A 56,796-nucleotide genomic window follows, 5' to 3' on the forward strand; every position below is an offset into this window, starting at 1 on the left:
ACCAGATTTTCCGCAGGCACAAAGCCAACGTCGAAGCGGCTGTCGAGCGAATTATCGCGATTATCGCCCATCATGAAGTAATGGCCTTCCGGAACGATAAACTCGCGGGTGTTGTCGCCACGCGAAACCGGGGACTGATCCAGCGTGTCAAAGCTGACGCCGTTATCCAGCGTCTCGCGATACACCGGCACATCCTGGCCCGGATCCTGCGCGTAGTCGGAATTGAACGTGCCATTCGGCACCCTCGGAACCGCCGTGCCGTTCACGTAGAGGACGCCTTCCTTGACCTGAATGCGATCACCGGGAAGACCAACCAGCCGCTTGATGTAATCAACGTCGGGATTCGGCGGGAACCGGAAGACAACGATGTCACCGCGCTTCGGCTCGCTCTCGAAAATGCGACCGCTGAAGAGGTTCGGCGAGAACGGCAGCGAGAACCTCGAATAGCCGTAGGCAAACTTGTTGACGAAGATGTAGTCACCGACAAGCAGTGTCGGCATCATGGAGCCGGACGGAATGGTGAACGGCTGAAAAAGCACCGTTCGGATAACCATCGCCAAAATCAGCGCCTGGGCGATGACCTTGATGTTTTCCCATAGGGCGTTCGGCTTGGTTTCGACTTTTTCGGACACGCAGTCTTGTTCCTTCAATGCACCGCCAGGGCGCAACTCTTGTTTGCTTCTCTCTAGCGGCTTCGACCGATTGCGGCAATGGCGCCAACATTAAAAGCGACTCTACGTCGCTGCTCAGACATCTTCCGGCAGGGCCTCAATGATGACGAACGCTTGCGCCAAGGGATAATCATCCGTTATCGTCAAATGAATGGCAGCCTTGTGGCCAGCCGGCAGCAGCGACTTCAGCACATCGGCCGCGCCGCCCGTCAGCCGCATCGTCGGCTTGCCGCTCGGCAGGTTCACAACGCCGAGATCCTTCCAGAACACACCTTGCGCCATGCCCGTCCCGAGAGCCTTGGAGCAGGCTTCCTTGGCGGCGAAACGCTTGGCATAGGAGGCGGCGCGATTGGCGCGCCGATCGGACTTTGCCCGCTCAATCTCGGTGAAGCAGCGATTGGTGAAGCGCTCGCCGAAGCGTTCGAGGGATTTCTCGACGCGCCTGATATCAATGAGATCGCTGCCGATACCGATGATCATACGGTTTCCTGCACTGGATTGGACAGCCGCACGCGGGCACGCGTCATAAGGCGTTCGCGGCGGCGCGTCTGAAAGCCCTTCACGGCATAAAAGGTTCCGAAATAAACGATGACGGAGGTCAAGAGCGCCGGCGGGATGGAGCCGACAAGCATCGGTTCGAGCACCGGTTGCCAGAGTTCGCTGAAATGCAGCTCATGAAACAGCGCCCCAAGGTCGATCGAATGCCCTTGCATCGTATCCTGACGCGCAAGCAGCAGGTGACCGATCTCCCAGGTCGCGCCCCAGATGAACGGATAGGTCAGCGGATTGCCGAAGGCCGCACAGCCAAGAGCAGCGGCGACCATATTGCCCGCGAATAGATAGCTGAGTACGAAGGCCATGATAAAATGAACGCCGATAAAGGGCGTCCAGGACACGAAGATCCCTGCGGCTACGCCCATGGCGACGGCGTGCGGCGACGCCGTCAAGCGCAGAACACGCATCGTGAGATAGCGGAGCGGCCGCAAGAATCCCTTGCGAGGCCACAACAACTCGCGCATCTTTTCACGAAATCCGGCAGGTTTTCGACGTCTGAACAGCATGGCGCGTATGTAGTGCAACTCGCACCAGCGTTACAAGAGCGTCAAACTATCTCAGTCATTATTTGATCACTGCAGACTGAGCACTCACCAGGGGCGCGATATGCAATACGCCCCTTTCATTCTTCAAGTATAGAACCGATATTAACGGGTGCGAAACATACCGCGGTCAACCTGACGCTGACGATATTCAAGATCGATACGGTCAAACGAGCCGTTCAGATAGTCCATTTCGCGTTCTTCAGCGGTCGGAGCGCGCAATGCGCGGGCAATCTTCTTGATCGGTTTAAACATTTCTTTGCCTCATCTTCTGTTCGTTTCCTGATGACTGGAAGATAGGCGCTCGCAGCAGCAATTACCAACGCTCTAACAAGGGCACAGCCATGCAATTTACGCATACCTAGCCTTATATCAGTGCGTTTTCCGTCATGAAGCGATCACAAAATGTGCAAATGCCAAGTGCGGTTGCCGACTTACTCGTAAAGCCGGCGAACCGTCGCGACGCATTCGAGGTCCTTCAGCTGGGCAAGCAGCTGGTTCAACTGCCGAAGGTCCCACACTTCGACGTCGAGCGTCATTTCGGTGAAGTCGGTTGCGACGCGCACCGTATTGAACAGCCGAATATTGACGTCGACGCCGGCAACGGTCTGGGCAAGCTTTGCCAACGTACCGGGCTCATTCAACGCATTGACCATGATGCGAGCCATGAAACGCGACTTGTTGGCCTCGTCGAGATCCCAGCGAACATCAATCCAGCGGTCCGGCTGATCGTCGAAACGTTGCAGCGTCGGTGACTGGATCGGATAGATCGTAATGCCGTTGCCTTTTTCCGTCGTATTCATGATCCCGACGATGCGGTCACCGGGTACGGCGCCCGTCGGCGCAAACTGCACATCAACATTGCTCGAAATGCCGCGGATCGGCACCGTGTCCATTTCCAGAGCACTGAGATCTGCACCATCGATGCCGGACTTCGGCTTGCCCGGGATCTTGAAGATCATGCCGGAGGCGCTGCGAACGTTGAACCAACCGTCGTCACCGCTCGGCTTGGCTGTCACGCGTTCTTCGAGATGATCCGGATAGACGGCGCGCAATACGTCGAGCGACGACATTTCACCGCGACCGACCGCAGCGATGGCGTCTTCCACATCCTTCTGGCCAAGGCGATGGAGCGCGGGCTTCATCGCTTCACGGGAGAAGATCTTGCCGGCTCGCTCGAAGGTGCGCTCCAGGATGCGATGGCCGAGACCGGCATATTGTTTGCGGATTGCAAGTCGGGTGGCCCGGCGGATCGCCGCACGCGCCTTGCCCGTTACCACGATCTCTTCCCAGGCAGCAGGCGGCACCTGCACGCCGGAGCGAATGATCTCGACCTCGTCGCCATTCGCTAGTCGTGTTACGAGAGGCATGATGCGCCCGTTGATCTTGGCGCCCACGGTCGTGTCGCCGATATTGGTGTGAACGGCATAGGCAAAGTCGATCGGCGTCGCACCCCGTGGCAGCGCGATCAGCTTGCCCTTCGGCGTGAAGCAGAAGACCTGATCCTGGAACAACTCAAGCTTCGTGTGCTCCAGGAATTCTTCAGGACTGTCCCCTTCCGCCAGCGCCTCGATCGTGTGCCGCAGCCATGAGTAGGCGTTGGACTCGCGCGAGAGGATATCGTTGTCGGACGTCGAAGCCCCGTCCTTGTAGAGCGTATGGGCGGCAATACCGAATTCCGCGATCTCGTGCATGCGCTTGGTGCGGATCTGCAGCTCGATACGCTGCCTGGATGGGCCGACGATCGTCGTGTGCAGCGAACGGTAGTCGTTCTGCTTCGGCGTCGAGATATAGTCCTTGAAGCGCCCGGGAACGACGCGCCAGCGGGTGTGGACGATGCCGAGAGCCCTATAGCAGGCCGAGATATCTTCAACGATGATACGGAAACCGTAGACGTCAGAGAGCTGTTCGAAGGACAGCGACTTCGACTGCATTTTGCGGAACACGGAGTAAGGCTTTTTCTGGCGTCCCTTGACGATGGCGCCCGTCAGCCCGTTCGTAACCAGCAGATCGCCCAATTCGGTCTCGATCTTCTTGACCAGACCCTCGTTGCGCTTGGAAAGCTCCTCGAGCCGCCTGGTTACGGTCTCATAGGCTTCGGGATTGATGTGGCGGAAGGAAAGGTCTTCCAGCTCCTCGCGCATGTCCTGCATACCCATGCGCCCGGCCAGCGGCGCATAGATGTCCATCGTCTCCTCGGAAATGCGCGCGCGCTTTTCCGGCGACATGTGGTCGAGGGTGCGCATGTTGTGCAGGCGATCTGCCAGCTTGACGAGCAGCACGCGTACGTCGTCGGAGATGGCAAGCAGCAGCTTGCGCAGGTTTTCTGCCTGTTTCGCCTTCTTGGTGACGAGGTCGAGCTTCTTGATCTTCGTCAGCCCTTCGACCAGCCGACCAATATCCTCGCCAAAGAGCTCATCGATTTCGGCGCGGGTGGCTGTCGTATCCTCAATGGTGTCGTGAAGCAGCGCGACGGCGATCGTCGACTCATCGAGATGCATGTCCGTCAGAATGGCGGCGACTTCCAGCGGATGCGAGATGTAGGGATCGCCGCTGGCACGCTTTTGTTGCCCATGCTTTTGCATTGCATAGACATAGGCTTTGTTCAGCAGGGCTTCGTTGGCGTCGGGCTTATATTTCTGAACCCGCTCCACGAGCTCGTACTGCCGCATCATCCCGAAACCACTCCATTACAAACGAAAAGCGCGCCAATCACGGATTGGCGCACATGATATGCGATAATATGCCGAAGCTATAATCGTGCAAGGTTGACGATTAGTAATCGTCGCTCTTTTCCGGTGGCACCAGGCCTTCGATGCCAGCCAAAAGCTCCTCTTCCGACATCTGGTCGAAGGTGATCGTTTCCGGCAGGTCTTCCTGCTCTTCGCTGTCGGCCGCAGCGACGCCGCCGGCTGCGATGAGGCTCGCCGGATCGGGCTCGGGCTCGTCGATTTCGACATGCTTCTGCAGCGAGTGGATCAGGTCTTCCTTGAGATCGTCCGGCGACAGCATCTCGTCCGCGATCTCGCGCAACGCCACGACCGGGTTCTTGTCGTTGTCGCGATCGATCGTGATCGAGGCGCCCTGGGAAATCAGCCGGGCACGGTGGCTGGCAAGCAGAACCAGCTCGAAGCGGTTCTCAACTTTATCAATGCAGTCTTCTACGGTGACACGGGCCATTGCCTGTCCTTTACGTCGTGATCTCGGGATTAACACGCCCGATACAATTAAAACCGGGCAAATTCAAGTTTTCATTGCACGACGCCTCTGCGGGCGAATGTGACGAATTTTGGAACGAAAGCGGATTTCGACCAGAAGTTGCTTGGAATATCACGAATCGTGCCCTAAATCTTTCTTATATGAAAAGTTCATAAAGTACGATTTGTTCCAGGCGGCCTCATAACTCATTGTTTTGTTGGGTTTTTGACGGAAGCACGACGATTGCTCACATTGGATTGGTACCGGATGTTTGATCCACGCGAAAAAATTGCTCTTTTTATCGATGGCGCCAATCTCTACGCTGCGTCCAAAAGTTTGGGTTTCGATATCGACTACCGCAAGCTGTTGAAGGCGTTCCAGAAACGTGGCTATCTCCTGCGCGCCTACTACTATACGGCCCTCATCGAGGACCAGGAATATTCCTCCATTCGCCCGCTGATCGACTGGCTGGATTACAACGGCTACAAGGTCGTGACGAAGCCGGCAAAGGAATTCACGGATTCGATGGGTCGCCGGAAGATCAAGGGCAACATGGATATCGAGCTTGCGATCGATGCCATGGAGCAGTCGGAAACCGTCGATCATCTCGTCATCTTCTCCGGCGACGGAGATTTCACGACGCTCGTCGAGGCGCTGCAGCGGCGGGGCCGAAAGGTCTCGGTCATCTCAACGATGGCAACACAACCTCCAATGATTGCCGACGATCTGCGTCGCCAGGCAGATCACTTCATCGACCTTCTATCGCTGAAGAGCGAAATCGGGCGTGATCCTTCAGAGCGACCACCGCGGCCAACCGAAACGGCAACGCCAACCGATCTGGAAGCTTGAAGCCAGCAATTCACCGCCGGCTATGCCTTTGACTAATTTAGCCGTTATCCTTGAGAAGACGGCTCTTCTGCCGGTTCCAATCGCGTTCCTTCTCGGATTCGCGCTTGTCGTGCAGCTTCTTGCCCTTGGCGAGCGCCAGTTCCATTTTGGCGCGGCCGCGATCGTTGAAATAGATCTTCAGCGGTATCAGGGTCATGCCTTCGCGATTGATCCCCGCTCGCAGACGGTTGATCTCGCGGCCGGAAAGCAGGAGCTTGCGGCGGCGGCGCGGCTCATGATTGAAACGGTTCGCCTGCAGATATTCCGGCAGATAGGAATTGATCAGCCAGATCTCACCATCCTCATCCGAGGCATAGGATTCTGCGATATTGGCCTTGCCCTCGCGCAACGACTTGACCTCGGTGCCCTTGAGCACGAGTCCAGCTTCGTAGGTATCGATGATCTCGTAGTTGAAGCGCGCCTTGCGGTTTTCCGCCACGATCTTCTTGACCACGCGCTCGCTGCCTTTGGGGGCCATGACACATTCCAAATGCTTAGGGGCGCGACGACCGCGCCCTTCTCTCTTCTCCCCTATGTAGGGGAACATCGACCGCCTGTGAAGGCGGGCCGAATGGCTTGCCTCAGTTCAGCAGGCCGGCATGGCGCATGGCTGCGTCAATCGCCGCTTCCGTCGCAGGTTCCAGTGTCGAAATCAGCGGCGAACGCACGTTGCGGCTCATCCGCCCAAGCTTCGACAAGCCACACTTCGCTCCGCAGAGGCCGGGCTCCATGAAGATGGCCTTGTGTAGCGGCATCAAGCGGTCCTGATATTCCAGCGCCTTCGCATAGTCACCTGCAAGCGTCGCAGCCTGGAACTCGGCGCAAAGGCGCGGCGCCACATTGGCGGTCACCGAGATGCACCCGACGCCACCGTGGGCATTAAACCCGAGTGCCGTGGCATCTTCACCCGACAACTGCTTGAATTCCTTGCCGCAGGTAAGACGCTGCTCGGACACGCGCTCGATCTTGCCCGTCGCATCCTTGACGCCGACGATATTCGAGTGCGCCTTGGCAAGCGCGCCCATCGTCTCCGGCGTCATGTCGATAACGGAGCGACCCGGGATGTTGTAGATGTAAATCGGCAGCTTCACTGCCTCGGCGATCGCGGAGAAATGCGCGACCAGCCCCTTCTGGGTGGGCTTGTTGTAATAGGGCGTGACCACGAGGACCGCATCTGCCCCGGCCCTCTCGGCGTGCTGAGCAAGTTCGATTGCTTCACGCGTGTTGTTCGAGCCGGCGCCGGCCATGACAGGCACGCGCTTGGCTGCGGCTTCAATGCAGAGTTCCACAACCCGCTTATGCTCGGCATGCGACAGCGTCGGAGATTCGCCGGTCGTCCCAACCGGAACGAGACCGCTGCTGCCTTCCTTGATCTGCCAGTCGACGTGGTTCGCGAACGAAGCTTCATCCACTAGGCCGGCATCGGTGAAGGGAGTGACGAGAGCGGGAATGGATCCCTGGAACATGCAGAACTCCTCATGGCCAAATCCACGCTTCGGCCGCATTCCTTGAATATTGGTGGGGCACCATAATGCGGTGAAATCGCCGCGACAAGCGCGCATGGATCGGTTTAGGGCAAATTCCGATAGCAAATGTGAACGAAGTTTACTGACGTTAGTAAGCTTTCGTTAAGATGGCTCCCGCCAAATGGTCGGGCGTGTTTTCGTTGTGAGTGTCCCATGAAGAGAGCAGTCCTGATCGTGTCCGCCCTCGGCTTTACAGTCGCCGCGTGGAGCAGCGCCGCGTCGTCGCTTCCGAATGAGGGCGCGCCCGTTCCGGACGTGAAGCCGATTGGTTTCGTCCCCCAGACGACAGTACCGGAATCGATCGTTACCGGCTCAATTCCGCGCGGCCAGGCAATTGCACCCGTTAACAGTGATTTGAAATCCGGCCTGGACGCGCTTTCGGACAACAATCCCCTGCAAGCGCTATCCATTCGCGACGGCATGGGACGTGGGACGCTTGACCGGCATATCCTGACCTGGGCGATTGCGGTCTCGGGGCAGAAGGGCATTCCCTCGACAGAGATCGCGGCTGCGGCGCAGGAGTTGCAGGGATGGCCCGGGCTCGCAAAGCTGCGGGCTTATTCGGAGCGGGCACTTTACGATGAAAACCCTAACCCGACCGCTGTCTTGGCGGCCTTCGGCCATTCCGCGCCGGAGACCACGCCGGGCGCGATGATCCTTTCGCGTGCGCTTGTCGCGACGGGTAAACAGAGCCAGGCGGCGAAGACCATTCGCAAGGTCTGGCGCGGCGAGATGCTGGACAAACCGACCGAAGACAAGATTTTGGCTGAGTTCTCCGGCTTGCTGACCTCGGCCGATCACAAGGCGCGAATGGACTACCTGATGTACCGCAATCGCACTGAGCAGGCCAGGCGCTTTGGCGACATGGCTCAGGCCCAATCCCTCTACAAGGCATGGGCCGCTGTGATGAGCAAGGCACCCAACGCCGGTGCGCTTCTTGCCGCGGTCGATGGCCAGTGGAAAGGCGATGCCGGTTACCTCTTTGCGCGCATCGAGCATCTGCGAAAACAGGACAAGTATACGGAAGCCGCCAAGTTGCTGCGGCAGGCCCCACGCAATCGGGATGAACTGGTCAATGCCGGCGAGTGGTGGAACGAGCAGCGGATCGTGAGCCGCGGCCTCGTCGATCAAGGGGAATTCAAGGCGGCCTACGGAATCGTTGCCAATTATGCTGCGACGACGCCGACCGACATCGTCGAGGCCGAATTCCACGCAGGCTGGTACGCGCTGCGCGGGCTGCAGGATCCTGCGGCGGCACAGGCCCATTTCCGGAAGATTCTCGATTTCTCCAATGGGCCGATATCCGTATCGCGCGCCTGGTACTGGATGGGTCGATCCGCCGAGGCGGGTGGGCCTGGCAAGGCCTCGGAATTTTACGCCAAGGCCGCAAGCTATCCGACCACCTTCTATGGGCAGCTCGCCAGCGACAAACTCGGCCGCAAGACACTGAACGTGGCGTACCCGTCTCCGACTGCTGCGGATCGCCAGCGCTATCTGGCGCGTGAGGCCGTGCAGGCCATCGCTCGTCTCGACGCGGCCGGGCATGGCTGGCGGGCCAATAGCCTCTACCTCGCGCTCGCCGAGCAACTGCAAAGCCCTGGAGAACTTGCGGTTCTGAGCGCGCAGGCCGAACGGTCCGGCGACCACCATCTGTCGCTGCAGATCGGGAAGATTGCTTACTCCCACGGCGTGGATGTCGCGGCGCTGGCCTTCCCACTCGGCGTCATTCCGACGAACGCCAACATCTCCGGCTCCGGGAAGGCCCTCGCCTACGCGATTGCCCGGCAAGAGAGCGCCTTCAATCCCGCGGCCGTTTCGGCAGCCGATGCTCGCGGATTGCTGCAGATATTGCCGGGCACGGCAAAGGCCGTCGCCAAGCGTCACAACATCGCCTATTCGAAGGAGCGACTGACCGCCGACGCCGGCTATAACGCGACCCTTGGGGCGCATTATCTCGGCGAACAGATCGACGCCTTTGGCGGCTCCTACATCATGACCTTCATTGCCTATAATGCCGGTCCCAAGCGGGTGCCCGAATGGATCGGCCGCTATGGCGACCCGCGCGGCCAATCGATCGACGCCATCGTCGACTGGATTGAGCGCATCCCCTTCCCCGAGACGCGCAACTATGTTCAGCGGGTGATTGAGAACTTCGAAGTGTACAAGGCCAGGTTGGGTCAGCCGAACGACATCGTTCGTGACCTGACCTACGGCCGCTCCTCATGATCGCCATTGGCGTCTATTGCCGGTCTCGCTAATCTGTTCCCATGCAACGGGGACGACCAAGCGTGGACGAAGCAAGAGACAATGGTTTCCAAGCGACAACCTACCAGAGCGATGACGGACTCACGCTCCATGCGCGAGACTACGGTGGCCCAGATATCGCCGACCGGCTGCCGATCGTCTGTCTGCCGGGATTAACGCGGAACTCGCGTGACTTTCACCAGCTGGCGCTGCTCCTGTCGACCGACCGAGCGACGCCGCGACGCGTCATCACGCTCGATTATCGCGGGCGCGGCCTGTCCGACTGGGATGCCAACAAGGCGAACTACAATCTCGGCGTCGAGACGCGGGATGTCATTTCCGCCTGCCAGCACCTTGCCGTTGAGCGCGCCATCTTCATCGGCACCTCGCGGGGGCGGGCTGATTCTTCACCTGCTGGCCGAGATGGGGCCGGATCTGATCGCCGCCGTCATTCTCAACGACATCGGACCGAAGATCGAACCCGCCGGCCTCAAGCGTATCCGCGACTATCTCAATTCTGCCGCACCGCCGCGCAACTGGCCGGAGGCAGTCGCATTTCTCAAGGCCTGCCATGGCCCCTCCTTCACCGCCCTTGACGAGCGTGACTGGCAGGAGATGGCAGCGGCGATCTATCGGGAACTCGACGGGAAGCCGATCGCGGACTTCGATCCGGCCATTGCCGCTCACTTGCAGATGATCGACTTCGATCAGCCGCTGCCTGAGCTCTGGCACTATTACGACAGGCTCACCACGATGCCTCTCATGGTCGTCAAGGGCGAGAACTCCGATCTCATCGCCGACAAGACGCTTGCGGAGATGCGCGCGCGATGCCCAGCCATCGTGATTCTGGAGGCGCCCGGCCAGGGGCATGCACCGCTGCTGCATGTGCAGCCAGTGCTCTGGCAGATCAGACGGTTCGTTGCGGAGGCGTGAGCGCTCTCCAAGCCACTCGCCCTAGCAGTGGCCCCACAACAAAAAGCCCGGCTCGAAAGCCGGGCTCTCCTGATTGACCGAAGTCAGATCAGATTAGAATGCACGCTGCAGGCGGAAGTAGCCCTGCGTCTGGTCGTCGATGTTGTCGCCATCGAGGTACTGGACCGAAGCCTTGGCGTAGAAGTTGTCGGTGATCTGGTAATCGACCGTCACACCAACCTTCCAAGCGTCTTCGTTGCCGAAGTCGTCTGCCGTATCATTCAGGCCGAAGTTCCAGAAGTACTGAGCGCCGGGGGTGATCTTCAGCTTGTCGGTAGCCTGGATGGCGTACTCAGCTGCGATCGTCCACTCAGAGGTGTCGTAGTAAGCGTTCAGGCCAGATGCCCAGACTGCTGCGAGGCCGAGGGTACCCGGACCAACAGCAACCGTACCCATCGCACGGATCGCACCGTCTTCGGTGTCGGTGTCATAGCCACCGATGACCTGGTAGGTAAACGCGCCAGCCTTACCGCCGAGGCCAAGAGCAACACCAACGTCGTTGGCACGCTCGCCGAGACCACCGACCGTGTCGTCAGCATTGCCAAGGATGCCGTCCGGACCCGGAAGGTCGACGTTACCATGAATCGCGTCTTCCAGTTCGTCAACCGAGATACCGGCATAAAAGTCGCCAGACTCGTACTGATAACGGATGGAGTTGTGCAGCGTTTCGTGGCTTGCGAGAACGTCGGTTTCACCCGAGAGGCCGTCATCCCACCAGCTGTAGAACAGACCGGCGCGGAAGCCAGCGATGTCGATGTAAGCCGAGTCGAGGATCGAGTTCTGGTAAGAAGCGGCGTCGGCATTGTGCTGCAGAACGATCACGCCGGTGAGCGGACCGTATTCGGTGTCGCTCTTGGCCGTGAACTGAACCTGACCGCGGGTGGTCGCATCCCAGTCAGAGGTGCCACCGATGAAGCCGCTGGCGCCGCCGTTGACCTGATGATCGCCAACATCAACCTGGAAACGGATGTAACCTTCGATCTTCAGGCAGGTTTCCGTGCCCGGGATGTAGAAGTAGCCGGTGCCGTAAGCGTCGCAGACGCGGACGTATTCAACCGGTTCCGGCTCAGCAGCAACAATAGCGTCAGCAGCCTGAGCACCGGAAACTACTGCGAGAGCAGCAGCGGAGCCGAGAAGAAGGCTCTTGATGTTCATATTGACCTCCAATTCAAAGTTTCGATCGGGTCTGGGTTTTTCGCCGTTAGAGCAGCGTTCCCTGCCCCATCCCCATGTTTCAAGAAGTCGGACGATCAACCGCCCTTGCTTCCGAGGTTGAAAATACAAGACCGGGACTGTCACGCAATCACCAACTTGCCCGTTTGGGGTGTTTGCGACAGCCTTCCGCATACGCTGTTGCTGAAAGGTCACAAATGCGGCACCCACCCCTCTCGTTTCTTTATACTTTATTAAGAAACCCCTGATTTTGCGGGAGTTTGCCGCCGCTGAGCTGGGGTGTGCGGCTGTGGATTGTGCCACATTGGAACCAGTTTCCTGCCGGATTCGCGTCTTTTATAGGAGATGAGGGAGACAGCGTGTTGGCGCCTGACCTCGGCCTCACGTGCAATCGCAGCGGAATCAGCTTTGTTGACGAAGGATGATTCTCGGTTCGATTCTGCTGACGCGAGATTCGGGACGCCAAACGCGGAGGTCGTGGACAGCGCGCCGAAAGACGACGCACTCGAAGAGCGGTCATTCGTCGAAACAGTTTGTGCGATGATCATGGTGGCGGAGAGGAAGGGATTCGAACCCTCGATACGCTTTTGACGTATACTCCCTTAGCAGGGGAGCGCCTTCGACCACTCGGCCACCTCTCCGGTGGGAGCCTGATAGAGTCATTCGACAGGTGACGCAAGCGCTTTTTCGGCTTTTTCACCTGATGCCGATGCCGCCGGCCTCAGCTCAGCAGTTGCTTGAGATCGGTAGATGCGTCCGCAATGATCGCCCTGTCGGGATTGATCCCGGATTCTAGCATCTTCTTGCCGCTGACGTAGGCCCTGGCGTCATTGATGGCATCCACGGCGATGAACGCCCCATTCTTGAAATACCAGATCGAGTGGGCGCCGTCGCGCGAGCCTGGACGCAGGACTGTATCGTCATAGCCCATGTTGAAGCCGGCGATCTGCAGCTTCACGTCATACTGATCCGACCAGAACCAAGGCTTGGGATCGTATGCTTCGTTGCCGCCGGCGATGATGGCGGCGACGGCTTCTGCCTGGTCGACGGCGTTCTGCACCGATTCGAGACGGATGCGTCCGCCTTGCCACGGCAGGGCCGCACAGTCACCCGCGGCAAAAATCGACGGATCGGACGTGCGGGCGAATTCATCCACGATGATTCCGTTGGCGACCTCGAGACCCGCCTCCTTGGCGAGTTGATCGTTCGGGACGACGCCGATGCCGACAATGACGAAATCGACCTCGATCGTGGATCCGTCGGAGAGTTCGGCAGCGACAACCCTGCCTTCATGGCCGACAAGATGCTTGAGCCCGGTCTTCTCCCGGATGACAACGTCATGTGTCTCATGAATCACCCGCATGATGTCGGCCGTCTCCCTGGCAGCGACGCGCTGCAGGATTCGGTCAGCCATCTCGATCACGGTAACCTCGAGACCGCGGTGACGGGCGACAGCAGCTGCCTCAAGTCCGATATAGCCACCACCAATAATGAGGACTCGGCGACCGGGCCGCATTTCATCAGCAAGCAGATCAGCGTCACGTTTGTCACGCGCCACATAAACGCCCTCGAGATCCCCGCCGATCGACGCAGGCAGTGCGCGCGGCGTGGAGCCGGTCGTCAACGCCAGCGTGCCGTAGTCGAGCGCTGAACCGTCCTGTAGCAGGACCTGCTTCTTGTCACGCACGACCTGCTCCGCCCAGGTGGAAAGCCTGATCTCGACATTGTTGTCGGGGTACCAGTGTTCCGGCCGGAACAGCAGTCGATCGAAGGTCATCTCGCCAAGCAGGTACTTCTTCGTGAGTGGCGGCCGCTGGTAGGGCAGCACGTCTTCCGCACCGATGATGGTGATTGGGCGCATATCCTTGAGCGCACGCAGTTTCGCGGCCAATGCAAAGCCCGCCTGCCCCGCGCCGATGATCACCAGTCTGTCCGTCACGTTTTCACTCCCAGCATGCAGCCGCGCGTTCCAGAAAAGGGGTATCCCCTGCCTCCAGCGCCGTCAACCGGAAGCGGACAGACCTCAATCGATCTCGATCCAGCGGCGCTCGTGGAATGACTGTGCCATGGCGTGAACGGACTTCTCTATCCTAAGACCGTCTTCGAATGTCACGATCGACGACGGCTCACCGGAAATTACGCGGATCAGTTCGCGGCATTCGATGATTTTCAGATCGTTGAAGCCGAGCCCGTGGCCAGGCGCCGGGATGAAGCGATCGTAGGGCAGATGCGCCGGGCCGGCGAGTATCTTGCGGAAGCCCTGCTCCGAGCCGCGCCCTTCGGCCTGATAGAGTTCGAATTCGTTCATGCGCTCTTGATCGTAAGTAATGGCGCCATTCGAGCCGAAGATCTGCAGCGCGATTCGCCCTTTCCGCCCCCAAGCGGCGCGGTTTGCCATCAGCACCGCAGAGATCCCACCGCCAAGTCGCATCAGGACATTGGCCGCATCGTGATTCTCGACATCGCGGCGACCGCCTTCCTTCAACGGCCGGCTGGCATAGGGCTTTACCATGTCGGTGCTGACAGCCTCAACGTGACCGAACAGATACCAGAGCAGCGACAGCGGGTGCACGGCGAAATCATCAAGCGCGCCGTAGCCGGCGGAAAGCTCGCTCTTCCAATAGAAGAAGACATCGGGATCGGCCATGAAGTCCTCGTCCATCTCGACGCGGATGTGATTGACCGCACCGATCGCCCCCTCCTCGATCAGTGCCTTGATATGCCGCATGACGGGGTTCTGGATATAATTGTAGCCGAGAACGGCGATCTTGCCCGAGGCCTTTGCCGTCTTCAGCATGCGTTCGGCATCGGCATAAGCCGGTGCCATCGGCTTTTCGCACCAGACGTGCTTCCCCGCTTCGAGCGCGGCAATCGCCATCTCGGCGTGGAACTGGTTCGGCGTGGTGACGGAAACGACATCAACTTCGGGATCGGCGATCAGCCTGCGCCAATCGGCGGTTGCCTTTTCGAAGCCGAACTCGGAGGCGCGCTTCTCGGCAAGCTCGGCATTGGCTTCGGCCAGATGGACCAGGCGCGGGCGTTCGACGTCGCCGAATACGGTCTTGACCGCATTCCATGCGAGTGCGTGGCACTTGCCCATATAGCCAGTGCCGATCAGGCCGATTCCCAGTGCTTTCATTGTATCTCCTCCAGATGTCGGGCGGATTTTTGGAATATTTAGATCATTTTGACAAGCGGCCTTTCTCGCGCACTTTTGCCGCCCCGGCTCCAAAAACTGTTCAAAACACTTGGATTTCAATAGAATAAAAACAATTGGGCTCCCGAATGAAAATCATCTATGCTCATAAATATGGAATGTTTATTTCGTTCAATGGACAGCGTGGATGGACAGTGACAGCAAAACGCCCGCCAGGGTTCCTCGCGACTTCGAGAGCCTGCGCAGCATCATCATCGAACGGAAAGCAAACATGCCGAAGCGGCTTGCGCAGGTCGCAGCTTTCGCACTCGGCAACCCGGACGAAATCGCCTTCGGCACGACGGCAAGCATCGCTGCGGCATCCGACGTGCAACCGTCGACCCTGGTGCGTCTGGCCCATCATCTTGGCTACGAGGGCTTTTCGGCCCTGCAGAGCATCTTTCGCGAACGCCTGCGTGACCGAACGCTGACATATGAAGAGCGACTGGTGACGCTGGAGCAGGCAAGCGGCGAGGACGAGGACGCCAACCTGCTTTCCGGTTTCATTTCGGCTGCGAGCCAATCGGTCAACAGGCTGGCGGCTACCGTCCAGACGGATACCTTTACCAAGGCAGTCGATATCCTCGCGGCTGCCGAGACGATTTACCTGATCGCCAAGCGACGCTCCTATCCGCTGACGGCGCATATGACCTACGCCTTCTCGAAGCTGAACATTCGGCACCAGATCGTCGCATCGCCAAATGGCGTCGATCCGGAAATGGTGCAGTTCGCGACGGGGAAGGATGCAGCAATCGCAGCGAGCTTCTCTCCCTATGCCGCCGACAGCCTCAGCCAGGCGGAAGCGTTGGCGGATCGTGGCGTGCCTGTCGTTGCCATCACCGATTCGGCCTTTTCGCCCCTCGCCGCCCGCGCCACCTGCTGGTTCGAGGTGGCGGAGGCAGACTTTGCCGGCTTCCGCTCGCTTTCTGCTTCGATGGCCCTGACAATGGCAATTCCGGTGGCGATCGCCGAGCGGCGGCGCAAGCGAGCCCACGCAAAATCGACTAAATGAAAAATGGAACAAACATTCCGAATTGACAACAATACGGAACCGATGTTTCATTGCTCGCAAATCAGCAGGCGTCAAGCCGTAGCCAAAAATCTAGCGGGAGGACATCATGGCACAACCGAACCCGGGCTCGCAGCCAGAACCGTCGCTTGACGTGATCACGATCGGGCGTTCCTCGGTCGACCTCTATGGGCAACAGATCGGCTCGCGCCTTGAGGATATCGGTTCTTTTGCCAAGTCTGTCGGCGGTTGCCCTGCGAACATCGCCATCGGGACAGCCCGTCTCGGGCTCAAGTCGGGCCTGATCACCCGCGTCGGCGACGAGCAGATGGGCCGGTTCATCATTGAGCAATCTGCGCGCGAAGGGGTCGAGACGAAAGGCATCAAGACCGACAAGGAGCGCCTGACGGCGCTGGTGCTCCTCGCCGTCGAAGCCGAAGGCGTATCGCCGATGATCTTCTATCGCGCGGACTGTGCCGACATGGCGCTCGATGAAGGTGATATCGACGAAAGCTTCATCAAGTCGTCGCGCGCCGTGCTGGTGTCGGGCACGCATTTTTCCCGGCCGAACACGGAAGCCGCACAGCGCAAGGCCATCCGCATCGCCAAGGCCAATGGCCGAAAGGTAATCTTCGACATTGATTATCGGCCGAATCTCTGGGGCCTCGCAGGCCATGCCGAGGGCTTTGAGCGCTATGTGAAGTCGGACCGTGTCTCCTCCAAGATGAAGGAAACGCTTCCAGACTGCGACCTGATTGTCGGAACGGAAGAGGAAATCCTGATTGCGTCAGGCGCCGACGACGTCCTTGGCGCACTCAAGGAAATTCGCCGCCTGTCGCCGGCAACGATCGTTCTCAAGCGCGGTGCGATGGGTTGCATCGTCTATGACGGTCCGATCAGCGACAATCTGGAAGACGGCATCGTCGGCGAAGGCTTCCCCATCGAGGTGTTCAACGTGCTCGGCGCCGGCGACGCCTTCATGTCAGGCCTGCTGCGCGGCTGGCTGAAGAACGAGCCGCTGAAGACCTGCGCCACCTGGGCCAACGCCTGCGGCGCCTTCGCCGTCTCCCGCCTGCTCTGCTCGCCGGAATATCCGACCTGGGCGGAGCTCGACTACTTTCTGAAGCACGGCAGCAAGCATCGCGCGCTGCGCAAGGACGAAGCGATCAATCACATTCACTGGGCCTCGACGCGCAAGGGCGACATTCCGCTTCTCATGGCGCTTGCCATCGACCACCGGTCGCAGCTCACCAGCGTGTGCGACGAACTCGGCGTAGATTACAAGAAGATCGTCGCCTTCAAGCGCCTTGCGGTAGAAGCCGCCGCCCGTGTCGCGGATGGCCGCAACGGTTACGGCATGCTGATCGACGAGCGCTTCGGACGCGACGCCTTCTTCGATGCGGCAACCAAGAACTTCGCATGGATCGGTCGCCCGGTGGAATTGCCGGGTTCCAAACCGCTTCGCTTCGAGTTCAGCCAGGACATCGGCTCGCAGCTTGCGGAATGGCCTCTCGATCATTGCATCAAGTGCCTGTGCTTCTACCATCCGGACGATCCGGCAGCCCTGAAAACCGAGCAGCAGGAAAAGCTGCGGACGCTCTTTGAAGCCGCCCGCAAGGTTGGCCGCGAATTGCTCGTCGAAATCATCGCAAGCAAGAACGGACCGCTGACCGATGATACGATCTCGACGGCGCTGGAAGAACTCTATGCGCTCGGCATCAAACCGGATTGGTGGAAGCTCGAGCCTCAAGCTTCGACGGCCGCCTGGAAGAAAATCGATGCCGTGATCGCCAAGAACGACCCCTGGTGCCGCGGCATCGTGTTGCTCGGCCTTGAAGCGCCGGCCAACGAGCTGGTGAAAGGCTTCGAGGCGACGCTGGCAGCTCCTTCGGTGAAGGGATTCGCCGTCGGCCGCACGATTTTTGCCGAGGCAGCCCGCGGCTGGCTTTCCGGCAAGTTGAATGATGAAGAAGCGATCGCAGATATGGCCGGACGCTTCCGCCAATTGACCGAGGCCTGGTTGAAAACCCGCGGCCTACATTAATTAGAGCATTTGGGAGGTGCCCCATGGGCAAGACTGTACGATTGACGATGGCGCAGGCCGTTGCGCATTTTCTCAAGAAGCAGATGACAGTAGTCGACGGGAAGAAGGTGCCGATCTTCGGCGGCGTCTGGGCGATCTTCGGGCACGGCAACGTCGCCGGCATCGGCGAGGCCCTATACCAAGTGCGTGGCGAATTGCCGACCTATCGCGCCCATAACGAACAGGGCATGGCCCATGCGGCGATTGCCTATGCCAAGGCGAATTTCCGCCAACGCTTCATGGCCTGCACGACCTCGATCGGCCCCGGTGCACTCAACATGGTGACGGCCGCCGGTGTCGCCCACGTCAACCGCATTCCGGTTCTCTTCCTGCCGGGCGACGTCTTTGCCAACCGTGCACCGGATCCGGTGCTGCAGCAGATCGAGGATTTTGGCGACGGCACCGTTTCAGCCAACGACGCTTTCCGCCCGGTCTCCCGCTATTTCGATCGCATCACGCGCCCCGAGCAGATCATCTCGGCGCTGAAGCGTGCCATGCAGGTGCTGACTGATCCGCTCGATTGCGGCCCAGTTACGCTGTCGCTGTGCCAGGACGTGCAGGCGGAAGCCTTCGATTATCCCGAAAGCTTCTTCCAGGAGCGCGTCTGGACCATGCGCCGTCCGCGCCCGGATGCCGATGAGTTGGCGAACGCTATCGCTCTCATCAAGAAATCCGAAAAGCCGGTCATCATCGCGGGCGGTGGCGTGCTTTACTCCCAAGCAACCAAGGAACTGACGGCATTTGCGGAGGAACACCGGATCCCCGTCGTGGTCACGCAGGCCGGAAAGTCGGCGATCGACGAGCGGCACCCGCTGGCGCTTGGCTCGGTCGGTGTCACAGGGACATCGGCGGCCAATGCGATTGCAACGGAAACAGATCTGATCATCGCTGTCGGCACTCGCTGCCAGGATTTCACGACCGGCTCCTGGGCACTGTTTCAGAACGAGAAGCTGAAAATTCTCGGCGTGAACATTGCCGCCTACGATGCCGCAAAGCACGACGGCCAGACATTGGTGGCCGATGCGCGCGAAGGTCTGAAGGCGGTCTCGAGCGGGCTTACCGGCTGGAAAGCACCGACCGTGCTGGCGGAAAAGGCCGAACGGGAAAAGAAGGTCTGGGTGGAGGCGGCCGCCAAGGCAATGGCGAGCACCAATGCCGCCCTGCCCTCCGACGCCCAGGTGATCGGCGCCGTTACGCGCACGATCGACCTCGAAAAGGCAATCGGCCTTTGCGCCGCCGGCGGTCTGCCGGGCGAGATGCATAAGCTCTGGCCGGCGACGGCACCCGGCAGCTACCACATGGAATACGGCTTCTCCTGCATGGGCTACGAGATCGCCGGCGGCCTTGGCGCCAAGATGGCGCAGCCCGAGAAGGAAGTCTTCGTCCTCGTCGGCGACGGCTCCTACATGATGCTGAATTCCGAGCTCGCGACGTCGGTCATGCTCGGCCTGAAGCTCAACATCGTCGTGCTCGACAACCGTGGCTACGGCTGCATCAACCGGCTGCAGATGGCGACCGGTGGCGCGAACTTCAACAACCTGCTGAGGGACGCGCACTACGAGGTGATGCCCGAGATCGACTTCCGGGCGCATGCCGAGAGTATGGGCGCCGTCGCGGTGAAAGTCGCATCGATCGCCGAGCTCGAGAAGGCGATCGCGGACGCAAAAAAGAACGACCGTACGTCGGTTTTCGTCATCGACACCGATCCGCAGATCACGACGGAAGCTGGGGGCTATTGGTGGGACGTTGCTGTCCCTGAAGTCAGCCCGCGTGAACAGGTCAACAAGGCGCATGCGGCTTACGTCAAGGCGCGCGCCGACCAGCGTATCGCCTAACCGGCTGTTTTAATTTTCGGAAGAGCGGTCCCGCTCTTCCAGAAATGCCTTTGAGGAGACTATTGATGAAGGCCAAACTTGGCATGTCGCCGATCGCCTGGTGGAACGACGATCTTCCTGAGCTCAGCGACGACGTATCCCTGGAAGAATGCCTGCGCCAGTCGCGCAGCGCCGGCTTCACCGGCATGGAACAGGGCCGCCGCTTTCCGAACAATCCGGCCGAGATGCTGCCGATCCTGCGCGCCGCCGACGTGACGCTCTGCGGCGGCTGGTTCTCCGGCACGCTTGTCGACGAGGACCTTTCCGCCAACATGGAGCGCATTGCGCCGATGATCGAGCTGTTCAAAGCCGTCAACGCGCCTTGCATCGTCTATGGCGAGGTTGGCCGTTCAATTCAGGGGGACCGCTCCAAGCCGCTTGCCACCAAGCCGCGCCTCTCCGACGACGAGATGAAGGCTTATGCCCGCAAGGTCACGCAGTTTGGCGAATGGTGCGCCGAGCAGGGCATGCCGCTTTCCTATCACCACCACATGGCGGCCGTCGTCGAGACCGAGCCGGAGCTCGATGCCTTCATGCGCAATTCGGGCGAAGGCATTCCCCTTCTGCTCGACGCCGGGCACCTGGCTTTCGCCGGCGGCGACGTCTTGCGCGCCATCGATAACCACCACGCCCGCATCAACCACGTCCACGTCAAGGACATCCGCAAAGCCGTTGTCGACGGGCTCGACCGCAGCAAGCAGTCATTCCTCGATGCGGTAGCGCTCGGCGCCTTCACGGTACCCGGCGATGGCTCGCTTGATTTCGGCGCCATTGTCAAGCGGTTCGCCGGTTACGGGTATGAGGGATGGTTCGTCGTCGAGGCAGAACAGGATCCGCGCAAGGCGCCGCCGCAGAAGATGGCGGAGATCGGTCACGCCGAACTGATGCGGGTGATGACGGCCGCTGGCTACACGGTGGAAACCGAAGGATTTCCGAAGGGATAACACGCCCGTTGAAGCGCCTTGATGTGGAATGAAGGACAAACGTTCATGCCGAACCTTCTCGTAAAGCCCAAGGGTGACAGCGGTCGCGTCACCCACGTCACGCCCGACACCGCCGGCTGGACTTATGTCGGCTTCGACATGCATCGGCTGAAGCCGGGTGAGACCGTCTCCGGCGCCGCAAGCGACCGTGAAGTCTGCCTCGTCTGGGTGGCCGGCAAAGGCAAGGCGACCGCCGCTGGAGAGGATTTCGGTTCGGTCGGCGGGCGCATGAGCCCATTCGAGGGTGCGCCGCACTCGCTCTATGTTCCGGCTGGCACAAGCTGGTCGGTGACGGCGGAAACCGATCTCGAACTTGCCGTCTGCTCGGCGCCTGGCGGCGGCGATTACAAGGCGAAGCTCATCCCGCCCGGCGTGCACCCGCAATTCCAGCGCGGCAAGGGCTCGAATGTTCGCCTCGTGACCAACATCATGCCCGAGGACGACAACTCCGCTCATTCGCTGCTGGTTGTCGAGGTCATCACGCCGAACGGCAATACATCCTCCTACCCTTCTCACAAGCATGATCAGGACAATCTGCCGAACGAGAGCCTGCTGGAGGAGACCTATTACCACCGCATGAACCCGCCGCAGGGCTTCGCCTTCCAACGCGTCTATACCGATGATCGGTCGCTCGATGAGGCGATGGCGGTGGAGAATGGCGACGTGACACTGGTGCCGAAGGGTTACCACCCGTGCGCCACCGTCCACGGCTATGATCTCTACTATCTTAACGTCATGGCCGGCCCGAAGCGGGTATGGAAGTTCCACAACCAGCCAGAGCACGAATGGCTGCTGAAGGCGTAGGCGAAATCACGGCGCGGCAGCGTGTTGATGGTCCAATCCTCCAGCAACTGCCGCCAACACTGCGCACACTAAGTGGCCACTTAAATCTCGAGCACGAGATGTGGGACGCCGTTCGAGGTCTTGCGCGGAGATACGCCATTGCTGTCGACCTGCGCGTTGATGCGCTGCCGGAAGGCGGAGAAGCTCTCGAAGGTCACGACATCCACCGGTTCGTCGAAGTGGATGGTGATCTTGTGGAGCCCGCCGCCCGGTTGAGCGGCAAGCGCCAGGACCTTGCCGGTGAACGGCTGGTTCAAATAGCGGCCGCGCACCAGGGAGCCTACGGAGATGGCGGCGATTGGTTCCTCGTTCGGCCGGGTGGCGAGTGCGGAGAGCGTGTTCCAATCACGCACGCCATGCTGCTGGGCAATGAGTTCCAGCGCGGCACTATGAGAGATCGCGGTGCCGCGCGCTTCCATGGCCTGGCGGAGGCGCTTGGCTTGCGATTTCAATTCTTCGATTGTCGGATATGCGGTGGTCACGGATTCAGCCTTTCGGAAGGCATGCCATTTCGACCTGTACAAGGGTGCTCGCATTGCCTGCAGTCAGCATGCACCAATTGGCTGCGACTGATCCTATCGAGTACTTCACCATGGACTTGTCGTCCGCGAGCGGCAGGCGCCTCGAGCCAAGTTCGATATGCTTGAACGGCGGCGAACTGTCAAGCGATGCCACGGAGGCCCATCCCTGTCTAATAACGAGCCATTTTGATCTCCACACAGGCATAAGCTTCGGATTGTAGGGAGATCATTCAGAAGTTGTCAGCAATCTTGCGCTAATCTCGAAGCGTACAACAAGCGGAGGCTACCGTGGCCTTTCAGATGCACCTCGACACAGAGCAGCCCGAGCAGGCTTACCGGGAGTTTTCGCTCGACCGCCCCGGAAAGATCATCTTCGTTGGGCATCACCTCAGCACGGGAACGCAAGTCCGCTGCCTGATCCGCACGATCACGCTTGCCGGCGCGGTGCTGGAGGTCAATCCGAGCCTCGAGGTCCCGAACCACTTCTTCCTCGAAATCCTCGGCATCCACGACGAGATCGGCTCGACGGTGGTCAAGCGCGAGGGCGACCTCGTGACGATCAGCTTCAACATGCTGATCAACCCGGAATTCCTGCATCACGTCTTAAGGCTGAATTTCGAATCTTAGCCTCGATGTATTGCTCTTGCATCTTGTCTGCGAAACCGCCGGTTCCCTGGTGGCGGTGCGCCGCGGCCGTAGGAGGTTGCGTCAAGAAGCTAGGTGCCGCTCTATTTGGTCGACCGGCAGATTAATGTAATCCTTCGGCACCTCAGCCGAAACTGCAGCCTGAACATCGGCCGATAGGTTGGCTCGCAGCGTACCGAGCGCCTTTGGCGGCGCAACCAAAATGATGCGACGCGCGTTTTTTTCACGCACCAGCACCTCCATCTTTGCGGCTACCAGCTTCAGGAACTCTGCCTCGGCCTGCTCGTGCCAGTCCGTCTGCTCAACGGCACTGGCACTCTGCCCATCGGCCGCGTGCGTTCGACCCGGTTTGTCTGCGCCTATTTCGCGGTCCGGTTCGTTGGGCTGACTCAGGGTTTCTTCAACCTTGAGGTTCATCAATTCCGCATCGCCTGCGTTCCGCAGGATCAATGCCTTGGCACCATCGCAAACAACGACCCACGACTTCGACGGAACTCTGACATCAACCATTGTGATTCCCTCGCTTTGCAATTTTGAAGCGCTATGCGCCGCCGACAATTAGGCAAACGTGCAAATCGACAAAGAGTTCGATGACAATTCGCGACAACTACGGTCCGGCGATCCATTCGCTACTCGACGCGAGAAGATGTTCGCCCCAGCTGGCCGAGCGGGCGGAAATGGCCGCATCGCTAAAATTGTATTTTCCTCGTTCACAATTGTGCAAGGCATTCGTGTGAGGCTTCAATTGAAGAGAACCGGGATTACCTTGGTTCAGGGAAACGCGGAATGTCGATGCTTCGTGCCACACACCTTGCAACCGTGAAATCCGCGGTTTACGAGACGCGCTGGGAAAAATTCAACGTAAGGCGCCCTGCCCGGATCGTTGCGGTTCGGCCCTGTCTTACCGGCATCTCCGTCCGGAGTGCGGAGATCGTCGATATCTCGCAGGGTGGCGCTACGTTTGTCGTGTCATCCACCGCGGGCCTGCCAAAGCACTACTACCTTAACATTCTCGGCCTTGCCTATCGGATCGGTTGTGCGGAAACCTATCGCAACAACGAACGTATCGGCGTCCGCTTCATCAATACGATCGAGCCCGACGTGCTGCGCCGCGTTTTGCGCGCCGACTTCATGATTGGCAACATGGAAGCGATCGAAGCCCGCGGAATCGTGCGGATGTAAATCGTGAATACCGGGGAATAATGTTTCTTGCCTTGGCGGCAGCGGGGCCTATTGTCGGTCCGAATTTTCACAGCATCCAGGAAATTGCCCCAGCATGTCCGCCTTCTCGCGCTTCACGCCGCTTGCTAACGCCCTTCCCTCCACCGTTCCGTTCGTCGGCCCAGAAGCAATCGAGCGTCAGCGCGGCCTTCAGGTCAAGGCGCGTATCGGCGCCAACGAGAATGGCTTTGGCCCTGCCCCATCCGTACTCGCAGCCATGCGCGTCCAGGCTGGCGAGATATGGAAGTACAACGATCCTGAAAACTACGAGCTCAGGGAAGCACTTGCCAACCATCTGGGCGTCGGAATCGACTCCATCGCGATAGGGGGCGGCATCGACGAACTGCTCGGCCAGATCGTACGGCTCGTCATTGAGCCGGGCGCACCCGTCGTGACATCGCTCGGCGGCTATCCAACGTTCAATTTCCACGTTGCCGGCTTCGGCGGGCGGCTCGTGACCGTGCCCTATGCCAGCGATCGCGAAGATCTCGACGGCCTCCTCGCAGCCGTCAAACGCGAGAACGCGCCGCTGGTCTATTTCGCCAATCCGGACAATCCGATGGGAAGCTGGTGGGATGCCGACAGTGCCGTCGCCTTTGCCCGTGCGCTACCGGAAACCACGATGCTCATTCTCGACGAGGCCTACAGCGAAACCGGCCCGGTGGGATCGCTGCCCCCCATCAGCGCGCTGATCGACTTGCCGAATGTTGTGCGCACGCGCACCTTCTCGAAAGCCTATGGCCTGGCGGGCGCCAGGGTCGGCTATGTCATCTCGACATCAGGTACGGCGCGCGCATTCGACAAGATCCGCAATCATTTCGGCATGAATCGACTGGCCACGATCGCTGCACTGGCGGCACTCAAGGACCAAGCCTATCTCGCCGAGGTCGTGGCCAGCATCCACGGCGCGCGCGACCGGATCGCCGTCATCGCCAAGGCCAACAACCTCGTTCCGCTCGCCTCCGCCACAAATTTCGTTGCGATCGACGCCGGACGTGACGGCACCTATGCCCGTGCCATTGTCGATGGCCTGATGCAGCACGGCGTCTTCATTCGCATGCCCGGCGTTGCCCCGCTCAACCGCTGCATCCGCGTCAGCGTTGGACCGGAAGCTGACATGGCGCTTCTCGAGGAAGCCCTGCCGCAGGTACTCAAGACATTAGGTTAAACGCAAGGAACCGCGCCAGCCTTGTTCCTGCCGGTCGCGGTTGATGTCCTGGCATTGGCGCGTCCGAGCACCGCGCCAGCCCCCTTTTGAGGTTGTTATCGATCTTGCCCGCGCCTTTGCGGGCAAACGGTTCTCAGTGGATCGTCATCCATTCGCGGGCAGCGCGCAGCGCTTCCACGATCTGCATCTTGTCCATGCCTGCGGCAACGTCAGCCCGAAGCTCGGCGGCGCGGTCGTTGCCTTTGATCGCTGCGATGTTCAGCCACTTGTGAGCGGCGACCAGATCGACAGCGCAGCCGCGGCCGGTCGCATACATCAGACCCATTTCGCAGAAGATGTCGGCGTTGTTCTCGCCACCCATGGTGGCCATTTCAGCATTGTGCATTTCAAAACGTGCCATCGGTTTATCCCTGTTTTGCCTGTTATCGACTTGCCCTGTTTTACCTCCGGAGACCTGCCGTCTATCGCGGTTCTAAGTACCCTTCGGTTCGGCGGGTTTGCCCCGCTCGTTTGATGGATCCACTATGCCGATGCGCTTTCAAAAAACGCCTAAAATGCATGATTAATTTGAGACAAACAAAGTGCAAACGCTTGGTAAAATTGGATTTTTGTTAAACATCGGATCCCTTGCGGATTAAGGATTTTCGACACAATTTTACGGAATATTCAGATCTGAAAATCAACCTTCCGTTCACCACGAAATCAGCATCAAATGCCCAGAACGGAAGATTTCGCCGCTGTCGGTCTGCAAAAACACTCGCCTGAAGCAGTGAAAAACACATTTACGTTTACGTTCGCGTCATATATTTTCGCGCCTGGACATTAGGGAGGAACGAATGATCCGAACACTTATTCTCTCTGGCGCATTGATGTTTGCCGCCGGGGCAGCTTCTGCTGACGAACCGATCGTCGGCAACTGGAAGACAGCTGCGGGCGATACGGCCCAGATTGCATCTTGCGGCGGCAGCTACTGCATCGTGCTGAAATCCGGCAAGTATGCCGGCAAGAAGATCGGCATTCTCGCAGGAAGCGGTGTTACCTATACCGGCCAGATCACCGATCCAGCCAACGACAAAACCTATAGCGGATCCGGCAATATTTTCGGAAATTCACTGAAGATGAAAGGCTGCGTCCTCAACGTGCTCTGCAAATCGCAGACCTGGACACGCCTGTAAGAAACGGCTTTCCAAAAGGAAGCGCCCGGAAAGCCGGGCGCTTTTCTGCGTCAATTGTCAGCGGGCGCGCTGCTTGAAAAGGATCTTCTGCGCTTCCTTGTCATCGGCAAGATTGCTGCGTTCGCGCTCTTCCTTGCCATTGCCGTGCCACGGACCACGGCCGGGCGCGCCATCATCGTCTCGAACCAGCGCTTGAGGTTGGGAAACTCGTTGAGGTCCTGTCCCTGCTTCTCGTATGGAACGACCCAGCCGATGCAAGCCATGTCGGCAATCGAGTAGTCCCCGGCGAGATATTCGCGCTCTGCCAACAGCTTGTTCATCACGCCGTATAAGCGGTTCACTTCATTGGTATAGCGGTTGATGCCGTATTCGATCTTCTCCGGTGCATAACCGCGGAAGTGATGCGCCTGTCCAGCCATGGGGCCCAAGCCACCCACCTGCCAAAAGAGCCATTCCTCGATCTGTACGCGTGTGCGCTCGTCCGTCGAATAGAACTTCCCGAACTTGCGACCGAGATATTGGAGGATGGCGCCGGACTCAAACACCGAGATCGGTTCGCCGCCGGGGCCATCCGGATCGACAATTGCCGGCATACGGTTGTTCGGGGCGATCTTCAGGAATTCCGACGTGAACTGCTCCCCCTTGCCGATATTGATATACTTGACCTCGTAGGGAACGCCGAGTTCCTCGAGCATGATGCTGATCTTCCAGCCGTTGGGGGTGGGCCAGTAATAAAGCTCAATCGGTGCCGTCATGAAAATCTCCTTTGCGGGACCAAAGAGATAAGCAGCAGCCGCGCTTCACGCTGCCCGGCTTCCTGAACGCCTGATGAACCATGATCTCAGCACCGGTTCAGCCACAACGTGGCAAAACTGTCTCAACGCTAAGGCGATACCGGGGCAAAGGCATGGATATGCTCATTTTGGCAAGACGTTTCACCATCATCACGCTGTTTGCAGCAGTCTTCGCCGTCAGCTTTTCGGTTGCGGTCAACCGCAATGCCGGTGGCGGTGCGCAGTCACACTTCGGGGCCAACTATACGTGCTTCGACGCCAGCCGCCCGTTCTGCAGAACAAGCAACTGACTGGCTGCGGCGGCACATCGCTGCCCCCAAAAATCTCTGCAATCCCTTTAGACGCGTCGTTTGCTTGTTAGGAACAACACCCTATAATGCCGCATGAACAAACGAATCTCTTCCCCTCTCGACATTTCGTCTCCGTCATCTTTCGCGCCGCAAACCTTTGACGATCCCATCGAGGCAGTCGACGCGCTGACAGAACTCTACGAACGCAACACCCATTTCCTGGTTGAGAGCTTCGCAGCGCTAGCCAAGGGCGCGCCAATTACATCGCGCTATCGTGCCTTCTACCCACAAGTTAGCATCGAGACGACGAGTTACGGCCACATCGATACTCGTCTGTCCTACGGGCACGTTACCGCTCCCGGCATTTACACGACGACGATTACTCGGCCGCAGCTGTTTCGGCACTATCTGAAGCAGCAGCTTGGCCTGTTGATGAGAAATCATAACGTGCCGGTCGTCGTTTCAGAATCGACGACGCCTATTCCACTGCACTTTGCGTTCGGTGAGGGTGCCCATGTCGAGGCATCCGCCGCGGCGTTCATGGACATTCCGATGCGTGATCTGTTTGACACGCCGGACCTGAACACAACGGACGACGAGATTGCCAACGGCGAATACATTCCACCGCCAGGTGAACCTTCGCCGCTTGCCGCCTTTACGGCTCAGCGCATCGACTACTCGCTTGCCCGTCTTGCCCATTACACCGCGACCGGCGCGCAGCATTTTCAGAACTTCGTGCTGTTTACGAACTACCAATTCTACATCGACGAATTCTGCATCTGGGCACGCAAGCTGATGGCGGAAGGCGGAGATGGCTACACGGCCTTTGTCGAGCCGGGCAATATCATCACGCATGCCGGCTCCAATCAGCCCGAGACCGACGTTACGCTTTCGCGCCTCCCGCAGATGCCGGCCTACCATCTGAAAAAGAAAGGGCATGCCGGGATCACCATGATCAATATCGGCGTCGGCCCATCCAATGCCAAGACGATCACCGACCACGTGGCCGTCCTTCGCCCGCATGCCTGGCTGATGCTCGGCCACTGCGCCGGCCTGCGCAACAGCCAGCGCCTGGGTGATTATGTCCTTGCTCACGCGTACATGCGCGAAGACCACGTCCTTGACGACGATCTGCCTGTCTGGGTGCCGATCCCGGCACTGGCGGAAGTGCAGGTCGCCCTGGAGGGCGCCGTGGCAGAGATCACCGGCTACGAAGGCTTCGAGCTGAAGCGCATCATGCGCACCGGCACAGTCGGCACGATCGACAACAGGAACTGGGAGTTGCGCGACCAACGCGGCCCGGTCAAACGTCTGTCCCAGGCTCGTGCCATCGCGCTCGACATGGAATCGGCGACGATCGCCGCAAACGGCTTCCGCTTCCGCGTGCCCTACGGCACCCTGCTCTGCGTATCGGACAAGCCGTTGCATGGCGAATTGAAGCTGCCCGGCATGGCGACCGCCTTTTACAGGACGCAGGTCAACCAGCATCTGCAAATTGGTATCCGTGCGATCCAGAAACTCGCAGCAATGCCGCCGGAAGCACTGCATTCGCGCAAGCTCAGAAGCTTCTTCGAAACGGCTTTCCAATAGGCCGTTTCCCTTATTGGCGAGTGGCTGCGACCGCGCTAGTCGCAAGTTGGCGCTCATAGTGCTCGCCCGCAGCATCCAGCACCACAATCGTAACCGCAAAAAGGGCTGCGACGGCAACGAGGCGTGCGATTGTGGCCCGCATCATTGGCAGTTCCGTATCAGCCTGATAGGGCTGTTTGTTCTGTTGGCGACTTGCGCGGATGGCGTTCGCCAGCACGATCTCGAAAAAACCCATCGTCGACACTCCATATTGTTGACGACACTTGGTCGAAGCCAGTGTGCTCGTTTCGACCCAAATTTCCGTAAAAAGATTTTTTCGCTTCCTGTCGAAATCACCCTAGGCTGAGCGTCCAATGATCGTGACAGCCAGGGAGAGCGAACGATGAAATATCTCTGCCAGGTCTGGTTCGAGCCGGCGACGCTTGAAGCCATGACCGAGGAGGAAAAAAGGAACCTCGACAGAGCGTCCCTCGCTTACGACGATGATCTGATCGCCAGCGGGCACATGATCGCCGCGCAGGCGCTGCAATCGCCAAAGAATGCCGTGACCGTCCGCGTTCGAAATGATGAAATGTCAGTGACGGACGGCCCTTTTGCAGAAACAAAAGAACAACTCGGCGGCTTCATTCTTATCGACGCAAAAGATCTGAACGATGCCATTCGCGTTGCGGCCGGTATCCCGCTTGCAAGACTAGGGTCAATCGAAGTCCGGCCGATCTACGATATTCCGGTTTATAGTTGAGGGAGACGTCATGAAATATCTCTGCCAGGTCTGGTTCGACACCGAGAAGAGCAAGCTCGTCCCGCAGGAAGAGTGGGATGTGGTCACGCAGGAATGCATCGCAAGCGACGATCACTGGCATGACCGCGGCGTCCTGCAAGTCGCTCTTGCGCTGCACGAGCCCGAATCTGCAGTTACTCTTCGAGTGAGGCAGGGCGTCACGACGGCAACCGACGGTCCCTTCGCCGAAATCAAGGAACATCTTGGTGGTTTCGTATTGATCGACGCCGCCGACATGGAAGAAGCCGAGAGGATCGCCTCGACCTTCCCCATATTGAAATACGCTTCGATCGAGATACGGCCGGCCTATTCCATCAAAGACGGGAGATAATGCGATGCGCTATGTTTGCCTGATCTACAATTCGGCCGATGTCGACGGTCGTCAGGCCCCTGCAGAAACCGAAGCTGTCGTTCGCGCGCATTTCGGCTTCGACGAAGGGTTGCGCGAACGGGGCACGCTGATTCATGCCGATGCGCTCGAAACGCCCGATAAGGCTGTCGTCCTGCGGGTGCGCAACAACGAGCTTAGCATGACTGATGGCCCTTACGTCGAGACGAAGGAGCATCTGGCCGGCCTGTATGTTATCGATGCCTCCGATATGGATGAGGCAAAGGCAATCGCCGCTGGAATTCCATGTGCGCGAATTGGCGCTGTGGAAATCCGCCCGGTGCGGATCCTGACATTGCCGGAGTAGACCTTGGAACGTCTGATCGAGGATATCTACCGATCGCAGTCTCGCCGGGTGCTTGCGACACTCATCCGTCTCCTTGGAGACTTCGACAGGGCCGAAGAAGCCCTGCACGACGCGTTTGCAGCCGCCGCGCGGACGTGGCCCCGCGATGGTGTTCCGGCAAACCCGTTCGGCTGGCTCGTTTCCGCCGGGCGATTTCGCGCGATCGACCACATCAGGCGCCGGTCGCGTTTCGATATGTCGGCGAAGGACATCGAGGAAAGTCTATACGGGTCTTTCGATGAAACGGAGATTGGCGACGTGGACCTGATCCAAGACGACATGCTCCGGTTGATCTTCACCTGCTGTCATCCGATCATACCCGCCGACGCGCAAATGGCGATGGCGCTTAGAGAGATATGCGGACTTACGACTGAAGAGATCGCCCATGCATTTCTAGTCCCCGCCCCAACTGTGGCACAGCGCATCGTACGCGCGAAGAACAAGATCCGCACAGCGAAGATTCCCTACGAGGTCCCTGAGCGCGACGAATTGCCGGAGCGGCTCGACCGGGTGCTGCATGTGATCTATCTGGTCTTCAACGAGGGATACTCCGCTTCGTCCGGCGAGGAGGTCGTCCGAGCGGATCTCACTTCGGAGGCCATCCGCCTGACACGGCTGCTCGCGCGCCTTCTGCCGCACCCCGATGTCTCGGGGCTGCTTGCACTCCTACTCCTTCAGGATTCGCGTCGCGCCGCCAGGCGGAGTTCGCAGGGAGGTCTCATTCTCCTGGCCGATCAGGATCGCGGGCTTTGGGACCGTGAAAAGATTCGCGAAGGTCTCGGGCGCCTCGACGGCGCCCTGCGGAATGGCGAGGTCGGTATCTACACGCTGCAGGCGGCCATCGCTGCGGAGCACGCGCGAGCCGAGACGCCTGAGAGTACGGATTGGCGCCGCATCGTCAGCTTCTATGATCTCCTGCTGTCGGCCCAATGGTCGCCGATTGCCGAACTCAACAGGGCCGTCGCCGTGGCGATGGTGGAGGGAGCAGAAAGAGGTTTGCAGCTCGTTGACGCCATCCTGCAGGCAGGAGAATTGGAGAGCTATCATCTTGCGCATTCGGCCCGTGCCGATTTTCTGAGGCAATTGGGACAGAAGGCCGAGGCGATTGCAGCCTACGAGACAGCCTTGAGGCTGTGTCAACAGGCGCCAGAGCAGACATTCCTGAGAGAACGGATTTCAGAGCTTACGGCTGCGGCCGAGCGGCAGTGATATCGCAGTGCCCGTCAGTGCCGAGACGATGATCAGCAAATGCGCATTGATGCTTGCTTGCGCCAAGGCAGCAAGGGCCGTCTTCTCGCTGGATGCGCCTAGGGCAACGGCGCCGGCAGTGATCCCGGCCGGATAAGTGCCGACGCCACCCGGCGCGTGCACCGGAAGCACAGAGGAGAGCTCGCCGCCAAGCGCCCCGCCGAAACTTGCGGCCATCGGCAATACGCCCATCAGGTTGAGGGCCCAGGCGAGCACCAGAACCTTGACGAGCCAGTTGATGACGGTCATCGCCCAGGCGCGCGTGAAAGCGGCGGCATCGACCGGAAGTCCCCTCTCAACCTCAACCACCAGCTTCTGCGCTTTTACCGGCAGCATCGTGCCGGCAAGCCGCAACAAGGGTCGCCTCAGAGCAAAAGCGACTACCGGAAGTGACAGGAAGGACACCCAGACGATCCATGCAACGATGTTGTGTGGTGACGCGATCGCGAAGCCTATGCCGGCAGCAGCCAGCAAGGCGTGCAGATCAAGCAGGCGCATGACGAACAGCGCCGACGTGCCGCGCGCAAGCGGAATACCGAACTCGGTGCGCATCAACACCGGAAAGCTTGTCTCCCCCGTTCGAAACGGCAGCATGATATTCAGGAGATTGTGAATCTGCGTGACGCGAAAAAGCACCTTGAAGCGGCCCGCAGTTTCTCTCGGAAAATAATCGTAGATGCGCCAGGTCCTGAGAAAGTAGGTGCTGGTCAGAAGTGCGAGAGCGGCGATAATCGGGATAGCACCGACCTCGGCCCATTGTCCGAGAATGACCGGCCAGCCCCAAAACCACTGGATGAAAAGCGCGTAAGTCGCCACGATCACGATCGTCAACAGCGTCATCCGATTGCGGATAAACCAGGATTGTCGGCTGGCAACAACCGGAAACTTCATATAGTAGGCTTTCCTGACTATCGCGGCGAATGCCGCTTTTGGCCGTGCGCCTTGTAGGAGAATTCAAACGTGCAGACAACAGTAGACCCACGTCAAGGCCTCGTGGAAGCGATGCGGCCGGTCGAATTGTCGCTCGTTGTGCCTGTCTTCAACGAGGAAGAGAGCGTCGGCCCGCTTGTCGATCGCATCTGCTTGGCCATGGCCGGCTACTCCCATCGCTGGGAGCTTATCCTGATCGACGATGGCAGCACCGATGCCACGCTGGTAAATGCGCGCAAGCACATCGGCCGCGAGGGCCTTACGCTGAGGATCGTCGAACTGCAGCGCAATTTCGGCCAGACGGCCGCGATGCAGGCAGGCATCGACGCCGCGACCGGCCGGTTGATCGCCACAATGGATGGCGATCTGCAGAACGACCCGAAAGACATTCCGTCCATGGTCGCCGAACTGGAGCGGCGTGAGCTCGATCTTTTGGTTGGCTGGCGCAGGAACCGCCAAGACGGTCTCCTGCTACGCAAGATTCCCTCATGGTGTGCCAATTACTTGATCGGACGCATTACCGGCGTGAAGCTGCACGACTATGGCTGCAGCCTGAAGATCTACCGCGCCTCGATCATCAAGCAGGTGAAGCTGATGGGCGAAATGCACCGCTTCATCCCCGCCTGGGTCGCCGGCGTCGTGCCAAGCTCGCGCATCGGCGAAATGGTCGTGACCCACCATGCCCGCCAGCACGGACAGTCCAAGTATGGCATCTCGCGTACTTTTCGCGTGATCCTCGACCTGCTTTCCGTCATGTTCTTCATGCGCTACAAGGCACGACCAGGCCATTTCTTCGGCTCACTGGGCCTCGGACTGGGTGGGATCTCCGCTCTGGTGATGCTCTATCTGTTCGTCGACAAGTTCGTCTTGGGCAACGACATCGGCACCCGCCCGATGCTGATGGTCGGCATCGTTTTCATGCTGTCCTCCGTGCAGTTGATCACGACCGGCATTCTTGCCGAGATGATTGCCCGTACCTATTATCGCGACGACACCTCGCCGAACTACATCGTCCGCCAGGTCTTCGACGGAAGTGAGAATGCGTAATCTGCTGGCTCGCAAGCCGGACGCGGTTGTCCTGCTGCTGGCGGCATATTTTGTCGTCAGCTTTGTCGTTCGCCTCCTCGTGCCAAACGGCCTGCGGGTCGATGAGTCCCAACAGGCGTTCTTCTCGCAATGGCTTGTGGCCGGCTACGACACCCAGCCGCCGCTCTACAACTGGCTGCAGGCGATGGTGGTGTCCGGCTTCGGATTGTCGATCGCAACGATTGCCGCAACCAAGAACCTGGTGCTGTTTCTTCTTTTCCTGAGCTACTACAAGCTGGCCAAACTGGTGCTCGATGATCGCCTGTTTGCTGCCATCGCGACGCTTTCGCTGTTCACGATTCCACAAGTTTTCTGGCAGGCACAAAGGGACCTGACCCATACAGTCGCCCAGATGCTGATGATAAACCTCTTCATCTACAGCATCATCAAAACGCTGAAGGCCCCATCCCTGTTCTCCTACGCGGCAATCGGCGTCACGCTGGGACTGGGCATGCTGTCGAAGTACAACTTCACTCTCGTCGTGTTTGCAGCGCTCATTGCAGTGTTTCTGCATCCAGAGGGACAGAAGCGCCTGTTCGACCGTCGCTTCTTGCTTTCACTGGCTATCGCGGTCCTCATCTTCGCGCCGCACGGCCTTTGGCTCCTTAACAATATCGGCCTGGCCGCAACCCGCACGCTGAATACCATGGCGCAGGAAGCGCCGACCAGCGTACTCGCGAAACTGATCAAGGGGCCGACCGAGTTCTTCGGTCAGGTGCTCGTGATCATGGCGCCTCTTGTTGCGGTTTATGCAATCGTTTTCGGCAAGAAGTTCGTCCGCAGTCTGCGACCGACGACCATCTGGGCTCACTTTTTCGACACGATATTTCTGGCGATTGGCGTGCAGGTTCTCGTGCTGGTTTTCGCCATCGGCATAACATCCATGCGCGACCGATGGGTGCTGCCCCTCCTGTTCCTGATGCCGATTGCGTTTTGCCTGAAGATACAGGCCCGAGGCATTCAACCGCAGGATTTTGCGCGGCGCTTCTTTATCGCACCTCTCGCGGTCATGATCATCGTCCCGTCGCTGAGTCTGGTTCTCGCGCACGCGCCGTCACTCTTCGGCCGGCCTGAGGCCTACAACGCGCCTTACGAGGAGTTTGCCGGCAAGATCATTGCTGAGGAAGGCAAGCGTCCTGGGCTGGTGCTCACCGACAGCTGGCCGGCGTCGGGAAATATGCATATGCAGTTACCTGATGTTCCAACGATGTCCACGTTCTTCGGCAACCTGGCTATCGATTACGATTGGACCGCGGAGAAGCCGATCCTGGTGGTTTGGCTTCCCTCCAAGGATCGAACGGCGCTACCGCCGGTACTGGTTAACTGGATTGAACAGAACCTCGGCCCGCAATACTCCGCAGTGGCGACCAAGTACACAAGCATCGGTTACATCGGCGGGCGACCGGAGGATCAACGGCTCTTCGGCTACGCCTGGATATATCCGCGCTAGCTCCGGCGTCCCCCTCAGCTCGTCCGACCGATCCAGAGCGATTTCTGGGATGCGCCACCAGCAGGAGCTGCTAGGGAGCGACTTCGCGCCGCTCCGCTTCGTCAACTTGCGCTGCAAGTCCTTGCTGGACCAATACCTTGAGTTCGCCTGGATGCAATTTCAATGCAACGTCTCGCTCCAGGGGACGCAGCTCGCCATCCATCACGCAATTCGCCTTTGACGGCAGCTTTGGAAAGTGCAGATGCACTTCTGCCGGATGCATGATCATCACGTCCGCATTCTCCCTCACCTTGCCTCGCAAGAGATCGATCGCCAGACGCGCGACGCCGAGCGGCTTTAGTGGATTGGCGGTATAGAAGCCTAGTTCGCCACCTGTGAGGCTGTCTGCATAAAGCAAGGCATTCTGGCCGAAAGGGTTGTTTGAAACCGAGACCGCGGAGACCCGGCGCCTCTCATAAACTCCCCCAGCTTCGAACTCGACCTCGAATTCGGGTGGATTCAACACGACACCAAATGCGGCCCGCGCGCTTGCCCCCATCTTTCCAAGTCGGGAGCGGTACGAGTAAGTATTTCGATAGCGCACCATGCGCGCATGCAGCCCGGCCGAGAATTGGTGAATGAACGGCCTGCCGTTGGCGCTAGCGATATCCACACGATCGACTTCGCCAAAGGCGAGTGTTTCAAGCGCTTGCCAGATATCGAGTGGAACGCGCAAGGAACGGGCGAAAAGGTTCATTGTCCCGGCCGGCACAACGCCGAGTGCAATACCGTTTCTCCAGGCTATGGACGCTGCCGCCGATATCGTCCCGTCGCCACCGCCAGCGACGATGCCATCGATGTTTCCCCAGCGGGCCGCCCGCTCCATCGCGGGTACAATCTCCTTGCCGGAAAAGACGATTGCATCGAAATCGTGACCCGCTTCCCTGAAGATCGCCTCAGCGCGCCTTTCATAGTCTTCCATGTCGGTGGTCCTGAACGTTCCACCATCTCGATTGAAAAAGCCAACTAGTTTCATCAGGCTCCCGTTGATCCATCCCGACAGGCAAAGTCTGTTGGCGCTGCAAAGCAGATGGTTCCCGCAGCGGCAATTTCAAGCTGAAGCGCGCCTCACGGCCGCCGCGAGCGGCGACAGAGCCCCCAAATTTGCAAGGGACGTATGCAAATCGGGGGACGCTGCACTGCAGAAAACGCACTCGACCTGCAGCAATCTATCGTTGATAGATGGGATATTAGAGCATCGTCTTCATCTCCCTTCATCTCCGGCCCACCGGTCACCGGCGCATCTTGCGTCCCGTCCCGTATGTCACCTATCGAATGCCAAGGAGTGCCTCTTGAGCCAGGTCGCCGTAAACGATTCCATAGATACGATGGCGGCAGAAGAGGCCCCGTCTCCGGCGGCAATTGCGCTCGTACAACTGGCGCTTGCCTGCGGCGGCTTCGGGATAGGCACCGGCGAATTCGCTATCATGGGTCTTTTGCCTAACGTCGCCGACACCTTCTCGGTGACGACGCCGCAGGCCGGCTACGTGATCAGCGCCTATGCGCTCGGCGTCGTTATCGGTGCTCCAATCATCGCGGTTCTCGCCGCAAGGATGGCGCGCCGCTCGCTGCTTCTCCTCGTCATGGGCATCTTTGCCGTCGGCAACCTGTTGAGCGCGATGGCACCGACCTTCGAGAGCTTCACGTTGATGCGCTTCATCACGGGGTTGCCGCATGGCGCCTACTTCGGCGTTGCCGCGATCGTCGCGGCATCCATGGTGCCGATGCACAAGCGCGCTCGCGCCGTCGGCCGCGTGATGCTCGGGTTGACGGTTGCGACCCTCCTGGGAACCCCGCTCGCCACCGTTTTCGGGCAGTCTCTCAACTGGCGGCTTGCCTTTACGATCGTTGGAATTATCGGCCTGCTGACGGTCGCCCTGATCTGGTACTACGTGCCACGCGACCGAGTTGCCGAGGGCGCAAGCTTCAAGCGCGAACTCGGCGCCTTCAAGCGTCCGCAGGTCCTGTTGACGCTCGCCACGGCATCCGTCGGCTTCGGTGGAATGTTCGCCATGTTCAGCTACATCGCGCCAACCACGACCGAGGTTGCAATGCTGCCGGAAAGTATGGTGGCCGTGATGCTGATCATCTTCGGCATCGGCATGAACGTCGGCAATGTCGTCGGCTCCTGGTTTGCCGACAAATCGCTGATGGGAACGATCGGCGGTTGCCTTGTGTTCAACATCGTCGTGCTGACACTGTTCTCCCTCACGGCTGCCAATCCGTTCATGCTGGCGCTTTGCGTATTCTGCATCGGTTGCGGCTTTGCTGCCGGTCCCGCTGTCCAGACCCGATTGATGGATGTCGGGGCGGACGCGCAGACGCTTGCAGCGGCATCTCACCACTCGGCATTCAATATTGCGAATGCGCTGGGCGCCTGGCTCGGCGGCCTGGTTATCGCACAGGGCTATGGCTTCGCCGCCACCGGCTATGTCGGCGCCATCCTGTCGTTTATCGGCATCTTTGTGTTCGTGGCATCTCTAAGCCTCGATCGCCGTGGCCGGAGCGCCTGACGCGGCCGCCCCCGGCGTCAACGCATAGTCGACAGTGGCCGCAAATTCGAAAGAACGCTGCTCGAACGATATGCCGCGCCGGAAGGTGCGGCATTCTGGCATCAAGCACCTCAAGCGCTTGACTTTTTTGCCAATTGAGACCACCTAGAGCCTTACGCGGATCACCTCCATTTTCCGCGGATATCAACGGAGCCATCATCACGATGCCAAGCGACAGTAGCAGTCGATTGCCTTTGCCGTACGCGGCCCTCGTGCGCTGACCTGACTCCGTCGGGCTCGCCCGTCGGACGCTACGGCGGATCGACGGAAAGGCGAGCCTATGAACATCAATCGCTTCCCACTGCGGGCGGGCCATGCCGCTCGTTTCTTCAGCAGCGACCACCTCGGCCCGATCACCACGGCCGAGCGCGTCGAACAGCTGAACACACTTGAAATATCCGAAGCCGCAGCAATCCTGGTTACGCTGCCGCAGCAAAAGGCCGTGCGCATTCTCGGACGTCCCGAGTTGCATCACGCCGCCGCGATCCTTGCAGACATGCCGGTCGAGCATGCCGCACGGCTGTTGAACGCCGTGGCAAACGACCGTGTCGCCGACCTCTTTCAGGAAATGAACGAGGAGGTTCGTGCACACCTCTTCTCGCGGCTGGACCGCACGACCTGTCTCGCCGTCCAGCACCTGATGGGGTATCCGCCCCGCACGGCCGGCAGCATCATGACGACCGAATTCGTCAGCGTGCCCGACACCTGGACTGTCGAACAGACGCTGGAGCACGTGCGCAAAGTCGAGCGTTCGCGCGAGACGGTCTATGCGATCTACGTCCTCGATGCGGTCAGCCGCGCGCTGACGAGCGTCGTCACACTCCGCCGCCTCATCACCGGCGAGCCCGGCGAATCCGTCCTGACCGTTGCGCAGAAGGAAGGGGTTGTGCGTGCCGATCCGCTGATGACGCAGGAAGATGTCGCCCGGCTGATCCGCAAGCATAATCTGCTCGCCCTGCCCGTCGTCAGCGAGGACGGCCACATGCTCGGCATCGTCACGGTCGACGACGTCATCGACACGATGATCGCCGACCAGACCGAAGACGCCCAGAAATTCGGTGGTATGGAAGCCCTCGGCAAGCCCTACACCAAGATCAGCTTTGCCGGCATGATCCACAAGCGTGCTGGTTGGCTGTGCGCCCTCTTCCTCGGCGAAATGCTGACGGCAAGCGCCATGCAGCATTTCGAAGGCGAGCTTGAGAAGGCGATCGTGCTGACGCTGTTCGTGCCGCTGATCATGAGCTCTGGCGGAAACAGCGGGTCGCAGGCGACATCGCTGATCATCCGGGCGCTGGCGCTCGGCGAGCTCAAGCTCTCCGACTGGTGGCGCGTGCTGATGCGCGAGCTGCCGACGGGTATCGTGCTCGGCACGATCCTGGGATTGGTCGGTTTCGCCCGCATCGTGCTCTGGCAAAAAATCGGGCTCTATGACTACGGCGAGCACTGGGTCCTGGTCGGCGTCACGATCTTTACCGCACTGATCGGCATTGTCACGTTTGGTTCGCTGGCGGGCTCCATGCTGCCGTTCATCCTGCAGAGGCTGCGGCTTGATCCGGCAAGCGCCTCCGCCCCGTTGGTCGCCACGCTCGTCGATGTGAGCGGGCTGGTGATCTACTTCTCGGTCGCGCTGCTGATCCTCAATGGCACGCTGCTCTAAGCAAGAAAACGGGGCCGATTGGCAGGCCGATTGGCCCCGTTTCTATTTCAGTTCCGGCAGCTTCAGCGCTCCGTGGGTTTTCATGCTGCGAATGGCAAAGTTCGAGCGGATATCGCTGACATTCGGCAGGGTCAGCAGCGTGTCCGTCAGCAGCCGCTCATAGGCTGCGAGATCCTCGACCACCACCTCCGCAAGAAAGTCGGCCGTTCCCGATATTAGAAAACACGACACCACCTCGGGAATGGCGAGCAATGCCGCCTCCTGCGCCTGCGCGTTCTCGCGGCTGTGATGGGCGACCTTGAGCTCGACGAAAACCGTCAGGCCGAGACCGACTTCCTTGCGGTCGATATCGGCGCGGTAGCCGCGGATTACGCCGGTCTTTTCCAGATTGCGGATACGCCGCAGACAGGGGGACGGCGACAAATTGACCTTTTCGGCAATCTCCACGTTGGTCGCCCGGGCATCCTCCTGGAGGCATTCCAATATCGCCAGATCGAATTTATCAAGATTTGGCATGTTCGATAAAATCCTTTGGCGTGATTGGCAGATAATTGCTCATACCAGTATTTTGGCGGCATAGATAGCAAGGACATGCCTCGCCGTTTCCGCTTATTCTTCTCTCAACCGGACAGCAATCCGGACGATCACGAGAGGAGAGATCGATGAGCGCCGTTACCTTCACGAACAATGAAAAGTCCACGTCGACATCTGTCGGATATGCCGGCGCCGTCGTCACCGTCCTCATTTGGGCAGCGTGGATCCTGGCGACGCGTCACAGCGCGGCGACGCAGCTTGGCACGATCGATATCGGCCTGATCCGCTACGGTATTCCGATGCTTGTTCTGGCGCCCGTCTGGCTGAAGACTGGATTGCTGCCGAAAGGCGTGCCGCTCCGCCTGCTTGCCACGATGGTCGCGGGCGCTGGCGCCGTTTTCTTCCAGCTGACCACGTCGGCCATTCACTCGACCCCGGCATCCGCCGCCGGTATTCTGCTCGGGGGGTCCATGCCGCTTGCCACTGCGCTGATCGGCGTCATCGTCTTCCGGGAACGACCGGACTTCATGCGCGTGCTCGGTCTTGCCGCGATCGTCGGCGGCGTTGCCATCCTACTGGTCCGCAGTCTCGCCGGTGCGGCACTACCCTGGACCAGCTTTGTTCTGCTACCGATGGGAGCGATCCTATGGGCAAGCTACACGCATGCCTTTCGCCGCTCCGGCCTGACGGCTCTGCAGGCCAGCGCGCTCATCGCCATCTGGTCATTTCTCATCCACATCGGTCTGGCCGTCGCCTTCGGTACGTCGATTGCCAGCGCACCACTTGGTGAGGTCGGCTTGCAGGTACTGAGCCAAGGCGTGCTGTCCGGCCTTGCTGCCACGGTCGCCTACGGCCTTGCGGTTCATGCGCTGGGCGGCACCCAGGCAGCTGCCTTCACGGCAATCACGCCGGTGCTGGCAACGATCGGCGGCGGCCTATTGCTTGGGGAGGAAATCGGCATCGCCGAGATCGCCGCCGCTGTTATCACCGGGCTCGGCGTAGCACTCTCGACCGGCATCGCCTCACGCCGATAGCAACTCCGCAGTTCGGGCCGGCGGCCAATCCGCCGGCTCACTCTATTGTTCCATGCCGCTATCGCTTCAGCGTAAGAACCATCGCAACCCGTCGTTCCGGATCCATCCCAACCGCGATTTCGTGATCCAGCTTTTTCTTCAGGAAATGCGGAACGGCTTCGACACTCGGCAGCACAAAGCCGAGGGAGGCGTAGAAGGGCGCGTTGAACGGAACGTAGCGATCCGTTGTCAGCGTCAGTGCCGATAGCCGACGCTGCTGCGCCATCTCGATTGCAGCCGACATCAGACGCCGCCCGACACCCCTGCGCTGCCAATCCGGGCAAACATCCAGTTCGATCACATAGAGCGTGCCTTCGATTTCCTCGACCGCGAGAAAGCCGACCGGACAGTCGCCGTCATCGGCGGCAACGAGCAGCAGGCCCGCATCGAGCGACCCCCGCAACAAATCGTGTGGCAGCGCGTGCGCTTCCCTGATAACGCCGAGCGCCTCCGCCAGCGTCGCGAAGGCATCGAGCTCGATCTCAGTCAGGCGCGGCAGCTCATCGAGACGCGCCTGCCGTATGGCGCAGGCGTTGCTCATGACTGCTTCTTACATATTCGGATAGACCGGTCCCTCGCCGCCCTGCGGCGGCACCCAGTTGATGTTCTGGTTGGGGTCCTTGATGTCGCAGGTCTTGCAGTGGACGCAGTTCTGGGCGTTGATGACAAAGGTCTCTTGCCCATCCTTCTCCACCCATTCGTAAACGCCGGCCGGACAGTAGCGCGTCGAAGGACCGGCATAGATGTCGTGTTCGGACGACTTCTGCAGCGCCATATCCTTCACCTGCAGATGCACCGGCTGGTCTTCCTCGTGGTTGGTGTTCGACAGGAACACCGAGGACAGACGGTCGAAGGTGAGAACGCCGTCGGGCTTCGGGTAGGCGATCGGCTTGTGCTTGGCGGCCGGCTCCAGCGAGGCCGCATCCGTCTTGCCGTGCCTGAGCGTACCGAAGATCGAAAGGCCGAAGAGCTGGTTCGTCCACATGTCGAAACCGCCGAGCGCCACGCCGATTGCCGTGCCGAACTTCGACCACAGCGGCTTGACGTTTCGCACCCTCTTCAGGTCCTTACCGATGTCGCTTGAGCGCCAGTCGTTCTCGATCTCGACCACCTCGTCATTGGCGCGACCGGCTGCAATCGCCGCGGCAATCCGGTCCGCTGCCATCATGCCGGACAGCACCGCGTTGTGGCTGCCCTTGATGCGCGGCACGTTGACGAAGCCCGCCGAACAGCCAATCAGGGCGCCGCCGGGGAAGGATAACTTCGGTACAGACTGATAGCCGCCCTCGGTGATCGCACGCGCACCATAGGACAGCCGTTTGCCGCCCTCGAAGGTCGTGCGGATCGCCGGATGCGTCTTGAAGCGCTGGAACTCCTCGAAGGGATACAGGTAAGGGTTCTTGTAGTTCAGGTGGACGACGAAGCCGACGGCAACGAGATTGTCTTCGAGGTGGTAAAGGAAGGAGCCGCCGCCGGTCTTCATGCCGAGCGGCCAGCCGAACGAGTGCTGCACGAGACCTCGGCTGTGGTGCTCGGGCTTCACCTGCCAGAGTTCCTTGATGCCGATACCGAACTTTTGCGGCTGGCGATCCCTCGACAGATCGAACTTGGCGATCAACTGCTTGGCAAGCGAACCGCGGACCCCCTCGCCGATCAGCACATACTTGCCTGTTAGCGCCATGCCGCGGGTGTAGTTCGGGCCGGGCTCGCCGTTCTTCTCGATGCCCATGTCGCCGGTGGCCACGCCAATGACGGCCCCCTCGTCGTTGTAGAGCACCTCGGTCGCGGCAAAACCCGGATAGATCTCGACGCCGAGTTCTTCCGCCTTTGTGGCGAGCCAGCGACAAACGTTGCCAAGCGAAACGATGTAGTTGCCGTGGTTGCTCATCAGCGGCGGCATCATGAAATTCGGCAGGCGCACCGAGCCTGCCGGGCCGAGCACCAGGAAGTGGTCGTCCGTCACTTCGGTCTTGAACGGATGATCAGCCTCATCGCGCCAGCCAGGCAGCAGACGGTCGATGCCGATGGGATCGACGACGGCACCTGACAGGATGTGCGCGCCGACCTCAGCCCCCTTCTCGAGCACGACGACCGACAGTTCCGGATTGACCTGTTTCAGGCGGATCGCAGCCGACAATCCCGCAGGGCCGCCACCGACGATCACAACGTCGAATTCCATGCTTTCGCGCTCGGGCAGTTCAGTCGTATCGGTCATGCATCATCTCCGCTCGGCCGACATCGCGGCCACATTCCCCGTGATGGGGTTATCTCTTGGCAAAACAGAGCTCTATTGTCGAGCCGGGAAACGACAGCGAATCCCCCAATTCGCGCAACAGCATTTCTAACGCCAGATAAATATATGCAGCTTACGTAAACGTCAAATCATAAACAGTGCCAGACGCCGCTTTCGTCTCCCGTCGGCGCGCCGTATAGAAAGACGGACAAATGGAGAAATTGACATGGATCTGGGCATCAAGGGCAAGCGCGCACTCGTTCTGGCATCGTCGCGCGGATTGGGGCATGGCATCGCCGTGGCTTTGGCACGTGAGGGCGCGAACGTTCTTCTCTGCGGCCGCAGCGGCGAGACGCTGGAGGCAAACTGCCGCGCCATCAACGCCGAAGGAAATGGCAAGGCGGATTGGATCTGGGCCGATCTCTCGGACGAGAATTTCGTCGAGACCGTGACCGCCGCCGTGCATGAAAAGCTTGGTGGCATCGATATCCTGGTCAACAATACCGGCGGCCCCACGCCAGGAACGACGCAGGACATGACGCCCGAGAAACTGGAGACCTATTTCTTCTCCATGGTGCTGCGGGTGATCGCGCTCACCAACGCATTGTTGCCATCCATGAAGGAACAAGGCTGGGGGCGCATTCTCACTGTCGCGTCGTCGGGCGTCATCGAACCGATCACCAACCTCGCTCTTTCGAACACGCTGCGCCCCGCCCTCGCCGGTTGGAGCAAGACGCTGGCAACGGAGATCGGACGCTTTGGGGTCACGTCAAACCTTCTGCTTCCCGGGAGCATTCTGACCGGCCGCACCGACGAGGTAGATGGGGCGGCCGCCAAGCGCACCGGCAAGAGCCTCGATGAAATCCGCTCTGCTAAGGAGGCCGCAATCCCCGTCGGTCGCTATGGGACGGTCGAAGAGTTCGCTGCAACCGCCGCCTTTCTTTGCAGCCTGCCCGCGAGCTACATCACGGGCAGTCTTGTACGCTGCGACGGCGGAGCGGCGCGATCCGTCTGATTGAAAAGGGGAAATTGGGAAAGTGTCGCCTACGGCGGATCGCCGATGCCCAACAAATGGTATTTCAGCTTATTCTTTCATTACAAAAATTTAAGCCATTATAACCACTTAGTGATGGTCGGTTCGGCAATTGTGTCTTTTTTGCGCCGTAATAGACGTGGTTCAATAGAGCCTTGATTTTCGCGCAACTCGCCCAAACCGGTCTCGCATATGAAGAAACTTTTGATCACGGCCTGCATTATAGCTGCTGCCAGCGTTGGCGCTTGGCAATACAGGGAACGAATCCCGTATCTTTCGCAATTTTTGCCCCACGCTCAGCCGCAGGCCGATGCCGCCGACGGCGGCCACCAAACGGCGGGCGATGCATCGCAGAAATCCGGTGATCAGAAGGGCGGCAGCAAGGGTCGCAACCGCAACGGCGGACCAACGCTGGTCAACACTGTCGCAGCAGTGAAGACTGTTTTGCCCCGGGACGTCACAGCTTCGGGCTGGGCAGATGCGGACGACAACACCACGATCGCGGCCCAGGAACAGGGGATCGTTACGCAGATCCTCGCCTCGGACGGCGCCACCGTCAAACAGGGAGATCTGATCGCCAAACTCGATGCCCGCACCGCACAGGCAACGGTCGACAAGGACAGCGCCATGGTCGTCCGCGACCAGGCAACCCTGGCGGAGTCCGAAACGGCGCTGGCACGCGCCAATGACCTTTTGAGCTCAAAGGCCGGCACACAGCAAAGCTACGATCAGGCAAAGGCGGCCCGCGATACGGCAGCCGCGACCGTAGAGGCCGATAAGGCCGCGCTTGCCGCCGATCAGGTCCTGCTTGAGCATACCGATATTCGCGCGCCCTTCGACGGACGCCTTGGCGATATCGCCGTGAGCCCAGGCGCCTTTGTGAACGCCGGCTCCGCGATCGTGACGATCGCAAAGTACGATCCGATCTACGTGAAATTCCACCTGCAGGAACGCGACCTCCGGCAGTTGAAGCTTGCACTTGCCGCAGGCCCGGTGGACGTCAGCACCGTTCCTCAATCCGACAAGGCCAAGCCACGTCAGGGCCATATCAGCTTTTACGACAACACCGTCGATCCTGCGTCCGGCACAATTCTCGCGAAGGCGAAGTTTGAGAACGCGTCCGGCGCTTTATGGCCCGGGCAATCGGTCAACATCGTTGTCCACTTCAACAACAATGAACAGCAGGTCGTGGTCCCGACCGTTGCTGTCAGTCCCGGCGCCGACGGCTTCTTCGCCATTGTCGCGCGCGACGGCAAGGCTCATGTGACACCCGTCACCGTGGCGCGCGCGAACGGTGGTTTCACCGCCGTCTCGCAAGGCCTGTCCGAGGGCGATCACGTCATCATCGAGGGACAGGCGCAGCTGGTCGACCAGCAGCCGGTCAAGGAACAGTTCGACGACAAGGCATTGAATGTCGCCTCGGTTGACCAAACCGCAGGCAAAACCGAAATCATCACAGCGGGCACGGAAGAATGATACCGAATTTCTGTATCCGACGTCCTGTTGCAACGACGCTGCTTGCCATCGGCGTCGTGCTTGCCGGCCTTGCCGGCTACCAACTCGTGCCCGTGGCAGCCCTGCCGCAGGTCGACTTCCCGACGATCAACGTCTCGGCTGCGCTGACCGGCGCCTCACCGCAGACGATGGCGACTTCGGTCTCCACGCCGCTGATCAAGCAGTTCCAGACCATTCCCGGCATCAGCGAAATCAGCGCCACGAACTCCCTCGGCAACACCAGCATCGTTCTGCAGTTCGATCTCAATCGCAACATCGATGCGGCAGCAGCCGATGTTCAGGCAGCGATCTCGCATGCCACGCGGCAATTGCCCGACAACATGACGACGCCGCCAAGCTATCGCAAGACGAACCCCGCCGATGCGCCGGTCATGCTGCTTGCCGTGCAAAGCGACACCATGCCCCGCAGCAAGCTCGACGAGATCGCCGAGGACATCATCTCGCCGTCCCTTTCAACACTTCCCGGCGTGGCTGAGGTTTCGGTATTCGGTGCGCAGACCTACGCGGTCCGGGTCGAGGTCGATCCCAACAAGCTTCTCAACCGCGGCATCGGTATCGATACCGTCAACCAGGCGCTGGTCGCTGCCAACAGCCAGGTTCCCGTCGGCTCCCTGCAGAACGACTCGCAAAGCATGACGATCAATGCGGACACTCAGCGGACCAATGCCGACGAGTTCCGTACGCTTGTCATTGCCAATCCCAACGGCGCACCGATCCACCTCGGCGACGTCGCCGACGTGCAGGACAGCGTTCAGAACCAGAATACCGGCAGCTGGTACGACGGCAACCGCGGCATCATTCTTGCCATTCAACGCCAGCCCGATGCCAATACCGTCGAGGTCGTCGACGCAATCAGGGCGAAGCTGCCGGGTCTGCACGCCGAAATCCCCGCCTCTGTTTCGACAAAGGTCATGAACGACTCTGCGCAGCCGATCAAGGACGCGATCACGGACGTGAAGTTTACGCTGCTCCTGACGATCGGCCTCGTCGTCCTGGTCATCTACCTCTTTACCGGTCACCTGACGGCGACGATCATTCCGGGCCTTGCCGTGCCGCTGTCGCTGATTACCACCTTCGGCATGATGTACGCGCTCGGATACAGCATCGACAACATCTCGCTGCTCGGACTGACGCTCGCAGTCGGCCTTGTCGTCGATGACGCGATCGTCATGCTGGAAAACATTCTCCGGCATGTCGAGGAAGGGATGCCGGTTCTCGATGCGGCGATCAAAGGCGCCGGCGAAGTCAGCTACACCATCATTTCCATGTCCGTGTCACTGATTGCCGTCTTCATTCCGATCCTGTTGATGGGCGGCGTCGTCGGCCGCATCTTCAACGAGTTCGGCATGGTCGTTGCGATCGCGATCGTCGCCTCCGCGATTGTCTCGCTCACAGTGACGCCGATGCTGGCATCAAGGCTCGGCAGTGGCCACGACCGCCCGCCCTTCTTCATCCGTTGGTTCGATGCCGGTTTCGAGCGGACACTCAGAGGATACGAAAAATCGGTCGGCTGGTGCCTGAAGCATCGTCCAGCCGTCCTCGCCCTGTTCGTGGCGTCGGTTGGCCTGACTGTCTATCTCTTCATGACGCTGCCATCCAGCTTCTTCCCCACCGAAGATATTGGACGCCTCAACATCTCGACGCGCGCACGCCAGGACATCTCCTATCCGGCGATGCAAGCGTTGCAGAACCAGGCAGCGGAACTCGTGAAGCAGAATCCCGCCGTCAATCACGTGATGTCGATTGTCGGCGGCAACGCACGCAGTCCGTTGAACAACGGCACGATGTTTGTCGAACTCAAGGACAAGGATCAGCGTCCACCGCTTGAGCAGACGTTACGGGAATTGCGGGCGAGCATCGGCAAGATTCCTGGGCTGCAGGCCTACATCACGCCGCAACAGAGCCTCCGCTTCGGCGGCCGTCAGACGGCGAGCCAATACCAGCTCGTCGTTCAGGCGCTGAGCGCCGATCAGACAAACGTCTGGGCAGACAAGATTCAGCAGGCCATGCGTTCCGATCCGCGTTTCACCGACGTCGCCTCAGATGCGCAGAACAATGCCCTGCAGGCCAATATCGTCGTCGACACGGAGAAGGCGGCAGCCTTCGGGATTACCGACGGACAGCTGCGGACGACCCTGCAGGAAGCCTTTGGCGGATACACCGCCGCCCAGATCCAGTCGACCGGCGACAGCTATGACGTGATCGTCGAGTACGATACGAGCAAGCCCTGGGACGACCAGAAGCTTCAGGAAATCCGCGTCGCTTCAAGCAACGGCGCCCTCGTTCCCTTGTCCAACTTCGCAAGGGTAGAACGCACGACGGGGCCGGTGACGATCAACCAGACCGGTCAGCTTGTCTCGACGACAGTCTCCTTCAACCTGCCGGCCGGCGAAGCGCTTGGCGATGCCACGGCGGCGATCGACCAGATCAAGAAAGACATCAACATGCCAGCGGACGTTTTCACGTCCTACGGTGGCACGGCGCAGATATTTGAGCAGTCCCAGGGCAACACGCCGCTGTTGATCCTGGCGGCAGTGCTGACGATCTACGTCGTGCTGGGTGTCCTCTACGAAAGCTTCATTCATCCGCTGACGATCCTTTCCGGCTTGCCGGCCGCGGCACTCGGTGCCCTGCTGGCGTTGAAAGTGATGGGCTTCGATCTTTCGATCATCGCGCTCATCGGCCTGCTGATGCTGATCGGTATCGTCAAGAAGAATGCGATCATGATGATCGACGTGGCGCTGGAGAACCTGCGCTCCGGCAACGGCATGTCGCCGTCGGAGGCGATTCATGAAGCCTGCGTTCGACGCTTCCGCCCGATCATGATGACGACCTTCTGCGCCCTCCTCGGCGCGCTTCCCATCGCTCTCGGGACCGGTGCAAGCTCGGAACTGCGCCAGCCGCTCGGCATTGCCGTCGTTGGCGGTCTCGTCGTGTCGCAAGCATTGACGCTTTTCATCACCCCGGTGATCTTCGTCGAAATGGGCAGGCTTAGCGATTGGCTCCTCAGCTTTGGACGGAAGAAGAAGACCGAGCACGATGAAGAGATACCTCAGGCATTGGCCGCCGAGTAGGGAACAAGCGGGCGCCATTGGCGCCCGCCGCATTTTTCACTTCAAGCCTTGAACAACGGCGGCCTCTGTGGCATCACGCGCCCTCCTTGGGCCCGTTGTTTCGCGCCTTAGCGGAGCTTGGCCTCCGTTCCCAAAAAACAATCGACTTGATGAGGTGCGGGCATGGCTCAGGCGCTGGGATTCGACTTCGGCACAACGAACACGGTCTTGGCCACGGCTGACGGGCCGACAACGCATTCAATGGCCTTTACGAGTGCGGCCGGAACTGCCGACAGCATGCGTACTGCCCTTTCCTTCATGAAGGATCCGCAACTCGGCACGTCCGCCCTGAAGGTCGAGGCCGGCCACGCGGCAATCCGGCAATTCATCGATAACCCCGGGGACTGCCGTTTCCTGCAGTCGATCAAGACCTTTGCGGCAAGCGCGCTCTTTCAGGGCACCCTCGTCTACGCGAAGCGCCACAGTTTCGAGGACCTGATGGAGGTCTTTATCAGGCGCCTCCGGAACTATGCCGGCGACAACTGGCCGTCCGACGTCAAGCGTATCGTCACCGGCCGCCCCGTGCATTTTGCCGGCGCGAACCCTGACCCTGCGCTGGCGACCCAGCGCTATAACGAGGCGCTGTCCCGCTTCGGCTTTCCGGAGGTTCACTTCGTCTACGAACCGGTGGCCGCCGCGTTCTACTTCGCGCAGAACCTGAAATCCGATGCGACGGTTCTCGTCGCCGACTTCGGCGGCGGTACGACCGACTATTCGCTTATCCGGTTTGAAACGGTGGCCGGCAAACTGACGGCGACCCCGATCGGTCATTCGGGTGTCGGGATCGCCGGCGATCACTTTGACTATCGCATGATCGACAACATCGTCGCCCCTCAGATCGGCAAGGGGAGTCATTTCAAGAGTTTCGACAAAATCCTTGAAGTCCCTACGAACTACTACTCGAGCTTCGGTCGCTGGAACCAGCTCTCCATCTTCAAGACGTCGCGCGAATTCGAGGATCTCAAGAAGCTTGTGCGCACGGCGCTCGAGCCCGAGAAGCTCGAGACCTTCATCGATCTCGTCGACCACGATGAAGGTTACCCGCTCTATCAGGCTGTATCCGCGACGAAGATGGCGCTCTCCGCTTCGGACGAAGCAGCATTCGACTTCGCGCCCCTCGGCCGCGGAGGCCACCTGACGATTCGCCGGGCCGATTTCGAAAGCTGGATTGCAGATGATCTCGTACGGATCGAAGGCGCACTCGATGACGTGCTGGAAAGGACGAACACGACATCCGGCATGATCGACAAGGTGTTCCTCACCGGAGGCACGTCGTTTGTCCCGGCTGTGCGCCGCATCTTCACCGAGCGCTTCGATAAGGACCGCATCGAGACCGGCGGCGAACTGCTTTCCATCGCCCACGGCTTGGCGTTGATTGGCGAACGTGAGGACATCACGCAATGGACGGTGCAATAGGTCGTCTCCCGCCTATCGTGCTCTTTCATTGACGTCTCGGCTTCGCTAAGGTCACCGTTATGATCTCCGTCAGCGAACTCTCTCCGGGCGAACTCGCCGCGCTTCTGCATTTCCATGCCGAAGCCGGCGTGGAATGGCTGCTCGAGGAGGAAGCTGTCGATCGCTTTGCTGAGTTCGAGGCAATGAAAGCGGCAAGGCGAAGCACGGTCCCTTCGCCGCAGACTGCTGACGTTCGGGAGTCCACGGCCCGCCCGGCGGCTCAGACCACACAAAGGAACGCTCCCGCCCCCGAGCGTGCAGCCCAGCGGCCGCAGCCTTCGATCCCGGATGGCGAGGCCGTGCAGCAGGCACGCTTCGCCGCCGAGAGCGCCCGTTCGCTTCAGGAACTGAAAACGGCGCTCGAGGCATTCAACGGATGCAATCTCAAGCACAGCGCACGCTCGACGATCTTCGCCAGCGGTGATGCGGCCAGCGGGATCATGGTGATCGGTTCGGCGCCAGGGGCGGACGATGATCGTGAAGGCCAGCCCTTCTCCGGACGGCCTGGCCAACTGCTCGACAAGATGCTCGGGGCAATCGGTCTGCAGCGCGACGCCATATTGCTGACGCAGGTCATTCCCTGGCGACCACCGGGCAATCGCATTGCGTCGACCGCCGAAATGGATATTTGCCGTCCTTTCATCGAGCGGCAGATTGCTCTTGCCGAGCCGAAGGCGATTCTCGTACTCGGCAACTTTGCCGCCAGGGTCTTTTTTGGCGAAACCGATACGATTCACGGGTTGCGCGGGCAATGGCGAGAGATTGCGGTCGGAAACCGCATTATTCCTGCGATTGCGACATTGCACCCTCAGGATCTATTGACGGCACCAGTCAACAAACGATTGGCCTGGAACGATCTTTTGGCTTTTCAGGCCAAACTGGCAGCGCTCTGACGTGCCCTGAAAATAGGCAAATACAAATCTTTTGTGAAAACACCTATGCGTTTTTCGCATATCTGCCGTTTATTCTAATGCATTGAAAAGTTCATGTTGCAGTGCAATATATTGCTGTGTCTTGGGAGGAATCAACAGGAACCAAGGCAATGACTGCACGTTTTCGTCCTATACACTGTGGGTTTGAAACCCTTCGCCTTGCTAGCGAGCAAGGCCGCACAACGCAAAGCTACAGCCGCATTGGCTTCGCCACGAACGAGCAAATGGTTGCTCGCGGGACTGGCGCCAGCGGGCGCATCGCGCGTCCCGCCATGATCTTTGCGGACTTTCAGCAATACTGAGGCCGAGGCTGGCATTTGCTGGCCTCTTGTCGCGTTGCCTGCCTGAGCAATTCTCACCGACCTGGATCCTCGAGGGGCCGCGCGCCTCGTGGGCATCACGCCTCGCAGCGGAACGCGTCGTCCACATAGGCGAACTTGATCGCTTGCCACCGACTGTATTGCTCGACAAACGAACGCGACATCCAGAGCACGGGTTTCTTGTCGATCGTATCCCAACCAATGCATCCTTGCTGCGCCGCCTTGGCGAAAAGCCGCTGCAAGTGCGTACGCGATATCATGAAATCCGCCGCCAGTGCGCGACTGTCAACATGACCGACCACGACGCGCTCGGGATCGTCGCCGTCCAGATCGATCCGCGAGACAAGATGATCGACGATCAGTCCGCCAGCGTCGTTCCACTGGAAGAGCGCCACATGCTCTGGGGGCTCTCTCCACTGGGGATCCTGGAGGCAATTGAGTGCAATTCGCGGCTGCATGACGCGGACCAGTTCCGGGTGAGCCTCAACATGGGCAACCCGGCTTCCGCCGTCCAACAGATCGAGAGCGCCCAGATTGGAGACCAACCAGCCAAACATCGCCTGATGACTGATTTCCGTCGGCTCGAACTGGCGGGGACGTCGGCGCTCGGCTCCTGGTGCATAGGCGATGAAGCGGTAGGTGACGAGTTCGTCGATAAAGCTCAACACCGTGTTGCGGCTGGCCACCTTGTGCGATGTGATCTCGCGCGTCAGCCGAACCGCCGTGAAGCCCGACGTGGAATCTGCGGGATTGCGCTCCATGGCAAGCGCATAGGCAGTCTGCGTCAGCAACCAGCGTTGTTGTGAAGCAAGCAAACGCGCCAATCGCGGGCCGGTGTTGAACATGCCGCGCATACGCCCCGCATGGAAGCGGAGGGCCAGGATGAACTTCGGGTTCGCAACCAAGTCTTCGGCACTAAGAGGCATTTTTCTCCCGACGCGCGTATCCGGCGTCGGCACTCCCCAGGCACCAGGACGTCCGACCAGCCCATAACATGCGCATTTGCGAATAAATGATGCTTCGTCAAGTTCATAAGACGCAAGAACTGTTCGGATGTCGTTCACTATTTCGTTTGAATTTCTCCCGCAAAACGCGAGAACTTCCGTTGCGTCGTCACAAAGCTGCGATTGCAGGCGGCCTTCAGGATCCGGCCTGCCGTGCCCCACGGCGCTCCAGATCCAACTGGTGCTCGCGGTAGATGATAAATATTCCGGCCGCCACGACAATTGCTGTCCCCAGGAGTGTGGCCCCGCTTGGGATATCGCCGAACACGAAATACGCGATGACACCGCCGATGACGATCGATGTGTACTCGAACGGCGCAACCGTCGAGACATCAGCGTGCCGGTAGCTCTCCGTCAACAGGATCTGCGCCACGCCCCCACAGAAGCCGGCCAAGATGAGAAACAATTGCGGCGCCAGATCAAGGACCTGCCAGCCGAACGGCACTGTCACGAGTGAGAACACCGTGGCGGTGATCGAAAAATAGAGGACGATCGTGGCGGTCTTCTCTTCCTCGACCAATCGTCGCACCTGAATCATCGCCATGCCGCCGAGCACCGAAGCCAGCAACACCGTTAGCGCGCCAATCGCCTGCTCGGCATGGATCCCGCCCTCACGGAAAAGGGTCAGTTTCGGCCACGATATGATGGCCACGCCGACAATCCCGAAAAGTACGGCGCTCCAGCGGTAGATTCGGACAGTTTCCCCGAGAAACACAGCTGCGAAGATCACGGCGACAAGCGGCATCGCGTAGCCAAGTGCAATGGCTTCCGGCAGCGGCAGGTGCAGCAGCCCATAGAAGCCGAGCCCCATTGATATGATGCCGAGCGTTCCCCGCTTCAGATGACCGATCGGATTGGCCGTATAGAATGCCGATCGCAACTGGCCGCGATAGGCAAGATAAGCCATGATGGGAAACAGTGCGAAGAAGGAGCGGCAGAACGTCACCTGCCCCGGCTGGATGTCACTGCCGGCGAGCTTGATGAAGGTCTGCATTGCCAGGAAAACAACCACCGAGCCAACCTTGAACGCAATACCCCTCATCGGGTTTCCCGTAGCCGACCGCATGTCTTGAACTCTTGGATTGCTGTTTGGAGGCAGGAGGACGCGCCAGACTCGGCACATCTCGACTGTGACAGTCGCCGGGCCGAATGAACAGATAGAAAATCGGAAAATTTCGATGCTCAATCAATCGGATCGCACAAATTTTCATCAAATCTGAGATGTGCCCAAAAATGTTCATCCGATGAGTGTCCGCCTTAACGCTTCGGAAACCATAGAATCGCATTGATTGGCCGATATTTCAGTCCTCTTTCTCTCAGCTTGCATCGCTATCGGGGCAATTTCCATGACGCAGCTCAAATCCAGGGACAACGATCAGCAACGGTTGACCGCCACACCGCGGCTGATGCGTGCGGTAACGGAGGGAATCGGCACCGATCTTGAAAGTTTCAGCGCCGCGAACTCGCATGTGGTCAAGCAGATCAAGCTTCTTGCAATCAATGCGTTGATCGAAGCCGCCCGCGCCGGCGAAGCCGGGAAAGGTTTTGCTGTCGTTGCCAACGAGGTGCAGCGGCTGGCACAGGTCGCAAGCGACATTTCAGGGAAATTCGAAGGCAACGTCATTGGGCGTATCGGGCATTCCCGCGTCATGGCGGAAGCGCTCGTGAACGAGATGGAGGGCGTAAGGCTTACCGATCTCGCCCAAACTCTCGTGCAACTGATCGTCCGCAATCTCTTCGAGCGAACCGCCGACGTGCGGTGGTGGGCGACCGATGCCGCGCTTTGGCAGGCGCTGCAGGAGCCGACAAAGGAAAGGGCGACCTTCGCTGCCCAACGACTTGGGGTCATCAATCGCTTCTACACCGTCTATCTCGACCTCGTTTTGACAGATGCCTCAGGTCAGGTGATCGCCTCGGCAAACCCTGAATTTGAGCGCAAGACCGCCGGAAGATCGCTTGCAGGCGACGGCTGGTTCCAAGCATCCGTACGCTGCGCGTCGGGAGACGACTACATCGTCGACGATGTCCGCGACAGCCATCTGCATGGCAACCGCACCGCCCTTGTCTATGCAACGGCAGTGCGCGAGGGTGGCACGCTCCACGGCAAAACTCTCGGAACACTGGGTGTGTATTTTGACTGGCAGAAGCAGGGACAGGCGATCGTCGAAACCGAAGCCAACCTGCCTCCGCAGATAGCAGAGAAAACGACCGTGATGTTGCTCGATGGATCAAACAGGATCATCGCCTCCAGCAATCCCAACCTTCTCTTCAGCCATTTTGCGCTTCAGAACCAGGCAGGTACGGCCCGCGGTAGCTACTATGATAACAACGGCTCAATTGTCGCTTTCGCCCGGACACTCGGCTACGAGGATTACGATGGCTTGGGCTGGCATGGCGTCGTCGTTCAGCGGACTGAAGACGATGAGGCGATAAGGGCAACCCTCAACCTAAAATCCTAGTCACGGACCGCCTAGATTTGGCCGTTCCGAGATCCTCCAAATCTGCCGTTGCCGCGATTTCGCTTTAACTTTGGTTCAGACTTTGGTGTAAAGATGCCCGTCAAAATTTGTGGCGGAGTGCCTACTCTGCGTACGAAGCACTCATCCGCTCAAGGTCTTCAGGGAACACCATGCGTACAGATACCGGCCAGGTCATCAATCTGGCAGACTACCAGCCCACCGAATTCGTTCTGGAACGCGTGGATCTGACCTTCGAGCTCGATCCCACTGAAACCAAGGTTGAAGCACGACTGATTTTCCATCGCCGCGAGGGTGTCGATCCCAAGGCTCCGCTGATGCTCGACGGCGATGAACTGACGCTTTCCGGCCTGCTGTTCGATCAGTTGGAAATGCCGGCCGACCAATACACGGCAACGCCGGAAAGCCTGACGGTCCGCGATCTACCCGCATCAGAACCGTTCGAGCTGACGATCACTACGATCATCAACCCCGAAGCCAATACGAAACTGATGGGCCTTTACCGCACCGGCGGTATCTATTGCACGCAGTGCGAGGCTGAAGGCTTCCGGCGGATCACCTATTTCCAGGACCGCCCCGATGTTCTGGCGCCTTACACCGTCAACATCATTGCCGAGAAGGCCGCCAACCCGCTGCTGCTGTCGAACGGCAATTTCCTCGGGGGTGCTGGCTATGGCGAAGGCAAGCACTTCGCCGCCTGGTTCGATCCGCATCCTAAGCCGAGCTATCTCTTTGCGCTGGTCGCCGGCGATCTCGGCGTCATCGAAGATACGTTCACGACGATGTCCGGTCGCGAGGTCGCCCTGAAGATCTATGTCGAGCACGGCAAAGAGCCGCGCGCCGCTTACGCGATGGACGCACTAAAGCGTTCGATGAAGTGGGACGAAGAGGTCTTCGGGCGCGAATATGATCTCGACATCTTCATGATCGTCGCCGTCTCCGACTTCAACATGGGCGCGATGGAGAACAAGGGCCTCAACGTCTTCAACGACAAGTACGTCCTTGCCGATCCGGAAACGGCCACGGATAGCGACTACGCCAACATCGAAGCGATCATCGCCCACGAGTACTTCCACAACTGGACCGGCAACCGCATCACTTGCCGCGACTGGTTCCAGCTGTGCCTGAAGGAAGGCCTGACCGTCTTTCGTGATCACGAGTTCTCGGCCGACCAGCGCTCGCGCCCGGTCAAGCGCATCGCCGAGGTCCGCCACCTGAAATCCGAGCAGTTCCCAGAGGATGCAGGCCCGCTCGCACATCCTGTTCGACCGACAAAATACCGTGAAATCAATAACTTCTATACGACAACCGTCTACGAGAAGGGCAGCGAAGTCACGCGAATGATCGCGACGCTGCTTGGCAAGAAGACGTTCAAGAAGGGCATGGACCTCTACTTCGACCGTCATGATGGCCAGGCTGTCACGATCGAGGACTTTGTGAAATGCTTCGAGGACGCCAGCGGGCGCGAT

Annotated in this window: 53 protein-coding genes, 1 tRNA gene and 2 pseudogenes (2 of these 56 running past the window's edge); 31 read left to right on the forward strand and 25 right to left on the reverse strand. The window is 59.5% G+C overall.

What is annotated here, in order from left to right:
* From lepB to rpoZ, 6 genes are all read right to left on the reverse strand, one after another.
* A protein-coding gene (lepB, locus tag AF71_RS09400; RefSeq protein ID WP_018857430.1) for a signal peptidase I crosses the window boundary here: on the reverse strand, positions 1-632 show its 5' portion. Its footprint begins 112 nt before the window's first position; the window shows 632 of its 744 coding nt (coding positions 1-632); the start codon lies at positions 630-632; its stop codon lies beyond the left edge, outside the window.
* Between the two features lie 114 nt (positions 633-746).
* Entirely contained in the window at positions 747-1,151 is a 405-nt protein-coding gene (gene acpS / locus AF71_RS09405; RefSeq protein ID WP_018857431.1) for a holo-ACP synthase, read from the reverse strand.
* The gene (locus AF71_RS09410) at positions 1,148-1,732 is read right to left on the reverse strand and encodes a DUF2062 domain-containing protein (RefSeq protein ID WP_025659865.1); all 585 of its coding nucleotides are present in this window, start codon (positions 1,730-1,732) and stop codon (positions 1,148-1,150) included. Before AF71_RS09410 ends, acpS begins: the two co-directional genes overlap by 4 nt.
* Before the next feature lie 141 nt (positions 1,733-1,873).
* The gene (locus AF71_RS09415; RefSeq protein WP_018857433.1) at positions 1,874-2,023 is read right to left on the reverse strand and encodes a hypothetical protein; all 150 of its coding nucleotides are present in this window, start codon (positions 2,021-2,023) and stop codon (positions 1,874-1,876) included.
* 179 nt (positions 2,024-2,202) lie between these two features.
* On the reverse strand, positions 2,203-4,443 hold the full coding sequence (locus tag AF71_RS09420; protein ID WP_169681109.1) for a bifunctional (p)ppGpp synthetase/guanosine-3',5'-bis(diphosphate) 3'-pyrophosphohydrolase: 2,241 nt from the start codon (positions 4,441-4,443) through the stop codon (positions 2,203-2,205).
* 100 nt (positions 4,444-4,543) lie between these two features.
* The gene (rpoZ, locus tag AF71_RS09425; RefSeq protein WP_018857435.1) at positions 4,544-4,948 is read right to left on the reverse strand and encodes a DNA-directed RNA polymerase subunit omega; all 405 of its coding nucleotides are present in this window, start codon (positions 4,946-4,948) and stop codon (positions 4,544-4,546) included.
* A gap of 285 nt (positions 4,949-5,233) precedes the next feature.
* Here rpoZ and AF71_RS09430 point away from each other — a divergent pair, with 285 nt between their 5' ends.
* Positions 5,234-5,815, forward strand: coding sequence for an NYN domain-containing protein (locus AF71_RS09430; protein ID WP_018857436.1), 582 nt, complete (start codon positions 5,234-5,236; stop codon positions 5,813-5,815).
* A 37-nt stretch (positions 5,816-5,852) separates the two neighbouring features.
* Here the strand turns inward: AF71_RS09430 and smpB are convergent, their stop codons facing one another.
* Both smpB and dapA read right to left on the reverse strand, forming a co-directional pair.
* Positions 5,853-6,332, reverse strand: a complete 480-nt coding sequence (gene smpB, locus AF71_RS09435; RefSeq protein WP_025659866.1) for an SsrA-binding protein SmpB — start codon at positions 6,330-6,332, stop codon at positions 5,853-5,855.
* A 103-nt stretch (positions 6,333-6,435) separates the two neighbouring features.
* Complete coding sequence (gene dapA / locus AF71_RS09440; RefSeq protein WP_169681111.1) at positions 6,436-7,320, reverse strand: 4-hydroxy-tetrahydrodipicolinate synthase; 885 nt, start codon at positions 7,318-7,320, stop codon at positions 6,436-6,438.
* A gap of 213 nt (positions 7,321-7,533) precedes the next feature.
* Here dapA and AF71_RS09445 point away from each other — a divergent pair, with 213 nt between their 5' ends.
* Positions 7,534-9,606, forward strand: coding sequence for a transglycosylase SLT domain-containing protein (locus AF71_RS09445; RefSeq protein ID WP_169681113.1), 2,073 nt, complete (start codon positions 7,534-7,536; stop codon positions 9,604-9,606).
* 41 nt (positions 9,607-9,647) lie between these two features.
* Positions 9,648-10,557: pseudogene (locus tag AF71_RS09450) on the forward strand (alpha/beta hydrolase).
* A 93-nt stretch (positions 10,558-10,650) separates the two neighbouring features.
* Here the strand turns inward: AF71_RS09450 and AF71_RS09455 are convergent.
* The 4 genes from AF71_RS09455 to AF71_RS09470 all read right to left on the reverse strand — a co-directional run bounded on the left by AF71_RS09455 (position 10,651) and on the right by AF71_RS09470 (position 14,908).
* Entirely contained in the window at positions 10,651-11,751 is a 1,101-nt protein-coding gene (locus AF71_RS09455) for a porin (RefSeq protein WP_169681115.1), read from the reverse strand.
* 568 nt (positions 11,752-12,319) lie between these two features.
* Positions 12,320-12,410: transfer RNA gene (locus tag AF71_RS09460), tRNA-Ser, on the reverse strand.
* Positions 12,411-12,490: 80 nt separating this feature from the next.
* Entirely contained in the window at positions 12,491-13,708 is a 1,218-nt protein-coding gene (locus AF71_RS09465; protein ID WP_169681117.1) for an FAD-dependent oxidoreductase, read from the reverse strand.
* 84 nt (positions 13,709-13,792) lie between these two features.
* Entirely contained in the window at positions 13,793-14,908 is a 1,116-nt protein-coding gene (locus tag AF71_RS09470) for a Gfo/Idh/MocA family oxidoreductase (RefSeq protein WP_169681119.1), read from the reverse strand.
* Positions 14,909-15,113: 205 nt separating this feature from the next.
* On the opposite strand from AF71_RS09470, the gene AF71_RS09475 reads away from it, so the two are divergent.
* From AF71_RS09475 to iolB, 5 genes are all read left to right on the forward strand, one after another.
* The gene (locus AF71_RS09475; protein WP_169681120.1) at positions 15,114-15,977 is read left to right on the forward strand and encodes a MurR/RpiR family transcriptional regulator; all 864 of its coding nucleotides are present in this window, start codon (positions 15,114-15,116) and stop codon (positions 15,975-15,977) included.
* A gap of 106 nt (positions 15,978-16,083) precedes the next feature.
* Positions 16,084-18,018 carry a 5-dehydro-2-deoxygluconokinase gene (iolC, locus tag AF71_RS09480; protein ID WP_169681121.1) on the forward strand — a complete coding sequence of 645 codons (1,935 nt, stop codon included), beginning with the start codon at positions 16,084-16,086 and terminating at the stop codon, positions 18,016-18,018.
* Between the two features lie 23 nt (positions 18,019-18,041).
* Entirely contained in the window at positions 18,042-19,892 is a 1,851-nt protein-coding gene (iolD, locus tag AF71_RS09485) for a 3D-(3,5/4)-trihydroxycyclohexane-1,2-dione acylhydrolase (decyclizing) (RefSeq protein WP_169681122.1), read from the forward strand.
* A gap of 65 nt (positions 19,893-19,957) precedes the next feature.
* On the forward strand, positions 19,958-20,875 hold the full coding sequence (gene iolE / locus AF71_RS09490) for a myo-inosose-2 dehydratase (RefSeq protein ID WP_169681123.1): 918 nt from the start codon (positions 19,958-19,960) through the stop codon (positions 20,873-20,875).
* 45 nt (positions 20,876-20,920) lie between these two features.
* On the forward strand, positions 20,921-21,718 hold the full coding sequence (gene iolB, locus AF71_RS09495; RefSeq protein WP_112666441.1) for a 5-deoxy-glucuronate isomerase: 798 nt from the start codon (positions 20,921-20,923) through the stop codon (positions 21,716-21,718).
* Between the two features lie 80 nt (positions 21,719-21,798).
* Here iolB and AF71_RS09500 read toward each other — a convergent pair whose 3' ends face one another.
* Positions 21,799-22,239, reverse strand: coding sequence for a glyoxalase superfamily protein (locus AF71_RS09500; protein ID WP_025659877.1), 441 nt, complete (start codon positions 22,237-22,239; stop codon positions 21,799-21,801).
* A 4-nt stretch (positions 22,240-22,243) separates the two neighbouring features.
* The gene (locus tag AF71_RS09505; RefSeq protein ID WP_018857450.1) at positions 22,244-22,432 is read right to left on the reverse strand and encodes a hypothetical protein; all 189 of its coding nucleotides are present in this window, start codon (positions 22,430-22,432) and stop codon (positions 22,244-22,246) included.
* A gap of 146 nt (positions 22,433-22,578) precedes the next feature.
* On the opposite strand from AF71_RS09505, the gene AF71_RS09510 reads away from it, so the two are divergent.
* Positions 22,579-22,905 (forward strand): hypothetical protein, encoded by a 327-nt coding sequence (locus AF71_RS09510; RefSeq protein ID WP_062374651.1) that lies wholly within the window; start codon positions 22,579-22,581, stop codon positions 22,903-22,905.
* 81 nt (positions 22,906-22,986) lie between these two features.
* Here AF71_RS09510 and AF71_RS09515 read toward each other — a convergent pair whose 3' ends face one another.
* Positions 22,987-23,433 carry a host attachment family protein gene (locus AF71_RS09515; RefSeq protein WP_018857452.1) on the reverse strand — a complete coding sequence of 149 codons (447 nt, stop codon included), beginning with the start codon at positions 23,431-23,433 and terminating at the stop codon, positions 22,987-22,989.
* 276 nt (positions 23,434-23,709) lie between these two features.
* Between AF71_RS09515 and AF71_RS09520 the strand changes: the two genes are divergently transcribed.
* On the forward strand, positions 23,710-24,105 hold the full coding sequence (locus AF71_RS09520; protein WP_018116335.1) for a hypothetical protein: 396 nt from the start codon (positions 23,710-23,712) through the stop codon (positions 24,103-24,105).
* A 94-nt stretch (positions 24,106-24,199) separates the two neighbouring features.
* Entirely contained in the window at positions 24,200-25,312 is a 1,113-nt protein-coding gene (locus AF71_RS09525; RefSeq protein WP_169681124.1) for a pyridoxal phosphate-dependent aminotransferase, read from the forward strand.
* 133 nt (positions 25,313-25,445) lie between these two features.
* Here the strand turns inward: AF71_RS09525 and AF71_RS09530 are convergent, their stop codons facing one another.
* The gene (locus AF71_RS09530) at positions 25,446-25,712 is read right to left on the reverse strand and encodes a sel1 repeat family protein (protein ID WP_018857454.1); all 267 of its coding nucleotides are present in this window, start codon (positions 25,710-25,712) and stop codon (positions 25,446-25,448) included.
* Between the two features lie 436 nt (positions 25,713-26,148).
* Between AF71_RS09530 and AF71_RS09535 the strand changes: the two genes are divergently transcribed.
* Positions 26,149-26,487, forward strand: a complete 339-nt coding sequence (locus AF71_RS09535) for a DUF2147 domain-containing protein (RefSeq protein WP_018116338.1) — start codon at positions 26,149-26,151, stop codon at positions 26,485-26,487.
* 57 nt (positions 26,488-26,544) lie between these two features.
* On the opposite strand, the pseudogene AF71_RS09540 reads toward AF71_RS09535, so the two are convergent.
* Positions 26,545-27,242: pseudogene (locus tag AF71_RS09540) on the reverse strand (glutathione S-transferase N-terminal domain-containing protein).
* 152 nt (positions 27,243-27,394) lie between these two features.
* On the opposite strand from AF71_RS09540, the gene AF71_RS09545 reads away from it, so the two are divergent.
* On the forward strand, positions 27,395-27,571 hold the full coding sequence (locus AF71_RS09545; protein ID WP_018116339.1) for a hypothetical protein: 177 nt from the start codon (positions 27,395-27,397) through the stop codon (positions 27,569-27,571).
* Positions 27,572-27,664: 93 nt separating this feature from the next.
* Positions 27,665-29,161 (forward strand): AMP nucleosidase, encoded by a 1,497-nt coding sequence (locus AF71_RS09550; RefSeq protein WP_169681125.1) that lies wholly within the window; start codon positions 27,665-27,667, stop codon positions 29,159-29,161.
* A 10-nt stretch (positions 29,162-29,171) separates the two neighbouring features.
* Here the strand turns inward: AF71_RS09550 and AF71_RS09555 are convergent, their stop codons facing one another.
* A complete protein-coding gene (locus AF71_RS09555) occupies positions 29,172-29,396 on the reverse strand; it encodes a hypothetical protein (RefSeq protein WP_018116253.1) in 225 nt (74 codons plus the stop codon).
* A gap of 147 nt (positions 29,397-29,543) precedes the next feature.
* Between AF71_RS09555 and AF71_RS09560 the strand changes: the two genes are divergently transcribed.
* Genes AF71_RS09560 through AF71_RS09575 form a run of 4 tightly spaced genes read left to right on the forward strand, consistent with a single transcriptional unit; the run spans position 29,544 to position 31,885 of the window.
* Positions 29,544-29,903 carry a YciI family protein gene (locus AF71_RS09560; RefSeq protein WP_018857458.1) on the forward strand — a complete coding sequence of 120 codons (360 nt, stop codon included), beginning with the start codon at positions 29,544-29,546 and terminating at the stop codon, positions 29,901-29,903.
* 10 nt (positions 29,904-29,913) lie between these two features.
* Entirely contained in the window at positions 29,914-30,273 is a 360-nt protein-coding gene (locus AF71_RS09565) for a YciI family protein (RefSeq protein ID WP_018857459.1), read from the forward strand.
* A gap of 4 nt (positions 30,274-30,277) precedes the next feature.
* Positions 30,278-30,637, forward strand: a complete 360-nt coding sequence (locus AF71_RS09570) for a YciI family protein (protein WP_018116256.1) — start codon at positions 30,278-30,280, stop codon at positions 30,635-30,637.
* Between the two features lie 3 nt (positions 30,638-30,640).
* Positions 30,641-31,885 (forward strand): RNA polymerase sigma factor, encoded by a 1,245-nt coding sequence (locus tag AF71_RS09575; protein WP_113471048.1) that lies wholly within the window; start codon positions 30,641-30,643, stop codon positions 31,883-31,885.
* Here AF71_RS09575 and AF71_RS09580 read toward each other — a convergent pair.
* Entirely contained in the window at positions 31,853-32,815 is a 963-nt protein-coding gene (locus AF71_RS09580; protein WP_169681126.1) for a lysylphosphatidylglycerol synthase domain-containing protein, read from the reverse strand. The genes AF71_RS09575 and AF71_RS09580 overlap by 33 nt on opposite strands.
* Positions 32,816-32,884: 69 nt before the next feature.
* On the opposite strand from AF71_RS09580, the gene AF71_RS09585 reads away from it, so the two are divergent.
* Positions 32,885-33,901 (forward strand): glycosyltransferase family 2 protein, encoded by a 1,017-nt coding sequence (locus AF71_RS09585; RefSeq protein ID WP_169681128.1) that lies wholly within the window; start codon positions 32,885-32,887, stop codon positions 33,899-33,901.
* Positions 33,894-35,390 (forward strand): glycosyltransferase family 39 protein, encoded by a 1,497-nt coding sequence (locus tag AF71_RS09590; RefSeq protein ID WP_169681130.1) that lies wholly within the window; start codon positions 33,894-33,896, stop codon positions 35,388-35,390. The genes AF71_RS09585 and AF71_RS09590 overlap by 8 nt, the downstream gene beginning before the upstream one ends.
* Before the next feature lie 70 nt (positions 35,391-35,460).
* Here the strand turns inward: AF71_RS09590 and AF71_RS09595 are convergent, their stop codons facing one another.
* On the reverse strand, positions 35,461-36,405 hold the full coding sequence (locus AF71_RS09595) for a diacylglycerol kinase family protein (protein WP_169681132.1): 945 nt from the start codon (positions 36,403-36,405) through the stop codon (positions 35,461-35,463).
* A 316-nt stretch (positions 36,406-36,721) separates the two neighbouring features.
* On the opposite strand from AF71_RS09595, the gene AF71_RS09600 reads away from it, so the two are divergent.
* Complete coding sequence (locus tag AF71_RS09600; RefSeq protein ID WP_169681134.1) at positions 36,722-37,942, forward strand: MFS transporter; 1,221 nt, start codon at positions 36,722-36,724, stop codon at positions 37,940-37,942.
* Positions 37,943-38,261: 319 nt separating this feature from the next.
* Positions 38,262-39,638 (forward strand): magnesium transporter, encoded by a 1,377-nt coding sequence (gene mgtE, locus AF71_RS09605; RefSeq protein ID WP_169681136.1) that lies wholly within the window; start codon positions 38,262-38,264, stop codon positions 39,636-39,638.
* A gap of 42 nt (positions 39,639-39,680) precedes the next feature.
* Here the strand turns inward: mgtE and AF71_RS09610 are convergent, their stop codons facing one another.
* Complete coding sequence (locus tag AF71_RS09610) at positions 39,681-40,154, reverse strand: Lrp/AsnC family transcriptional regulator (RefSeq protein ID WP_018857467.1); 474 nt, start codon at positions 40,152-40,154, stop codon at positions 39,681-39,683.
* 146 nt (positions 40,155-40,300) lie between these two features.
* Here AF71_RS09610 and AF71_RS09615 point away from each other — a divergent pair, with 146 nt between their 5' ends.
* The gene (locus AF71_RS09615; RefSeq protein WP_113471585.1) at positions 40,301-41,206 is read left to right on the forward strand and encodes a DMT family transporter; all 906 of its coding nucleotides are present in this window, start codon (positions 40,301-40,303) and stop codon (positions 41,204-41,206) included.
* A gap of 58 nt (positions 41,207-41,264) precedes the next feature.
* On the opposite strand, the gene AF71_RS09620 is transcribed toward AF71_RS09615, so the two are convergent.
* Positions 41,265-41,786, reverse strand: a complete 522-nt coding sequence (locus AF71_RS09620; protein ID WP_113471586.1) for a GNAT family N-acetyltransferase — start codon at positions 41,784-41,786, stop codon at positions 41,265-41,267.
* Between the two features lie 9 nt (positions 41,787-41,795).
* Positions 41,796-43,460, reverse strand: coding sequence for an electron transfer flavoprotein-ubiquinone oxidoreductase (locus AF71_RS09625; protein WP_169681138.1), 1,665 nt, complete (start codon positions 43,458-43,460; stop codon positions 41,796-41,798).
* Positions 43,461-43,704: 244 nt separating this feature from the next.
* On the opposite strand from AF71_RS09625, the gene AF71_RS09630 reads away from it, so the two are divergent.
* The 6 genes from AF71_RS09630 (at position 43,705) to AF71_RS31590 (ending at position 51,828) form a co-directional block, all read left to right on the forward strand.
* Positions 43,705-44,493: an SDR family oxidoreductase gene (locus AF71_RS09630; RefSeq protein WP_169681140.1), complete on the forward strand. Its 789-nt coding sequence runs from the start codon at positions 43,705-43,707 to the stop codon at positions 44,491-44,493.
* Positions 44,494-44,703: 210 nt separating this feature from the next.
* Positions 44,704-45,987, forward strand: coding sequence for an efflux RND transporter periplasmic adaptor subunit (locus AF71_RS09635; RefSeq protein ID WP_169681142.1), 1,284 nt, complete (start codon positions 44,704-44,706; stop codon positions 45,985-45,987).
* A complete protein-coding gene (locus AF71_RS09640) occupies positions 45,984-49,100 on the forward strand; it encodes an efflux RND transporter permease subunit (RefSeq protein ID WP_169681144.1) in 3,117 nt (1,038 codons plus the stop codon). The genes AF71_RS09635 and AF71_RS09640 overlap by 4 nt, the downstream gene beginning before the upstream one ends.
* A 162-nt stretch (positions 49,101-49,262) precedes the next feature.
* Positions 49,263-50,555, forward strand: coding sequence for an Hsp70 family protein (locus AF71_RS09645; protein ID WP_169681146.1), 1,293 nt, complete (start codon positions 49,263-49,265; stop codon positions 50,553-50,555).
* Positions 50,556-50,614: 59 nt separating this feature from the next.
* Complete coding sequence (locus tag AF71_RS09650) at positions 50,615-51,487, forward strand: uracil-DNA glycosylase (protein ID WP_018857475.1); 873 nt, start codon at positions 50,615-50,617, stop codon at positions 51,485-51,487.
* A 149-nt stretch (positions 51,488-51,636) separates the two neighbouring features.
* Positions 51,637-51,828, forward strand: a complete 192-nt coding sequence (locus tag AF71_RS31590; RefSeq protein WP_018857476.1) for a hypothetical protein — start codon at positions 51,637-51,639, stop codon at positions 51,826-51,828.
* 95 nt (positions 51,829-51,923) lie between these two features.
* Here the strand turns inward: AF71_RS31590 and AF71_RS09660 are convergent, their stop codons facing one another.
* Together AF71_RS09660 and AF71_RS09665 are read right to left on the reverse strand one after the other, a co-directional pair.
* On the reverse strand, positions 51,924-52,772 hold the full coding sequence (locus AF71_RS09660) for a hypothetical protein (protein WP_169681148.1): 849 nt from the start codon (positions 52,770-52,772) through the stop codon (positions 51,924-51,926).
* 214 nt (positions 52,773-52,986) lie between these two features.
* Entirely contained in the window at positions 52,987-53,916 is a 930-nt protein-coding gene (locus AF71_RS09665; RefSeq protein WP_026371817.1) for a DMT family transporter, read from the reverse strand.
* A gap of 280 nt (positions 53,917-54,196) precedes the next feature.
* On the opposite strand from AF71_RS09665, the gene AF71_RS32120 reads away from it, so the two are divergent.
* Complete coding sequence (locus AF71_RS32120) at positions 54,197-55,309, forward strand: methyl-accepting chemotaxis protein (protein WP_113471593.1); 1,113 nt, start codon at positions 54,197-54,199, stop codon at positions 55,307-55,309.
* Between the two features lie 170 nt (positions 55,310-55,479).
* A protein-coding gene (gene pepN / locus AF71_RS09675) for an aminopeptidase N (protein ID WP_169681150.1) crosses the window boundary here: on the forward strand, positions 55,480-56,796 show its beginning. It continues 1,332 nt past the right edge of the window; only the first 1,317 of its 2,649 coding nucleotides appear in the window; its start codon is at positions 55,480-55,482; the stop codon falls past the right edge of the window.

The organism is Rhizobium sp. 57MFTsu3.2 (assembly GCF_012932765.1).
Taxonomy (GTDB): Bacteria; Pseudomonadota; Alphaproteobacteria; order Rhizobiales; family Rhizobiaceae; genus Rhizobium; species Rhizobium altiplani.

What these genes read in the sequence shown, in the direction of transcription:
- acpS (WP_018857431.1), bottom strand. Translation starts at nt 1,151, where the DNA reads ATGATCATCGGTATCGGCAGCGATCTCATTGATATCAGGCGCGTCGAG.
- AF71_RS09410 (WP_025659865.1), bottom strand. Translation starts at nt 1,732, where the DNA reads ATGCTGTTCAGACGTCGAAAACCTGCCGGATTTCGTGAAAAGATGCGC.
- AF71_RS09415 (WP_018857433.1), bottom strand. Translation starts at nt 2,023, where the DNA reads ATGTTTAAACCGATCAAGAAGATTGCCCGCGCATTGCGCGCTCCGACC.
- AF71_RS09420 (WP_169681109.1), bottom strand. Translation starts at nt 4,443, where the DNA reads ATGATGCGGCAGTACGAGCTCGTGGAGCGGGTTCAGAAATATAAGCCC.
- rpoZ (WP_018857435.1), bottom strand. Translation starts at nt 4,948, where the DNA reads ATGGCCCGTGTCACCGTAGAAGACTGCATTGATAAAGTTGAGAACCGC.
- AF71_RS09430 (WP_018857436.1), top strand. Translation starts at nt 5,234, where the DNA reads ATGTTTGATCCACGCGAAAAAATTGCTCTTTTTATCGATGGCGCCAAT.
- smpB (WP_025659866.1), bottom strand. Translation starts at nt 6,332, where the DNA reads ATGGCCCCCAAAGGCAGCGAGCGCGTGGTCAAGAAGATCGTGGCGGAA.
- dapA (WP_169681111.1), bottom strand. Translation starts at nt 7,320, where the DNA reads ATGTTCCAGGGATCCATTCCCGCTCTCGTCACTCCCTTCACCGATGCC.
- AF71_RS09445 (WP_169681113.1), top strand. Translation starts at nt 7,534, where the DNA reads ATGAAGAGAGCAGTCCTGATCGTGTCCGCCCTCGGCTTTACAGTCGCC.
- AF71_RS09455 (WP_169681115.1), bottom strand. Translation starts at nt 11,751, where the DNA reads ATGAACATCAAGAGCCTTCTTCTCGGCTCCGCTGCTGCTCTCGCAGTA.
- AF71_RS09470 (WP_169681119.1), bottom strand. Translation starts at nt 14,908, where the DNA reads ATGAAAGCACTGGGAATCGGCCTGATCGGCACTGGCTATATGGGCAAG.
- AF71_RS09475 (WP_169681120.1), top strand. Translation starts at nt 15,114, where the DNA reads ATGGACAGTGACAGCAAAACGCCCGCCAGGGTTCCTCGCGACTTCGAG.
- iolC (WP_169681121.1), top strand. Translation starts at nt 16,084, where the DNA reads ATGGCACAACCGAACCCGGGCTCGCAGCCAGAACCGTCGCTTGACGTG.
- iolD (WP_169681122.1), top strand. Translation starts at nt 18,042, where the DNA reads ATGGGCAAGACTGTACGATTGACGATGGCGCAGGCCGTTGCGCATTTT.
- iolE (WP_169681123.1), top strand. Translation starts at nt 19,958, where the DNA reads ATGAAGGCCAAACTTGGCATGTCGCCGATCGCCTGGTGGAACGACGAT.
- iolB (WP_112666441.1), top strand. Translation starts at nt 20,921, where the DNA reads ATGCCGAACCTTCTCGTAAAGCCCAAGGGTGACAGCGGTCGCGTCACC.
- AF71_RS09510 (WP_062374651.1), top strand. Translation starts at nt 22,579, where the DNA reads ATGCACCTCGACACAGAGCAGCCCGAGCAGGCTTACCGGGAGTTTTCG.
- AF71_RS09515 (WP_018857452.1), bottom strand. Translation starts at nt 23,433, where the DNA reads ATGGTTGATGTCAGAGTTCCGTCGAAGTCGTGGGTCGTTGTTTGCGAT.
- AF71_RS09520 (WP_018116335.1), top strand. Translation starts at nt 23,710, where the DNA reads ATGTCGATGCTTCGTGCCACACACCTTGCAACCGTGAAATCCGCGGTT.
- AF71_RS09525 (WP_169681124.1), top strand. Translation starts at nt 24,200, where the DNA reads ATGTCCGCCTTCTCGCGCTTCACGCCGCTTGCTAACGCCCTTCCCTCC.
- AF71_RS09530 (WP_018857454.1), bottom strand. Translation starts at nt 25,712, where the DNA reads ATGGCACGTTTTGAAATGCACAATGCTGAAATGGCCACCATGGGTGGC.
- AF71_RS09535 (WP_018116338.1), top strand. Translation starts at nt 26,149, where the DNA reads ATGATCCGAACACTTATTCTCTCTGGCGCATTGATGTTTGCCGCCGGG.
- AF71_RS09545 (WP_018116339.1), top strand. Translation starts at nt 27,395, where the DNA reads ATGGATATGCTCATTTTGGCAAGACGTTTCACCATCATCACGCTGTTT.
- AF71_RS09550 (WP_169681125.1), top strand. Translation starts at nt 27,665, where the DNA reads ATGAACAAACGAATCTCTTCCCCTCTCGACATTTCGTCTCCGTCATCT.
- AF71_RS09555 (WP_018116253.1), bottom strand. Translation starts at nt 29,396, where the DNA reads ATGGGTTTTTTCGAGATCGTGCTGGCGAACGCCATCCGCGCAAGTCGC.
- AF71_RS09560 (WP_018857458.1), top strand. Translation starts at nt 29,544, where the DNA reads ATGAAATATCTCTGCCAGGTCTGGTTCGAGCCGGCGACGCTTGAAGCC.
- AF71_RS09565 (WP_018857459.1), top strand. Translation starts at nt 29,914, where the DNA reads ATGAAATATCTCTGCCAGGTCTGGTTCGACACCGAGAAGAGCAAGCTC.
- AF71_RS09570 (WP_018116256.1), top strand. Translation starts at nt 30,278, where the DNA reads ATGCGCTATGTTTGCCTGATCTACAATTCGGCCGATGTCGACGGTCGT.
- AF71_RS09580 (WP_169681126.1), bottom strand. Translation starts at nt 32,815, where the DNA reads ATGAAGTTTCCGGTTGTTGCCAGCCGACAATCCTGGTTTATCCGCAAT.
- AF71_RS09590 (WP_169681130.1), top strand. Translation starts at nt 33,894, where the DNA reads ATGCGTAATCTGCTGGCTCGCAAGCCGGACGCGGTTGTCCTGCTGCTG.
- AF71_RS09595 (WP_169681132.1), bottom strand. Translation starts at nt 36,405, where the DNA reads ATGAAACTAGTTGGCTTTTTCAATCGAGATGGTGGAACGTTCAGGACC.
- mgtE (WP_169681136.1), top strand. Translation starts at nt 38,262, where the DNA reads ATGAACATCAATCGCTTCCCACTGCGGGCGGGCCATGCCGCTCGTTTC.
- AF71_RS09610 (WP_018857467.1), bottom strand. Translation starts at nt 40,154, where the DNA reads ATGCCAAATCTTGATAAATTCGATCTGGCGATATTGGAATGCCTCCAG.
- AF71_RS09615 (WP_113471585.1), top strand. Translation starts at nt 40,301, where the DNA reads ATGAGCGCCGTTACCTTCACGAACAATGAAAAGTCCACGTCGACATCT.
- AF71_RS09620 (WP_113471586.1), bottom strand. Translation starts at nt 41,786, where the DNA reads ATGAGCAACGCCTGCGCCATACGGCAGGCGCGTCTCGATGAGCTGCCG.
- AF71_RS09625 (WP_169681138.1), bottom strand. Translation starts at nt 43,460, where the DNA reads ATGACCGATACGACTGAACTGCCCGAGCGCGAAAGCATGGAATTCGAC.
- AF71_RS09630 (WP_169681140.1), top strand. Translation starts at nt 43,705, where the DNA reads ATGGATCTGGGCATCAAGGGCAAGCGCGCACTCGTTCTGGCATCGTCG.
- AF71_RS09635 (WP_169681142.1), top strand. Translation starts at nt 44,704, where the DNA reads ATGAAGAAACTTTTGATCACGGCCTGCATTATAGCTGCTGCCAGCGTT.
- AF71_RS09640 (WP_169681144.1), top strand. Translation starts at nt 45,984, where the DNA reads ATGATACCGAATTTCTGTATCCGACGTCCTGTTGCAACGACGCTGCTT.
- AF71_RS09645 (WP_169681146.1), top strand. Translation starts at nt 49,263, where the DNA reads ATGGCTCAGGCGCTGGGATTCGACTTCGGCACAACGAACACGGTCTTG.
- AF71_RS09650 (WP_018857475.1), top strand. Translation starts at nt 50,615, where the DNA reads ATGATCTCCGTCAGCGAACTCTCTCCGGGCGAACTCGCCGCGCTTCTG.
- AF71_RS31590 (WP_018857476.1), top strand. Translation starts at nt 51,637, where the DNA reads ATGACTGCACGTTTTCGTCCTATACACTGTGGGTTTGAAACCCTTCGC.
- AF71_RS09660 (WP_169681148.1), bottom strand. Translation starts at nt 52,772, where the DNA reads ATGCCTCTTAGTGCCGAAGACTTGGTTGCGAACCCGAAGTTCATCCTG.
- AF71_RS09665 (WP_026371817.1), bottom strand. Translation starts at nt 53,916, where the DNA reads ATGCGGTCGGCTACGGGAAACCCGATGAGGGGTATTGCGTTCAAGGTT.
- AF71_RS32120 (WP_113471593.1), top strand. Translation starts at nt 54,197, where the DNA reads ATGACGCAGCTCAAATCCAGGGACAACGATCAGCAACGGTTGACCGCC.